We start from the raw sequence: 56,284 nt of genomic DNA, 5'->3' as shown, positions 1-56,284 counted from the left end.
CCGACGAGCCGGAGTGGATCGCGCTTCGCGAGCTCGTCCCGGCCGCGTCCGCGCCGCTGACCCTCAAGCCCGAGATCATCGAGGAGTACGGCGACCGCCCGGTCACCCTCTCGACGGTCCTGCCGATGGCGTGGCCGGCCATGACGCGCCAGGACGGCCGGGTCTTCATCGGCCTCCAGCGGCACGTGCAGTCCGGTGACGTCTCGCGCGACCTCGCGGTGGCCATCCTGAGCGCGCTGCGCACCGAGCCCGGCGACACGGTGTCGGTGCCCGCGCTGCCGGGCGAGGGCCCGCGCCTGCAGGACGTGCTGGTCGACGCCCCGCTCGACATCACCATGCACGACGGCTTCGAATACTGGCTCGACGCCGAGCAGGCGGACGACCCGAACGTGAAGGCCTCGCTCGAACGGGCGAACGCCTCGATCTACCCGACCGTGCGCATGCAGAGCGCCCACGCGGCGTACTGGTGCCGGGTCGCCCCCGACAAGGGGCACGTGCGCTGGGTCCTGCCCGAGCCCGAGGACAAGGCGCTCGACGCGCTGGCCCGCCTCTCGGCCGCCGGCGACCTGCTGCTCGGCGAGAACACGAAGTTCGCCGGCATGTTCCGGGCGCACGGCCTGCTCGTGCCCGTCTGGGACATCCCGGGCGAGCCGGAGGGCGCCGACTGGGAGGCGCCGCTCGCCGACTTCGCGAAGCGCTACGCCGACATCCTGGCCGAGACCGGCCCGCTCGACGCCGACGCCCGCCGTGCCAAGCAGGGCCTGATCGGCCGGCAGCTCACGCTCCGCTGACGATGCTGGACGAGCGGTTCCTCTCCCCGGAGTTGGACCGCTCTGTCTGGGTTCCGTGGTATTTGCCGCATTGGAGCTCGCGGGCGGCCTCCGCGGCGACGTACGAGGTGGGCGGCGGGGAGCTGAGGCTGAGCATCCCCGTCGACCAGCCGCTGTGGGCCGAGGGCGTGCACGAGACGCCGCTGCGCGTCTCCGGCATCCAGAGCGCCAACTACTCCGGCCCGGTGGGCAGCACGACCGGCGGCCAGCCGTTCCGCGACGGGCTCCAGGTCCGCGAGGAGCAGGGTGAGTTCTGGGGCTGCACGCCGGTCTACGGCGACATCTCGATTCGCATGCGCGGCGTCATCACCGAGCGGTCGATGGTCGCGTTCTGGCTCTCCGGCATCGAGACCATCCCCGAGCTCTCCGGCGAGATCTGCGTGATGGAGGTCTTCGGCTCCGCCCCGCGCGACGTCGGGATGGGCCTGCACCGCTTCCGCGACCCCCGGCTGACCGAGGACTGGGGCACGGTGCCGACCTCCCTGGACATTTCCGACTTCCACGCGTACGGCGTGCAGTGGCGCCCCGGCTCTCTCGTCTTCACGATCGACGGTGAGCCAGTCAAGAGGGTCGATCAGGCGCCCGACTATCCGGTGCAGCTGCAGATCGCCGTCTTCGACTTCCCGGACAGGGCCCACCTCGTGGACGGCCCCGTCCCGGTGCCCGAGCTGATCGTGTCGCGGGTGACCTGCTCCCGGCCCGCCTCCTAGCTCAGCGGCGCCCGCTCGATCGGGCAGCTCATGCAGCGCGGGCCGCCGCGGCCGCTGCCGAGCTCGCTGCCGCTGATCCGCACGACCTCGATGCCGGCGCGTTCGAGCTGGGCATTGGTCTCGACGTTGCGCTCGTAGGCGACGCAGAGCCGCGGGCCGATCGCCAGCGTGTTGTTGCCGTCGTCCCACTGCTCACGCTCGGCGGTGACGGGGTCCAAACCGGTGTCTATTATCCGCAACCGGTCGATCCCCATCGCCTCCGCGGCCGCTTCGAGGAAGGGCCGCGCCACCTGCGCGCGGGGCTCGCCGTCGGCGTCCGCGGTCACCGTGTACGCCCGCAGGGTGTCGGCGACGTTCGGATACATCACCACGGCGTCGACGTCGACCATCGTGCAGACGGTGTCGAGGTGCATCGTGGCCCGCTCCTGGGCGATCGGGACGGCCAGGATGGTGTGCGCGAGCCCGGCAGCGAAGACCCGGCGGGCGAGCCGCTCGGCGCCGGCCGGGGTGGTGCGCTCCCCGACACCGATCGCCAGCACGTGCGGCGCGAGCAGCAGCACGTCGCCGCCCTCCAGGTGCTCCAGCCCGGGGTCGTAGAGGAGCTCCGCGCCGGCGAACCGCGGGTGATAGCGGTAGATCGCCCGGGTCAGCGAGGTCTCCCGGCTGCGCGCCGGCATCGCCAGGCTGGTGACCGCCACGCGGTCGCGCACCCAGACCGAGGAGTCGCGGGTGAACAGCAGGTTGGGCAGCGGGTCGATGACGAAGTCGTGGCGGTCCATGAGCTCGTAGACCAGGCCGCCCGGGCCCGGCTTCAGCTCCTCGTGCGCCAGGCCCGCCATGAGCACCTCGGCCAGCCGCCGCGGGTCCTGGTCGGCCAGGTAGCGCCCGACACTGTCGCGCAGGGTGTCACCGAGCCGGCGGTCGGCCAGCACCCCCGCGGTGACCTCGGCCCGCGCGTCCGGCACGGCGAGCGTCTCGGCGAGCAGGTCGCCGAGGTAGAGCACCTCCACGTCGCGGTCGCGCAGGGCGGCGGCGAAGGCGTCGTGCTCGTCCTGGGCCCGGCCCACCCACGGAATCGCGTCGAAAAGGAGCGAATCGTTGTTTCGGGGTGTCAAGCGGGCCAACTCGGGCCCGGGACGGTGCAGAAGCACCGTGCGAAGCCTGCCCACCTCACTGTCGACGTAGTGCGCCACAGGCCGACGGTACCCCTCAGTCGATCTCTCAGCACTCGGCGCGGTCGTTCGATGACGTTGGGTCTAGATCATGAGACACCCGTGCAGGACCCCGCCGCTCCGACTAACTTTGTCCATGAACTGGCCGAAGAGGGGAACAGGCGCCGAGATGCACCATCCGCAAGAAGTAGTGATGCGTGAATGCGGCATTCATCCCCACTCACTCGTCTTTCTTTCCACCTCGGTGTCTTGCTTCCGTATGGGGTCGAGCACGTACGGTAGTGAAAAGAGAGCCCGAAGGACCTTTTGCCGGAGGTCGAAGTGACTGTCTTCCCAGCACGCCCTGCTCTGCCCGCGAAGCCCACCACTGTCATCGATCGCTCTCTCGCGCAGCCCGCAGCGCTGGAGGCACCGCCCCGCACGTCACCCGGTGACTACTTCCGCCGCCGCCGCTCCGAGCGCGACGCCCGCCGTCTCGAGGCCGCCGGCAACCGCGCTCTCACCCGGCTCGACCGCCTCGGCCCCGCCTGGCACATCGTCGACTGGCCGCGCACCGACGCCCTCGGCCACTACGAGCCCGACCCCGCCGACGACCGCGCCGGCTTCCTGGCGATCGGCCCCGGCGGCGTCTACGCGGTGACCGTCGCCGACCACGGACGCGCCCGCGTGCTCATCGCCGGCGACGTCGTCCAGATCAACGGCAAGCGCCCGGCGTACGTGGCCGAGGCCCGCCGCGAGGCCCGCCGCGCGAGCAAGGCGCTCTCCGCGGCCGTCGGCCTCAGCGTGCCGGTGACCCCCGTGCTCACCTTCGTCGGATCCGGCGTGATCAGCGTCCACGGCCTCCCCAAGGAGGTGCTGGTCTCGACCGACAAGGAGCTCGACCGGCTGCTGATCGCCGGTGGCGCCCGCATCTCGCCGGCCACCGCCGGCAAGCTCTCGGCCGTCGCCAACCACCCTGCCACCTGGGCAAACGCTCCGTACCGTCCGGCCGGTGACTACCGCTGGCACGCCGACGGACAAACGGCCGCTGACAAGCGTCCGGCACGCCGGTAACGTTCCTTCCGGTTGATGTCGACGGCTTCATCGCCGCGGCGGGCGCCCGGGTGACCGGTCGCGGCCGCGGCGCTGCCGTCGATCCGCAGGAGCGAGGAGGACCGGGTGGCGCACGTCGAACTCTCACTTTCCGGAGCGTTCGTCCCCCAGGCGCGCACACCGTCCGAGGCCGAGTTCGTCCCCAGTCTCGAGAGGTGGACGGCGACCGTCGCGGGCGCCGCCGAGCCGTGCCTGATCATCGACAACTCGACGACGATCATGGCGATCTCACCCTCGGCCGGTGAACTGCTGGGCCTCGGCAAGCCGCCTGAGGTGATCGGCAAACCGCTCGGCGGGGTGCTGCACCTGATCGACTTCACGGCCACGGCCGGCGAGCTCGAGGAGTCCGACGCCGACAAGATCCCGCCGTTGCTCGCGGTCCGCAGCGAGCGCCTGGCGCGGGGCCTGCTGCGCGTCGTGCCGAGCCCGGGCGAGCCGCCGCTGACCGTCGACGCGATCGCCACGCCGCTGTTCGACCACGACCGCGTGGCCGGCTCGCTGACGTTCTTCTCACCGGTGCGCTACTGATCACGGGGTGCTGTGGTGTTTACCGCACCACTTGGGCGTGTGCAGAAATACCCCTGAAACGTAGTCTGCGTTCATGCTCGATCTCGACCTGCTACCAGGGGAGTACGCGGTGTGCCGCCTTCCGGCTGGTTCACCGATCCCGGCTTCGCTGAGCGAGGGTCCGGACGAGAAGGGCGTGGTCTCGCTCAGCTGGGCGCCGGAGGAGCTGTCGATCATCTGCCCCACCGACCGCGTGCCGGAGGGTGCCACGGCCGACACCGCCTGGCGCTGCCTGCGCGTCGTCGGGCCGCTCGACCTCGCCCTGACCGGCGTGCTGGCCTCGCTGATCGGCCCGCTGGCCGACGCCCGCGTCAACATCGTGACGTTCTCGACCTACACGACGGACTACCTGCTGGTGCCGGCCGTGCGGCTCACCGAGGCCATGGACACGCTGCACGCGGCCGGTCACCGCATCGCTTCCTGACCCGGGCTTCCTCACCCGGCGGGCTTAGCATGTCCGGGTGTCCCCCCGCACACGTGCACTTCCCCTGATCATCGTGGGGTCGGCCCTGCTCTCGGCCTGCGGTTCCCCACCGCAGCCGCAGCCGACCTCGCCCACCTACGCGACGGCCAGCGCCGCGCCCGTCCCGCTCGACCCGTCGCTGCTGCCGCCGGTGACCCTGCCGGGCACCCCCACCACGCCGGCGACCACGTTCCCGGCCTATCCGACGACCTACCCCACGCTCGCGCCGACCACGCTGCCGACCGTGCCGACCACGACCGCGCCGACCGAGAAGTCACCCACCCCGACGCCCTCACACGCGCCCAAGTGCACCACCGGCCCGACCGCTGCCGAGATCCTGGCCCTGGTGAAGAAGCAGGAGGGCATGGGGTCGCTCCCGCTCGTGGTGCGGGAGGGCCCGCTCTGCGCGAGCGGATGGTCCTTCGCGACGCTCGAGGACAGCAGCGCCGACGAGGACCCGCTGATGGTGGTCGCCACCGGCGCGGGCGCCACGCTCGCCCTGGTCGCCGCCGGCTCCGACGTCTGCATCAGCCGGGTGGAGACCTCCGCCCCGCCCGGCATCCGCGTCCTCGCCTGCGGCTACTGACAAGGCCCGGCCGGCCCACCACTCACCGTGCCGGGCCGCTCACCGCACCGGGCCGGGCCGCTCACCGCACCGGGCCGCTCACCGTGCCGGGCTGGTCGCCGTGCCGGGCTGGTCGCCGTGCCGGGCCGGTCGCCGTGGTCTGCCGGTCGTGCGCGGCCTCGGTGCCGGCGAAGCCCTAGACTTCCGCACATGCCCGGAACGCCGCCCACCCGCTTCGTCTATCTCGGCCCGGAGGGCACCTTCACCGAGGCCGCCCTGCGCACGATCCCCGCGGCCGAGCGGGGCCTGCGCACCCCGGCCCGCAGCGTCCCCGAGGCGCTCGAGGCGGTCCGCGCCGGCGACGCCGACGCCGCGCTGGTGCCGCTGGAGAACTCCGTGGGCGGCGCCGTCCCGGTCACCCTCGACGAGCTGGCCACCGGCGCCCCGCTGGTGATCACGCGGGAGGTCGTGCTGCCGGTCGAGTTCATGCTGGCCGCCCGCACGCTCACCCCGCTGGCCGCGATCCGCACGATCGCCGCCCACCCGCAGGCCTCCGCCCAGTGCCGCAACTGGCTGCGGGCGAACGCCCCGGACGCCGTGATCGTGGACGTCCTGTCCAACGCGGCCGCGGCGATCAGCGCGGCCGCCGGCGAGCACGACGCCGCCCTGTGCGCCCCGATCGGCGTCGCGCGCAACGGCCTGACCGTGCTCGCCGACAAGGTGGCCGACCACGCGGACGCGGTCACCCGGTTCGCGCTGCTCACCCGCCCCGGGCGCCCGGCCGAGCCGACCGGCGACGACGTGACGTCGCTGGCCGTCTCGATCCGGCGCGACCAGGTGGGCGCCCTGCTCGCCGTGCTCACCGAGCTGGCGGTGCGCGGCATCAACCTCTCGCGCATCGAGTCGCGCCCGACCGGCGAGCAGCTCGGCACGTACGTCTTCTTCCTCGACTGCACCGGCCACGTGGCCGAGCCGCGCCTGGGCGAGGCCCTGCAGGGCCTGCGCCGCATCTGCGCCGACGTCCGCTTCCTCGGCAGCTACCCCCGGCACCGCCTGATCCCGGAGGCTCCCGTCGCGTCCCCGCCCGGCCTCTCGAACGCCGACTTCGCCGACTCCGCCGCCTGGCTGGCCCAGCTCCGCTCGGGCGACTTCGCCTAGCGCCCAAGGTCCGCATTGCGCCCGTCGGCGCCGACCTCTCGGGGCGCATTGCCCACCGAGCGGAGCCAGGCCGGCCAACTCAGTCAGCTCAGCCAGGCCAGACAGCTCTGCGAGCTCAGTCGAAGAGGTTGCCGAGGATGCCGCCGCTGCTCTGCTGGTTGCCGCCGCCGAGGCCCGCGAACCCGCCGGGCGGCTCCTCGGAGGGCTGGACGACGACGAAGCCCTGACCGGCGAAGCTCATCGTGAAACGCTCGCCCGTGCTGCGCCCCAGCAGGGTGCCCAGGCCGAGCTGATCGGCGCGGTGGTAGCCGGTCTGGAGGCTCGCCGACCAGCAGATCGCGGCCTGCGGGTCCACGTACGTGGGCTGATCGACAGTGAGGACCACGGGCGTGCCGTGCGTCGTGACCGCGATGCGGCCCTGGCCGGTGAAGACGCAGTTGAACAGGCCGGCGTTGGACATCATGCCCGCGCCGCTGACCATCTTGATGTCGTACTTCAGCGACGACTCGAAGGCGAGCACGTTGGCGCCGTTGATCGACAGCGCGTCGCCCGGCTCGAGGTCGATGAGGTGGACGTCGGCCGCCCGCTCGGCCAGGAAGACGTCACCGTGCCCCTTGACCCGCATGAGCGGCACGCCCTCGCCGGTGAGCTTCTGCTTGAGGAACTTGCCGATCCCGCCGGAGCCGAGCGCCTCGAAGTGGACCTGGCCCTGGTAGGCGACCATCGAGCCGACCCGCGCCATGAACTCGCCGTTCAGCTCCGCCTTGAGCAGCTTGGAGTTCTGCAGCCGCAACCCGGGCTGGGCCGACTCCTTCTCGAGATTGTCCGCCGAGAAAAGCTCGCTGCGCATCTGGATGTCCTCCTGTTGTGACGCTCTGGACCTCAGCGTAGGGAGGCCCCGCCACCAGGGTTAACCCCAGCCCAGCTCGTGCAGGCGATGGTCGTCGATGCCGAAATGATGGGCGATCTCGTGCACCACGGTGATCGCCACCTCGTCGATCACGTCGGTCTCGGTGTCGCAGATCTTCAACGTCGGCAGGCGGAAGATGGTGATCCGGTCGGGCAGCACGCCGGCGTAGTCCCAGCCGCGGTCGGTGAGCGCCGTGCCCTCGTACAGCCCGAGGAGATCGTCGCTGCCGTCCGGGGGCTCGTCCTCCACCATGATCACGACGTTGTTCATCATCTGGAGAAGCTCGGGTGGCACCTCGTCGAGGGCCTCGCCCACCAACTCCTCGAAGCGTTCGGCACTCATGTCGACCGGCACGCACCCATTGTGCGCGGTGCGCCGGATCATCCGACCCGGCGCACCCTGCCGACTGTCAGGCGAGCTTGGCGCTGAGGGTGATCTGGGCGCCGGGGGAGAGGAGCCGGGAGATCGGGCAGTTCTCCTTGGCGGCCTCGGCGATCTTCTGGAAGGCGGCGTCGTCGATGCCCGGGACGTCGCCGACGGTCTCGAGGTCGATGCGGGTGACGCTGAAACCGGCGTCGGTCTTGTCCATGTGCACCTTGGCGACGGTCTCGACCGAGTTGGGCGTGAAGCCCTCGTCGGAGAGCGCCTTCGAGAACGCCATGGAGTAGCAGCCGGAGTGCGCGGCCCCGATCAGCTCCTCCGGGTTCGTCCCCTCGCCCTCCTCGAAGCGCGACTTGAACGAGTAGTTCCCCTGGATGCCGCCCTTGCCGGTCTTGATCGTGCCGGAACCTTCGGTGAGGTTCCCCTGCCAGCGGGCGGTTGCGGTACGAATAGGCATATCCGAAACGCTAGTCCATCGTTCGGCCGCTGGCCCGGGGACCAGCGCACGGGTCATCATGGTTGTCATGCCCGCGCAGCAGCAGCCGATCGAGCTCGGCGTCACCCCTGCCGAGTCGGTCGTCGAGTTCGGCCCCGAGCCGCCCGCGCGGCGCCGCCGGCAGACCGGTGACTCGATCCGCGGCCTGGCCGGCGACCGGCGGGTGGTTCCGCTGCTCTCGCTTCTGGCCGCCGTCGCGGCTCTCGCCTCGCTCTTCTCCGAGTGGCAGGTCACCACGGTCGACGCCGAGGTGCTCAGCGGCGACGTGGGCCGGCGCGCGGTCACCGCCGAGATCGGCGACCTGGGCGCCCTGGGCACCGGCTACCTGATCGGGCTCTTCCTGGTCGTCCCGGCCGTGGTGCTGACCATGTTCGGACCGCCCGCGGGCCGCCGCTACTTCCGGCTCGCCGGCCTCAGCGTCGCCGGCACGTCGCTGGGCCTGCTCGTCGCGCTCGCCGCCTCGCTCGGCGACCGCAGCGGCGTGATCGACCGGGTCTACGAGATCGCCCTCGACACCGACCAGATCTCCCTGACCTACGGGCGGGGCATCTGGTGCGCGCTCGCCGCGATGGCGCTGGTGCTCGCCGCCCTGTTCCTGGTGGGCCGCCACCTGGACCCGCCGGCCGAGACCGAGGACGAGGGCCCCGCCGCACCCGGCCAGGTCTGGGCGTGGGGCCGTCCCGCCGCGGCCGCCCGGCAGGAGGAGGAGCGGGTCGACCAGCCGCTCGATCTGACGGTGGCTCCCGCCAAGCCGTTCACGACCTTCGGCGACGACGCTCGCTGATCCGCACGGCACGGCATATCCGGATGAAGATCGGGCCGGGTCGCCGGTAGGCTCGTCAATCGTGATTGACCTGCGTCTGCTTCGCGACGACCCCGACCGCGTCCGCGCCAGCCAGCGACTGCGCGGCGAGTCCACCGAGGTGGTGGACGAGCTGCTGCGCGCCGACGAGGCCCGCCGCTCCGCCACCCAGCGGTTCGAGGCGATGCGGGCTGAGCAAAAGTCGCTGAGCAAGCAGGTGCCCAAGGCCGCGGGCGACGAGCGGGCCGCCCTGCTCGCGCGCACCAAGGAGCTGGCCGCCGAGGTCAAGGCGGCCGAGGCCGAGACCACCGCCGCCGACGAGGCGCTGCGCCAGGCCCACCTGGCCGTGCCCAACGTGGTGCAGGAGGGCGTGCCGGCCGGCGGCGAGGACGACTTCGTCGTGCTCCGCGAGGTCGGCGACATCCCCGCGATCGACAACCCCAAGGACCACCTCGAGATCGGCGAGGCGCTGCGGGCCATCGACACCGAGCGCGGTGCCAAGGTCTCGGGCTCGCGGTTCTACTTCCTCACCGGGGTCGGCGCGCTGCTCCAGCTGGGCCTGCTCCAGATGGCGATCGCCCAGGCGGTCGAGCACGGCTTCACCCCGTCGATCACGCCGTCGCTGGTCAAGCCGGAGTCGATGGAGGGCACCGGCTTCCTCGGCGCGCACGCGAGCGAGGTCTACCGGCTCGAGGCGGACGACCTCTACCTGGTCGGTACGTCGGAGGTGCCGCTCGCGGCGTACCACTCGAACGAGATCATCGACCTCGAGGGCGGTCCGGAGCGGTTCGCCGGCTGGTCGTCGTGCTACCGGCGCGAGGCCGGCTCGTACGGCAAGGACGTGCGCGGCATCCTGCGGGTGCACCAGTTCGACAAGGTGGAGATGTTCTCGTTCTGCCGGCCGGAGGAGGCCGCCGACGAGCACCTGCGCCTGCTCGCGATGGAGGAGGAGATGCTGGCCAAGGTCGAGATCCCGTACCGGGTGATCGACGTGGCGGCCGGCGACCTCGGCTCGAGCGCTTCGCGCAAGTTCGACTGCGAGGCGTGGGTGCCGTCGCAGGGCCGCTACCGCGAGGTCACGTCGACGTCCAACTGCACCACGTTCCAGGCCCGGCGGCTCAACATCCGCTACCGCGACGCCGACGGCAAGCCCCAGACGGCGGCGACGCTCAACGGCACGCTGGCGACCACCCGCTGGCTGATTCCGATCCTGGAGAACCACCAGCAGCCCGACGGCTCGGTGCGCGTCCCCAAGGCCCTCCAGCCGTACGTCGGGGGCCGCGGCATCTTGGAACCTTCGCGCTAACGGGTAATACACCGCCCGGCTACCAGAAGTCATAGCCGCTGGTCGCTGGGCGGGTGTACCGTTCTCCTTCCGCCCTCCGCGGGGGTTTGCGACACCCCGGAGGTAATCGATGGTCAAGCCTGGACTCCCCAAACTGGTCGCGACCGATCTCGATGGCACGCTGGTCCGCAGCGACGACACCGTGTCCGCGTACACCCACGAGGTCCTCGACCGGGTGCGCGCCGCCGGCATCCGCGTCGTGGGCGCCACCGGGCGTGGGCCGCGGCTCGCCTCGCTCACCCGCAACGACATCCGCGACGCCGACTTCCTCGTGATGGCGCAGGGCGGCTGGGTGCTCGACCAGGCGGAGTCCACCTATCTGCTCCGGTCCCGGCTGCGCGGCGACGTGCTGGGCGAGGTCCTGACCGCCCTGGAGGCCGAGGTCGGCCGGCTCTCCGTGATGGTCGAGGCGATGGAGCACGACGGTTCCCCGCTCTGGGGCGACTACGACCCCACGTGGCGCTATCCGGTCGTGGTCGAGCCGCGGACCCGCGCGGAGTGCTGCTCCGGCGAGGTGATCAAGGCGTTCGCCAGGTCCTTCACGTACGACGTCGACGAGCTGCTCGCCGTGGCGCGCCGCGTGGTGCCGCCGGGCGTGGCGTCGGTCACCCAGGCCGGCCTCGACTACGTGGAGATCTGCCCGGCGAACGTGGACAAGGGCACCGGCCTCGCGGTGGTGGCCGAGGCCGTCGGTGTCGACCCGGCGGACGTGCTCGTCTTCGGGGACATGCCCAACGACCTGCCGATGTTCGCGTGGGCGGGCTGGGGCCGGGTCGCCGTCGGCAACGCACACCGGGAGCTGCTCGCGGTGGCCGATGAGGTGACTCTCACCAACGACCAGGACGGCGTGGCCGCCTATCTCGACCGGCTACTGTCGAGGTGATGTCGCCTTTCAAGCTGGTCGCCTCGGATATCGACGGAACCCTCATCCACACCGACGGAACGCTGAGCAAGCGGACCATCGACACGCTCGACGCCCTTCCCGTGCCGTTCGTCGTGGTGACCGGCCGGCCGGTTCGCTGGCTGCGGCAGCTCTTCGAGCAGATGGCGGCGCCGGTGCCGGCGGTCTGCGCGAACGGCGCGGTGGTCTACGACGCGCACACCGACGAGATCCTGCGGGCCGATCCGCTCTCGGTCGACCTGCTGCTCGACGTCAGCGAGCGGCTGCGCGAGGCGGTTCCCGACGTGGCCCTCGCCGTCGAGGTCGAGGACGGCCGCGCCTTCTGGTATGAGGAGGCGTGGCCGGTGCGGTGGGAGACCGACACCAAGCAGGTGCGCGTGCTGTCGACGCCCGAGGAGCTCACGTCGGTGCCGGCGGTGAAGCTGCTCGCCCGGTCCGCCGCGCACGGGCCGGACGAGTTCTACGAGCTGGTGAGCCGCACCCTGGGCGAGGTGGCCGAGACCACCCACTCCTCGTCGAGCGCCCTGGTCGAGATCTCCGCGGCCGGTGTCACCAAGGCCGCGGGTCTCGCCTGGCTCTGCGAGCGCGAGGGCGTCAAGGCCGACGAGGTGGTGGCGTTCGGCGACATGCCGAACGACATCCCGCTGCTGGCCTGGGCCGGTCGCGGGGTGGCGATGGCCAACGCCCACCCCGCCGTCAAGGAGGTGGCCGACGAGGTCGGCCTGACCAACGACGAGGACGGGGTCGCGCAATATCTGCGCGACCTCTACGACCTCTAGAGATATTGGCCGGTCCGGCCGCCCTCGCCCTGCTGGGTGGGCATGCCGGGCAGGGCGCCCATCGGCAGCGCCGGGCGGGGGCCGCCGCCGCGCATCTGCTCGAGCTGGAGGCGGGCCGCCATCTGCTGGGCCACCAGCGCCGCCTGGATGCCGTGGAAGAGGCCCTCGAGCCAGCCGACGAGCTGGGCCTGCGCGATGCGCAGCTCGGCCTCGCTCGGCGGGGTGTCGCCCTCGAACGGCAGCGAGAGGCGCTCGAGCTCCTCGCGCAGCTCGGGCGCGAGGCCGTCCTCGAGCTCGGTGATCGACCGCTGGTGGATCTCGCGCAGCCGGCCACGGCTCGCCTCGTCGAGAGGCGCCGCGCGGACCTCCTCGAGCAGCTGCTTGATCATGCTGCCGATCCGCATGACCTTGGCGGGCTGTTCGATCAGGTTGCCCGGCTCCTCGGGGTTGACCTTGCCGTCCGGGTCCATCGTGCCCAGCGGGCGCCCGTCCGGGCCGACCACGATGACGGAGCCGTCTTCCTGCTTCTCCGCGGTGCGATTCTCGTCGGTCATGCGGTCCATCTTCCCGCACGCGCTCCAGCTCTGTGTCAGGGCCTCAGCTCGGCCACCGCGCACTTGACGCTTCCGCCGCCGCGTTTGAGCTCGGAGAGGTCGATGTGCACGGGCAGGTAACCGGCGGCGCGCACCCGCTCACCCATCGCGATCGCCTCGGTGTTGAGGATCACGTGCCGGCCGTCGCTGACCAGGTTGAGCCCGAACGCCTCGGCGTCGGCCCGGTCGGCGATCACGGCGTCCGGGAAGAGCTGGGCGAGCACCCGCTGCGAGGCTGCGGAGAAGGCGCCGGGGTAGTACGCGATGGTGCGGTCGTCGAGCGCGGCCAGCGCGGTGTCCAGGTGGTAGAAGGCCGGGTCGACCAGGCGCAGCGAGAGCACCGGGCGGCCGAGCACCTCCTGCGCCTCGGCGTGCGCCGCCGGGTCCGTGCGGAAGCCGTAACCCGCCAGGACCAGGCCGCCGTACGCGCCCGGCAGGTACGCGAAGTCGCCCTCGCCCTCGTTGATGTGCGCCGGGCCCGCGTAGCGCCAGCCGCCGGCGCCGTAGAAGGCGGCGTGCGCGTCGGCCTCGGCGGCGCGCTCCGGATAGCGGAAGCGGGCGCCGTAGACCGTGCCGTCGACCGAGAAGGCCCCGTTCGCCGCGTACACCATGTCGGGCAGCCCGGGCACGGCGTCGAGCACGTGCACCGTGTGGCCCAGGTCGCCGAGGGTGTCGCGCAGGATCGACCACTGCTTGAGCGCGAGCGCCGGGTCGACCGGGACGGAGGTGTCCATCCACGGGTTGATCGCGTACTCGACCGTGAAATGCTCCGGGGGACACATGAGATATGTCCGATTCCGCGGCAGGCGCTCGGTGTGGTTCATGACCTAGAGCGTAGGTACGCTCAGGTGCACGAAACAGCGCAAAATCTTGCTCATCGGAGGCGAATCGTTGCAGATGGACGCGGTAGACCAGCGAATCGTTGCGCTGCTCGTGGCCGACGCTCGCTCGTCGTACGCCGAGATCGGCGCGAAGGTCTCGCTCTCGGCGCCGGCGGTGAAGCGGCGGGTCGACCGGCTTCGATCCAGCGGGGTGATCAAGGGCTTCACCACGGTGATCGAGCCGTCGGCGGTGGGCTGGACGACCGAGGCGTTCGTCGAGCTCTTCTGCACCGGGCGCACCACCCCGGCCCAGATCACGGTGGCCACGCGGCGGCATCCGGAGGTCGTCGGGGCATACACGGTCTCGGGTGAGGCCGACGCGCTCGTGCACCTGCGCGCCGCCGACATCGGCCACCTCGAACAGGCACTGGAGCGGCTGCGGGCGGAGCCGTTCGTGACCTCCACGCGCAGCATGATCGTGCTCTCCCGGTTGGTGGAGACTCCGACACCCGTGCCCGCGCCGGAGGGAACCGCCTCCTAGGGAGCGACGTCCAACCGGACATGTCGCGTCGATCCCGGCTCCTCGCCGCACTGGCCGTCCTCCCGCTGGCCGCGTGCACCGGCTCGCCGTCACCATCGCCCTCGTCCTCGGGCCCGGCCCCGTCCGTGGCGGCCAAGCCCGCGCTCAAGCTCGTCGCCTTCGACTCCTGTGCCCAGCTGGAAAAGGAGCTGAGGGCGGCGGCCAAGAAATACGGCGGCGGCCCGGCCGCCGTCGACGACCTGCGAGCGGTGCCCGAGGCGGCGCGCGGCGCGGGCGTTCCCGCGGAGAAGTCCTATTCGGGCACCAACGTGCACGAGGCCGGCGCGGACGAGCCGGACATCGTCAAGACCGACGGGCGGCGCATCGTCACCGTCACGGGCGGCGTCCTCAAGGTGGTCGACGCGGCCACGCGCACCCAGACCGGGCGGCTCGACCTCGGCATCGAGGCGTTCGGCGAGCCGAAGCTGCTGCTCTCCGGCGACCACGCGCTGGTGCTCGGCGACGGCGGGCCGTCGTACCTCAAGGACGCCGCCCGCATCCAGCGGCCCTTCAGGGGCCGGTCCGAGGTGCTGCTGGTGGACCTCTCCGGTACGCCGCGGCTGCTCAGCCGCTATCGCGGGGACGGCTCGCTGGTCGACGCCCGCCAGACCGGCAGCGTGGCGCGGGTCGTGCTGAGCAGCACGCCGCAGATCGACGCGTGGCTGCCCACGTGGGAGATCACGACCGGTTCGGATCGTGCGACCGGCCGGCTCGACTGCTCCCAGGTGCACAAGCCCGAGACGTTCACCGGCGCGGCGATGCTGCGGGTGCTGACCTTCGACCTGAACGCGAACTCGCTCAGCGACGGTTCCCCGGTGGCGATGGTCGCCGACGGTGACGCGGTCTACGCCACGCCGGCCAGCCTCTACATCGCCAACAACCAGGGCATGGCCTTCCGCCGGTTCGACGGGGCCGGACGGGACACCGAGATCTACCGGTTCACGCTGCCGCCGGCCGGCAAGCCCGCCTACGTCGCCTCGGGCAAGGTGCCCGGCACGCTGCTCAACCAATACTCGATGTCCGAATGGGACGGTCACCTGCGGGTGGCGACGACGGACCCCGACACGCAGAGCTCGGCGGTGCGCGTGCTGCGCGAGACCAGCGGCAAGCTCACCGAGGTCGGCGCGGCGACCGGCCTGGGCAAGGGCGAGCGGATCTATTCCGTACGGTTCATCGGCGCCCGTGGCTACGTGGTGACGTTCCGCCAGACCGACCCGCTCTACAGCCTCGACCTCGCCGACCCGGCCAAGCCCCGGGTCACCGGCGAATTGAAGATCAACGGCTATTCCGCGCACCTGCAACCGGTCGGCGAGAACCGGCTGGTCGGCATCGGCCAGGAGGCGACCGCCGAGGGGAGGCCGCTCGGCACGCAGGTATCGCTCTTCGACGTGAGCGACCCGGCGTCACCGCGCCGCCTCGACCAGCACGTGGTGGCGAACGCCTTCTCCGAGGCCGAAGCCGACCCGCACGCCGTGCTGTGGTGGCCGGCCACGTCGCTGCTCGTGATCCCGGTCAGCGACGTCCGCGCCGACGGGCCGCTCGCCCTGCACGTCAGCGGCGATCAACTGCGGCAGGAGTCGCGGATCGCGATGGCCGGGCCGGTGCGGCGGTCGCTGGTGATCGGGGACGTGCTCTGGTCGTTGTCCGACTCCGGGATGCTCGCCTCGCGGCTGTCCACGTTGGATCGCATCGCCTGGGTGGCCACCCGGTAGCCACTGGTCTGGGCTTGTCCCGTCCGGTCGCGGATTCAGCCCCCTGCGGCCGGCGGGGCAAGCCCGTTCTACAGATACATGCCCGTGCGGTGGTCGTCGGAGACCGGCTCCTTGGCCGGAACCGGCTTGTCGCCCTCGCCGAAGAAGCGCTTGCCGCCGAACTCGCCGTGCAGCCGGTCGTCGAGCTCGTCGGCGAGGCCGGTCATCACCTGCACAGCGAGCATGAGGTGGGTGGCCTGGAAGTTGCGGCCGAAGACCGGGATGGACGCCCAGACGGTGTCCTGCGCGCAGTAGAGGCGGCCGATCGGCATCCGGTTGGTAAGCTCGGACAGCTTCACGTAGAGCTGCTCGGTCGGCTCGACCTCGGTGAGGATCGGCGAGAAGACGTCGACGAGCGGCGGGTTGTCGCGCACCCGTACGAAGACCATCGCCGAGCCGGCGCGGATGCCGATGTCGCCGTCCGCGTCGTACTGGAGCTGGTCGACGGTGGTCTTGGACATGGTGGCCACGACGGTGCGCACCCGCTCGTCGAGCGGCACCACCTCGTCGGCGGCGTCGGCGAGCGCGGCCGCCAGCGTGCCGTCGTCGTCGAGGTCGTCGAGGCTGAGCTCGGCGTCGATGCTCGGCTCGTGCCGCGCGGTGCCGAGCGGCGCGGTGTCGATCGGCTCGTCGTTCTCGTCGTGCACGAGGTAGACGAGGAAGGCGGGGTGCGGCGCGCCGTAGACGTCGCGCAGCGTGCGGGCGACGACGGTGGCGAGCTGCCCGGCCTTTTCCCGGGTGGAGCTGAGCCCGAACGAGTCGCCCGAGCCGGCCAGCACGCCGGGCGGCGACCAGCCGAGCGCGACCAGATCGGCGATCGAGGTGCGGTTCATGCGGTAGCCCTCGGGCAGCCCCGCGTTGCCGGTGGCGAGCGCCTCGACGACGCCGCCGTCGAGCACGCGGATGCTCACCGAGTAGACGGCCATGCCGGTGCCGGAGGCCGTCGGGTCGAGGGTCAGGTCGACGTGGCCGCCCGGCTCGAGCGTGGGCAGCAGCTCGGCCAGCGCCGTCCCGAACTCTCGCCACGCGTCGACGACCTTGGCGCGCAGGTCGGCCGTGGTCGGCTCGTCCAGGAACACGCCTTCGATGGACGCACCCTCGGCGCTCTCTGCCGTCATGATCGTCACCTCCGTTCCCGCCACCCTATCGAGCGCCCTCCGCCCCGACGCGCCTGTATCGGAGGATGGAACGCCCGCCCCGCGTCAGCTCGCGGCGCCTTCGTTTTCACCATGCTCGCCGGGCCAGGTCAGGGCGAGTCTTTTGACGCGCTCGACCACGTCGGACGGATCCGCCCCGCGTCCCACGGCGAGGCCGATGATGAACGCCGACACGGGCGCACCCGGCCGCACCACGTTGTGGGCCACGTCCTTGGCCAGGCTGAGCACCGCCCCCGTCGGCACGTCCGCCGGGTCGATCCCCAGCTCCGCACCGACCGCCTTGATCCAAGCGTCGAGATCGCTCACCGCGCCCACTCCTCGGCCGTCCGCAGGTCGTCGTCGGTGTCGCAGTCGAACCAGGGCGGCGGGCCCGGCCGGCGCCAGGAGACCTCGGCCACCCGCAGGTGCTCCATCAGCTCGCGCACCGAGGCGCCGTGCAGCCCGCCCCGCTCCTCGGCGAGCCGTTCGATCGCCTCGCGCAGCCGCGCCGTGCGCCACACCCCGCAGAGCATCTGCCGCCGCCCCTCGGCGTCGCGGTAGACGGCACCCTGCATCGGCGCCGACTCCGCCGTCAGCCGCAGCACGTCGATCGCCTCGCCGGTGAGAAAGGGCAGGTCGGCAGCGAGCAGCGCCGTGAAGGTCACGTCCTGCGGCACCAGCGCGAGCCCCGCCGCCGTCGCCGCGACCGGCCCTCCGCCGGGCGGGTCCTCACGGGTCGAATGCACCGGCACGGGCAGGTCCGGCGGCACCGGCCCGACCACGATCCGGGGGTCCGCGTCGTGCACCGCGGCCAGCACCCGGGTCAGCATGGACTGACCGGCCACGGGCAGCGTCGGCTTGTCCGCGCCACCCATCCGCCGCGCCGCACCGCCGGCCAGCACCACCGCCGCAAATCCCCCCACGTACGTACCGTATCCCGACCGCGTGTCGAGCGTGACCGCGCGCTCAGTTACCTGTGGCAGATCACTCCCGCCGCGACGGCTCGCGAGCCGCGACGTGCGGCGCGCGCGGGCCTACGCTCGACCCATGGCGAGGACGATGACGCGACGGCCGGTCGTGAAGATCAACCTGGCGGCGACCGGTGAACCCCGCCGCCGCCCCGACGATCTCGCCGCCGAGGAGCCGCTGGAGATCCGCGTCCGCAAGGAGCCGCTGGCCGTCACCATGCGCACTCCCGGCCAGGACATCGACCTGGCGATGGGCTTCCTCCTCACCGAGGGCGTCATCCGCGATGCCGGCGACGTGGTCACCGCCCAGCTCTGCGCCGGCACGGACACGCCGAACACGTACAACGTCGTCGACGTCGTCCTCGGCCCCGACGTGCCACCGCCGGTCACCGACCCGAGCCGCAACTTCTACACGACCAGCTCCTGCGGCGTCTGCGGCAAGGCGAGCATCGACGCCGTCCGCACCCGCTCCCGCTTCGACGTCTCCGCCGACCCGCTGAGCATCCCGGCGGCCACCCTCGCCGCCCTGCCCGACCGGCTGCGCGCCGCCCAGCGCACCTTCGACCGCACCGGCGGCCTGCACGCCGCCGGCCTCTTCACCGCCGACGGCGACCTCGTCGTGCTGCGCGAGGACGTCGGCCGGCACAACGCGGTCGACAAGGTGATCGGCTGGGCCCTGCGCGAGGGCCGCCTGCCGCTGACCGGCCATGTCCTGCTCGTCTCGGGCCGGGCGAGCTTCGAGCTCACCCAGAAGGCGTGGATGGCCGGCCTGCCGATGCTCGCCGCCGTCTCGGCCCCCAGCACCCTCGCCGCCGAACTGGCCGACGAGGCCGGCATGACACTCGTCGGCTTCCTCCGAGGTCAGAGCATGAACCTATACACTGCGCCACAGCGAGTCACCGTCTGATCACGCGGCCCCCTTCCCGTCCCGTCAGGTCCGGTCTCGACACCCGGCCATCCATTGACGACGGGCTCCCGCCATGGCTCTCTCGAGGCGTTCCCTCCTGCTCGCTTCCGCGGGCCTGATCGGCTCCGCGACCACCTCTTCGATCTGGCCCCTGGCCGTCGTCGCCGCTCCCGCCCGCGGCCCGCTGCGCCCCGACCCGTTCACGCTCGGCGTCGCCTCGGGCGACCCGGCGGCCGACGGCTTCGTGATCTGGACGCGGCTCGCCCCGGCCCCGCTCGCCGAGGACGGCCTCGGCGGCATGCCGTCGCGCGACGTCCCGGTCGAGTGGGAGGTCGCCACCGACGAGGGCTTCCGCCAGGTCACCCGCCGCGGCGTCCAGGTGGCCCGGCCCGACTTCGGCCACACCGTGCACGTCGAGCTGACCCACGTCGAACCCGGCCGCGAGTACTTCTACCGCTTCCGCGCGGAGCGCCACCTCTCCCCGCCCGGGCGGACCCGCACCGCGCCGGCGGCGACCGCCTTCCCCGCCGCCCTGGCGATGTCGTTCGCCTCCTGCTCGCAGTACGAGCACGGCTTCTTCACCGCCTACCGCCGGCTCGCCGAGGACGAGCCGGAGCTGATCCTGCACCTCGGCGACTATCTCTACGAGTACGAGCCCCGCTCCTACCTCCTCGCCGGCGGCAACCCACGCGACCACGAGGGACCGGAGACGCGCACGCTGGCCGACCACCGCCGGCGGCACGCCCAGTACAAGACCGACCCGGACCTCCAGGCGGCACACGCCGTCGCGCCGTGGGCCGTGGTCTTCGACGACCACGAGGTCAGCAACAACTGGGCCGGCGACAACCCGGAGAAGCCCGACCCGGACTTCCCCGCCCGCCGCGCGGCCGCCTTCCAGGCCTACTACGAGAACATGCCGCTGCGCCGCTCCTCGATCCCGGCCGGTCCCGGCATCCAGATCTACCGCCGCCTGCACTGGGGACGGCTGGCCACCTTTCACCTGCTCGACACCCGGCAGTTCCGCCACGACCAGGCCTGCGGCGACGGCTACCGCGACTGCCCCGCCGCCGCCGACGCGACCCGCTCGATCACCGGCGCCGAGCAGGAACGCTGGCTGCTCGACGGATTTCGCGCGTCGACCGCGCACTGGGACGTGCTCGCCCAGCAGGTCTTCTTCGCCCAGCGCGACAGCGACGCCGGGCCGGCGACCGTGACCAGCATGGACGCGTGGGACGGATACCGTGCCTCGCGCGAGCGGATCATCCGCGGCTGGATGGACGCCGGCGTCCGCAACCCGGTCGTGCTCACCGGCGACGTCCATTCCCACTGGGCTGCCGACCTCTCCCCTTGGACCGCCGGCCCCGCCGGCCCCACCGGCCCCGCCGGCCCCACCGATCCCGCCGATCCGGCCCGCCCCGCCGACCCCGCCTCGCCCGTCGTCGGCACCGAGCTCGTCTGCTCGTCGATCACCTCCAACGGCGACGGCGCCGACGTGCTCGGCGACCATCCCTGGGCCGCCTGGAACCCGCACCTGCGCTTCCACAACAACCAGCGCGGTTATGTGCGGACCCGGATCGCCCAGGACACGATGACCGCGGACTTCCGGGTGTTGCCCTATGTGACCGCTCCCGGCGCGCCGGCGCACACCCGGGCCAGCTTCGCCATCGAGGACCGGGCGCCGGGCCTGCACAAACTCGCCGACGAGCCGACACCGTCCCTCACCACGGCACCGCGACGGCAGGCCACCACCCACCCGCCCGACCGCGGGCACGAGACGATCCGCCAGGAGACCGACCGCCCCTGACCCGCTCACCGCCGCCTCCGCTCACCGCCGCCTCCGCTCGGCGCCGGCCGGACGGGCCCCGGCGTGCTGCCGCGCCTTGACCCGCCGCCGGTCTCGGGCCCGGGGCCGCGAGGGGCTGCCGGGCTCGGTGCGCCGCCTCGGCGGAACCGGCCGGTCCGAACGCGGCAAGGGCCTCGCCGGACGGTCGGGCGGCGGCGCGAGGTCCTCGACCATGTGGGGCCCGATGCCGGCCGACAGCAGGCCGTCGATCAACACCAGCATCCGGTGACCCGGCTCCTCGCGCAGGCCGCGGTCGAGCGCGACCCGGGCCAGGGCGCCGTCGCCCACGCGCCAGGCGGTGTAGGCCAGCAACGACGCCGGGCCCGCCACGAGCCCGGGCTGCATGCGGCGCACCATCTCGTTCCACAGGTCGATGCGCCACGGCTCCGGGCCGCATCGGTCGAACGCGTAGCCGAGCACCACCGCGTCGACCAGCAACACACCCAGCCAGGCCGCTTCGCCGTCCGCGAGCCGGCCCTGTGCCCGGTATCGCCTCTCGGCGGCGCGCACCGCCTCGCGGCCGGCCCGCCGCACCGATCGGCACTCCCGGCCGGCCCGCAACTCCGCGGCCCGCAGCTCCGCCGCCCGGACCCGGGCTCGCGCGGTCGCCAGCGCCATGGCCTCGCGGGCCGCGCCCTCGACCGGGGCCACCCGGGCGACCAGGGCCTTGCGGTTGGGCAGCGCCACCATGCCGCCGTAGACCGCCGCGGCGGCGAGCGGATCGTACGGCGAAGGACACGGGTAGCCCTCGGACGGGCAATCCGGAGCCGGGCACAGATAGGACCACCAGCGGCCCTCGGCGACCCGCAGGGCCTCGAAGACGCGCAGCCCGGCCCTCTTCAGCGCGAGGATCGTCGGCCGGACCGCACCGGCGACCGCGGTCGCTGAGCCGTAGCCGATGAGGGCGAAGCAGTCGATCCGCTGCTTCTCCGCGGTCGCCACGAGCGGCGCCGTGTCGAGCTCCTCACCCGGCGGGGGCAGATCGTGCCGCGCGACGAAGACGATGCGGCGACCGGCCACACCGACGACCACGATGCTGTCCGTGGGATGGAAGCCGATCAGGAACGGCGTGGCGGTGATGAGCTCGGCGGACCGGCGGATGGAGATCGAGCACTCGGGCGACATGCGAGGCAGCCTGCCGCGCCGGGCAAGGGCCAGGTGTGCCAAATCGGCGGCCTGTGGATGACACGCGGTTGTCCACAGGCCACCGGTGCGGAACGGCTGTCAGGAGCGGAACTGCAACTCGTGCAACTCGACGCTGTCCTGCTGACGCTCCTGGGGCGCACGGTTCAGGTCGAGGGTCAGCTCGATCGACGACAGCACGTCGTACCCGGCGGCGTGCAGGCTGCGGATCGCGTCGATGTTGCGCGACTCGGGCGAGATGGTCAGCTGGGTCATGTTGCGCCGCCGCGCCTCGTTCGCGACGTGTCGCAGCAGCTTACGGCCCACACCCTTGTGCCTGTGCGAGACCGTGACGACGATCGGCTCGACCTCGCCGGCGCGTCCGCGCAGCACCAGACCGACCAGGCCGATCACTCCGTCGTCGGCGTGCTCGGCGACCCATAGGCCGCCCAGGTCGAGCCGGGTGAGGTATTCCTCGAAGCCCTCGCCGCCGTCCTGGTCGGTCTCGCCGTACATCTGATTGTGCTGGTTTGTCAGCTCGGCCCACAGGCGACGGCCCGCGGAGTGGTCACTCGGACGGTACGAACGCACTGTGACAGGGCTCATGCCGACATTTTGACTCCGATTTCGGGCGTCCGTAAGCCGAAGTGGAAGATAAGGCCGTGGACCAGGCGTACTTGCGCGCGCACCCCCAGCATCTCCCGACATTTCTCACCCACCAGCGGATCCGGGAGACGCCGGTGGGCGGCGGCAGCGTCTCGGCCGCGCACAGGCTGACCTTGGACGACGGCACTTCTCTGTTCGCCAAGAGCTGGCGATCGGGCGCGGCGCCGGAGGGGTTCTTCGCCGCGGAGGCGGCCGGGCTCGCGTGGCTTCGTGCCGCCGGCGCCCCCGTACCGGAAGTGATCGTGACTCTTCCCGAGATGATCGCCATGGAGTGGATCGAGCCGGGTGAGCCGACCCGGGCGGCGGCCGAGCAGCTCGGGCGTGACCTGGCGGAGCTGCATCGCTCGGGAGCCGAAGCCTTCGGGGCGCCCTGGCCGGGCTTCATCGGCCCGCTGCCGCTCGACAACACGCCGGCGCCGGGACCGTGGGGCCCGTGGTTCGCCGAGCGCCGCCTCCGCCCGTACCTCAAGATGTCGGCCGATCGCGGCGCCCTCTCCGCCGCCGAGGTCACGCTGGTCGAGCGCACGATCAACTTCCTGGAGTCGTACGGGGTGAGCGAGGCACCCAGCCGCACTCACGGGGACCTCTGGCCCGGGAACGTGCTGTGGGCCGCCGACGGTCGCGCCCGGCTCATCGATCCGGCCGCCCAGGGCGGGCACCGCGAGACCGATTTGGCCGAACTGGCGCTCTTCGGCGGCGTGACCCACCTGGAGACGGTCCTCGGCGCCTATCAAGAGGTGCATCCGCTCGCCGACGGCTGGCGGGACCGCGTGCCGCTGCACCAGCTCCACCTGATGCTCGTGCACACCGCCGCCTTCGGCGCGAGCTATCGGGACGCCGTGCGAGTCACCGCCGAGGCGGCGCTGCGGGGTGTGTGATCGCTCTCGGTTGTCCACAGGCCGAAATCGACAGGGGCGCGCGTCGGCCCGAGCGGATAGATTCGGTGGGTGAGCAATCGGTGGAGATGGACCGGCGCCCGGGGGTGCCGCCGGTGAACGTGCTCGCCGACCGATTCGGTCGGGTGGCGACCGACCTGCGCGTCTCGCTCACCGACCGCTGCAACCTCCGCTGCACCTACTGCATGCCAGAGGAGGGGCTGGCCTGGCTGCCCAAGCAGGACCAGCTCACCGACGACGAGGTGGTCCGGCTGATCCGGATAGGCGTGGAGCGCCTCGGCATCAAGGACGTGCGGTTCACCGGCGGTGAGCCCCTGCTGCGCCGCGGGCTCGTCGGCATCATCCAGGCCTCCGCGCGGCTCTCGCCCCGGCCGCGGCTCATGCTGACCACCAACGGCATCGGTCTCGAACGGCTGGCCGAGCCGTTGCGCGACGCCGGGCTCGACCGGGTGAACGTCTCCCTCGACACGCTCGACCCCGAGCGCTTCAAGGCCCTGACCCGCCGCGACCGCCATGCCGACGTGCTGCGCGGGCTTCGGGCGGCCGCCGAGGCCGGCCTCACCCCCGTCAAGATCAATGCCGTGCTCATGCGGGGCATCAACGACGACGAGGCCCCGGCGATGCTCCGCTTCGCCCTCGAGCACGGCTACCAACTGCGCTTCATCGAGCAGATGCCGCTCGACGCCCAGCACCAGTGGGACAGGCACCAGATGGTGACGGCCGACGAGATCCTGGCCGACCTCGCGCCGTTCGACCTGATGCCCGATTCGGTTTCACGTGGAACGGCGCCCGCCGAGACCTGGCTCGTCCCCGGCTACGTCGACGCCGCCGGCGAGCCCGCCCGCGTCGGCGTCATCGGCAGCGTGACCAGGCCGTTCTGCGGCGACTGCGACCGCACCCGGCTGACCGCCGACGGTCAGGTGCGCGACTGCCTCTTCGCCACGAAGGAGAGCGACCTGCGCGACCTCATGCGCGGCGGCGCCACCGACGACGAGCTGGCCACCGCCTGGCAGGTCGCCATGCGCGGCAAGCGCGCCGGCCACGGCATCGACGACCCCAGCTTCCTCCAGCCGGCCCGACCCATGTCCGCGATCGGAGGCTGAGGTGGCACAGCTGACCGTCCGCTACTTCGCCGGCGCCCGTGCCGCCGCCCACGGCACCTCGACCGAGCAGGCCGAGGCGGCCTCGCTGCACGACCTCAAGCAGATCCTCACCGAGCGCCACGGCGAACGCCTCGGCGTCGTCCTCAAGGCCGCCAGCTTCCTGGTCGACGGCCTGGCCTGCCATGACCCTCAGGCAGCTCTTCCGGCGCGGGCGACTGTGGACGTTCTGCCCCCTTTCGCCGGCGGCTGAGCGCGTCCTTTAGCCGGCAAAGCAAGTCAGCTGCGTCCGCGGCCGCACGCCCGCCGCGACGCCCGCCTCCCGGCGAACGAGCCGCGGAAACGCCCAGGAGCGGCAGGATCGCCATCGAGGCGCTCGATCAGCGTGCGGCAGGGACGAGGGTGCCTGGTTGTCGCCGATCTCGCGGTAGAAGCCCGCGACCCTGGTCGGGGTGGCCGGCTCTCTTCTTGGGATGAGTTCCGCGTGGCGGGCAGCATCGTGGCTTTCGAGGGGCTCGGATCGCGCAGGGTGAAACGGCAGATGTGACTGGCGGCCAAGGGCAAGCAAGCACACAGATGGCAAGCCGGGCGTCACTCAGGAAGCCCGCATCGGTCAGCAAGCCGGGTCCAGCCCGCACAAGCCTGCACAAGCCCGGCGTGAGTCGGCCAGCCCGGCGTGAGCCAGGCCAGCCCAGCGTGAGCCGGGCCAGCCCAGCGTGAGCCGGGCCAGCCCAGCGTGAGCCAGGCCAGCCCAGCGTGAGCCAGGCCAGCCCAGCGTGAGTCAGGCCAGCCCGCCGCGAGTCAGGCCGGCCAGCACAAACCGGTACAAGCACGCCGAAATCCGGGCTAAACCGGCGCGAGTCGAGTCAGCCCGGCACGAGTCGGGTCAGCCCAGCGCGAGTCGGCGGTCAGCCACCGCAAAGCGGGCGCCAGCCAGCCGGGCGTCAGCCGGAGTAAGCAGGCGACTGGATGCGAGAGCGACAAAGACGTGCCGGGAGCCGTGAATCCTTAGCCGGCGAACGGAACTCCGATGGCCGAGGCTCAAGACCCGAGACCATCTGGTCGGCGGGCCAGGTGCTCAGGGCTGACCTTCCAGGGGTCCGTCGTTACGCTGCTCGGCGTGCGGGAAGGGGCGGAGGCAGCCGAGGCGGTGGCGGCGGCGCTCGGGCTGGGGCGGCCGGTAGGGCCACTCGAAGCGCTGAGCTATCGGAGTTCGCAGACCTGGACCCTGCCGACGCGCGACGGGCGGCTGTTGGTCAAGCACGTGCCCGCCGAGGAGTGGCGGGACGACTTCGCCCGGGCGATGAACTTCGAGGAGCAGGCGTTGGCCTCGGGGGTGTCGATGGGGCGTCCGATACGCCCGCCTGCCCCGACGGTGGGCTATGCGGTTGAGGTCGACGGGCTCGGGTTGGTCCGGGCGTACGAATGGATCGACGGCCGACCCCTCGCCGACTCCGACGATGTGAGCGAGTGGCTGGGCGCCACCCTGGCCCGCCTGCACCGGATCGCACCTCTCCCGGCGGGGACGCGGGCGCCGTCGCGGGTGCCTGACTGGTATCGGCTGGCCGACCCGCGGCCCTGGGAAGGATGGCTCCGGGAGGGCGAGCAACACCGCAAGCCCTGGGCGGCAACGCTGCGGGAAGGGCTGCCGGACATTCTCTCGGCGGCCGCGTGGGTGGAGCACGGGCTACGGGCGGCCGGCGACTATGTGGTGACCCACCGGGACGTCGAGCCGTGGAACGTGCTCATGACCGAGACCGGTCCCGTCCTGATCGACTGGGACGTCGCCGGGCCGGACAGCGCGAGGCTGGAGGCCGCCCAGGCCGTCCTCAGTTTCTCGACCAGGGCGGGGATGCCGGACCCGGCGGTCGTTCGCCGTACCGTCGCGGCATACGTGAGCAACGGCGGCGCGATGCTCGACGGCGTTGACGTGCTGGTCCGGCGGGTCGGCCTGCGGCTGGGACGGCTCGCCGAGCGGCTTCGGATGTCGCTCGGGCTGGAGCCGGCCGGTCCTCGCGATCTGGCAGCCGTCGAGACCCGCGCGATCGAGCAGATAACCGATATGCCGGACTTCGTCGCCGCGGTGAAGAGCTTCGCCGACCTGCTCTGAGCAAGCCTGGAATGCCTCCGAGCGGGCGGGGGAAGGGCGCCAGCAGCGAGGAAAGGGCTCCGAGCTGACGGGGATGAGCTCCGAGCAGCGGGGAAGCTTCGAGCAGACCGGGAAGAGCAGACCGGGAAGAGCAGACCGGGAAGAGCAGACCGGGAAGAGCAGACCGGGAAGGGCGTTGAGCACGCAGGGAAAGGAACAACCGGAAACTGTCGGAGGGTCGCTGTAGCGTGCCCCTCGAAAGTCGCCGGTGCCGTCGCGCACCCGGCAGGAGACTCTCAGCAGCAACCGGGAGACTTGCTGGGACCACAGGCGCTCGGGAGGAAAAAGTGGCAGTGTTCGTCGGGCTGATCATCGTCGTCATCGGCCTGATCCACTTCTACTTGTGGAAGCGGCTCGTCAAAGATCCGGTGCGGCCCGGCCGCGCTCGTAAGGCCGGCGCGATCGTCGCCGCCCTCCTCGCCGTGCTCGTGCCGGCGACGTTGATCGGGGTTCGGTCGGGCGCGGTCGAGTGGCTGGCGTGGCCGGGCTACCTGTGGATCGCGCTGATGTTCTACCTGCTCGTCACGCTCGCCGTGCTCGAGATCCCCCGGCTCGCCGTCCTGCTCTTCTGGCGTGTCCGTGGCCGGGCGAGGGACAGGGCACCGGCCGCCGTCGGCGCGCCGAGCCATCCCACCGTTTCCGCGGCCGCCGCCCGGCCTGGCGAAGCCCTCGCATCGGAGCCCGAGACCGCCGAGGGCACGTCCGGCACCACGTCCGCGGTCGAGCTCGTCGCCACGGCCCCCAGCGCCGAGCCCGCGCCCGAGGGCGGCGGCATCGATCGGCGGCTCGTGCTCGCCAGGGGCATAGCGATCTTCGCGGGGCTCACCGCGGCCTCCGTCACCGGCTACGGGGTCAAGACCGCGCTGGGCGGTCCCCGCATCGACCGGCTCCAGCTGCCGCTCGCGAAGCTTCCGCGGGGCATGGACGGTTTCCGCGTGGCAGTGGTGTCCGACATTCACCTCGGGCCGCTGACCGGCCTGGGTCACACGCGGCGGATCGTCGACCAGATCAATTCGGTGCAGGCGGACATCGTGTGCGTCGTCGGTGACCTTGTGGACGGCAGCGTTGCGGAACTGGGGCGGTTCGCGGCGCCGCTGGCCGAGATCGAGTCGCGGCATGGGGCGTATTTCGTGACCGGAAACCATGAGTACTACTCCGGCTACCAGGAGTGGATCGACGAGGTGGCGCGGCTCGGCATGCGGCCGCTGCGCAACGAGCGGACCGAGATCAACGGGCTGGACCTGGCCGGCGTGAACGATCTCGGCGGTGCGGAGGAGGGCGACGCCCCCGACTTCGCCCGGGCGCTCGGCGACCGGGACACCACCCGTCCCGTCGTTCTGATGGCGCATCAGCCCGTCGCCGCGCGCGACGCCGCCCCGTTCGGGGTCGATCTCCAGGTTTCCGGGCACACGCACGGCGGCCAGATGGCACCCTTCAACCTGCTGGTGCGGCTGCAGCAGCCGGTCGTGTCCGGGCTCGGCCGAGTGGACGGGGTGCCGGTCTACGTGACCAACGGCGCCGGCTTCTGGGGTCCGCCGGTCCGGGTCGGTGCGCCGCCTCAGGTCAGCGTTCTCGAGTTGCGCACGATGTGACCGACTCGATGCGGTGCCGGGGCATCAAGATCCGTAAGTTTGTGAGGCGTGGCGATTCGTGCGAGCGATGGAGGGCGTGACAGGATGCAGCGCGTGCCCTCGGACAACGCAGGGTCCTCGGTCGCCGCGGACACGTACGTCGCGGACCTTCACATTCACTCCCGCTTCTCGCGAGCATGCAGCCGCGACCTGACGCTGCCCAATCTTGCCTGGTGGGCGCGGCGCAAGGGCATCGCCCTGCTCGGCACCGGCGACTTCACCCACCCGGCCTGGTTCGACCACCTCAAGGAGAGCCTGGTCGAGTCGGGGCACGGCCTCTACCGCCTGGCCGACAAGGATGAGGCCGAGGTCACCAAGCGGCTTCCGGGCTCGCTCCAGGCGAGCCGCCCGGCGAGGTTCATGCTCAGCGTCGAGATCTCGACGATCTACAAGCGGGACGACCGTACGCGCAAGGTCCACCACCTGATCTACATGCCGGATCTCGCGGCGGCGGCCCGGTTCAACACCGCGCTGGGCCGCATCGGCAACCTGACCGCCGACGGCCGGCCCATCCTCGGCCTCGACTCCCGCGACCTGCTCGAGATCACCCTCGATGCGGGCGGCTACCTGATCCCGGCGCACATCTGGACGCCGTGGTTCTCGGCCCTCGGCTCGAAGTCGGGCTTCGACGCGATCGCCGACTGCTACGCCGACCTCGCCGAGCACATCACCGCCGTCGAGACCGGCCTCTCCTCCGACCCGGAGATGAACTGGCGCGTCTCGAGCCTCGACCGCTACCGGCTGGTCTCCAACTCCGACGCGCACTCCCCCGCCGCGCTGGCCCGGGAGGCCACCCTCTTCACCGGCACCCCCGACTACGAGGCGGTCCGCACCGGCAGCGGGCTGGCCGGCACGATCGAGTTCTTCCCCGAGGAGGGGAAGTACCACGCCGACGGCCACCGCGCGTGCGGCGTCAACTGGGAGCCGGAGCGCACCCGGGAGAACGGCGGCCGGTGTCCCGAGTGCGGCAAGCCGCTCACCGTGGGCGTGCTGAGCCGGGTCGAGGACCTCGCCGACCGGCCCGTCGGCTTCCACAAGGACGCCCACGTCGAGCACCTCATCCAGCTGCACGAGATCCTCGGCGAGATCAACGGCGTGGGCCCGAAGTCCAAGACCGTCGAGTCGCAGCTCAACCACCTGGTCGCCACGCTCGGCGCCGAGCTCGACATCCTGCGCAGGGTGCCGCTCGACGACATCGGCAAGGCCGGCGGCGACGACCTGAAGGAAGCGATCACCCGGCTGCGCTCCGGCAACGTGCGCCGCGTGCCCGGTTACGACGGCGAGTACGGCGTGATCACGCTCTTCGACCAGGGCGAGCTGCGCAACCGCGCGAGCGCCCCGCAGACCGAGACCTTGTTCGACCTGCCGCACGAGACCCTCTTCGACCTGCCGCAGCAGCGTAAGGCCGAGCCGGCGGTCGGCCGCGCCCCGGCGCCGAAGCCCAAGCCGGTCAAGCCGGTGAAGGAGCCCAAGAAGGCCACCGTCCCGCCGCTGGCGTCGCCGCCGAGCCCGCACGAGCCGTTCGAGCCGATGCTCTCCGGCATGGAGGAGGTCGGCACCGGCCTGCTCGACCGGCTCGACGCCATGCAGCGGGTGGCCGCGTCCGCGCCGGGCGGTCCGCTGCTGATCGTGGCGGGCCCGGGCACCGGCAAGACCCGCACGCTCACCCACCGCATCGCCTATCTCTGCGCCGAGCTGGGCGTCTTTCCCGAGCGCTGCCTCGCCATCACGTTCACCCGGCGGGCCGCCGGCGAGCTCCGCGAACGCCTCGACGCGCTGCTGGGCGACGCCGGCGAGGACATCACCGTGGGCACGTTCCACTCGGTGGGCCTGTCGATCCTGCGTGACAACGCGAAGGCGGCCGGGCTGGGCGCGAACTGGCGGATCGCCGACGAGGGCGAGCGGGCCGAGGCGCGCGAGCAGGCGGGCGACGACGATCTGGCGTACGCGAAGCTGCTGCGCCAGCAGGATCTGGTCGACCTCGACGAGCTGATCAGCCTGCCGGTCGCCCTGCTGCGCGACGATCCGGCGCTGGTCGAGAAGTACCGCCGCCAATGGCAGTGGATCTTCGTGGACGAGTACCAGGACGTCGACGACACCCAGTACGAGTTGTTGCGCCTGCTGAGCCCGGTGAACGGCAACCTGTGCGCGATCGGCGACCCCGATCAGGCCATCTACTCGTTCCGCGGCGCCGACGTGAAGTACTTCCTGCGCTTCAACGAGGATTTCGTGGACGCGCGGCTGGTGCGGCTCACTCGTAACTACCGTTCGTCGGCCCCGATCCTCGCCGCGGCGGTGCAGGCCATCGCGCCGTCCTCGCTGGTCAACGGCCGGCGGCTCGACCCGGCCCGGCTCGACCCGGAGGCGCCGCTGGTGGGCCGCTACCCGGCGGCGAGCGTGGCGGACGAGGCCGACTTCGTGGTCCGCACGATCGACGAGCTGGTCGGCGGCCTCTCGCACCGCTCGCTCGACTCCGGCCGGGTCGACTCGCGGGCGGGCGTCGCCGGCAACCTGTCGTTCTCGGACATCGCCGTGCTCTACCGCACCGACTCCCAGTCGTCGGCGATCGTCGAGGCACTGTCGCGGGCCGGCATCCCGGTGCAGAAGCGCTCGCACAACCGGCTGCGCGACCGTCCCGGCGTCCAGGCCATCGCGCGAGAGCTGCGACACGAGGGCGGCCTCGGTGGCTCGCTCGCCGCGCGGGTCAAGCTGACCGCGCAGGTGCTGGCTCAGCGCTTCGCGGCCCCGACGCTGGACGGCGAGCAGATCGCCCCCGAGGACATCTGGACCGCCGCCGAGCTGCTGCTGCCGCTGGCCAAGCGGATCGGCGACGACCTGTCGCGCTTCCTCCAGGAGATCGCGACCGGCGCCGAGGTGGACGCGCTCGACCCCCGGGCCGAGGCGGTCAACCTGCTCACCCTGCACGCGGCCAAGGGCCTCGAGTTCCCCGTCGTCTTCCTGGTCGGATGCGAGGACGGCCTGCTCCCGCTGCGCTGGCCGGGCAACACGCCGGCCGACGACGAGATCGCCGAGGAGCGCCGGCTCTTCTTCGTGGGCCTGACCCGAGCCCAGGACCGGCTGTACGTGAGCCACGCGGCACGGCGCTTCCGGCACGGCAGCGAGCGCGAGCAGACCCCCAGCCCGTTCCTCGACGTGATCGACTCCGGCCTGTTCGAGCGCCTCGGCGACACCGTCCCGTCCCGCCCGAAGGACCGCCAGCTCCGACTCCTGTAGGTGCGACAACGGCCACCGAGATCCCACGAGCGACGTGCCGGCCACTCCGAGGCGGCCAGGCGGGGCGCTACGGCAAGGGCTGCCGGGCGGAGGCACTACAGCGGAGGCGGCCAGGCGAAGGCACTACACCGGAGCCGCCACGGCGGGGACGCTACAGCGGAGGCAGCCAGGCGAAGGCACTACACCGGAGCCGCCACGGCCGGGGCGCTACGGCGGGGCGCCACGTCGGGACCCTACGGCGGGGCGCTACGGCGGAGACGTGATCACGGCGATCAGCGCGCCCGCCAGCAGGGCCGGCCCGAAGGGGAGAGGGCGGCGCCGGTCCGCGCGGCCGGTGAGGAGCAGGGCCAGCGCGATCGGCCCATTGATCAGGTGTGGGGTGAGCACGCCGACGGCCACGGCCGGCCACCCGGCGAAGCCGAGGACGAAGGCGAGCACCCCGGCGAGCTTCACGTCCCCGAGGCCGAGACCGCCGCGCGGCAGGAGCGCGATCGCCAGGTGCGCCGCGAACACCAGCCCGCCCGCCATCACCGCCGTTCCGATGTGTTCCGGGCGCAGGACGGCCAGCGGCACCCCGGCCACCGCGCCCAGCAGGGCGACGATCCGATCGGGGAGCCGCAGGCAGCGCAGGTCGATCATCGCGAGCAGCAGCGCCGGGACGGCCGCCAGCAGATACACCGGGAGCAGCGGGGACTCTTCGACCCCGACGGCCAGTAGCGTGGCCACCACCGCGCCGATGACGGGCGTCACCCCGTACCGCTGGGGAAAGCGCAGCCGCACCCACCCCGATCCGCAAGTGGAACGGCTGGGCGAGCCGTAGGGGACCGCGAGCCGACAGGCGAGATGGGGAAGGAAGGCCGCGGTCGCCGCGCCGAAGGTTGCTGCCATGATCACGAGGAGTGCCGACACGGACGTGCACCGTAGCGACAGGAGGGGCGACACGGGGCGTCGTGTTGCCGACACCAGCGGCGATTCCGTACGGGTTTGCGTCGGGCGCGCACGCTACGGTGAGAGCGCAAAGCCGCCTTCGGAGGATTCCTGATGTCGCAGAACGGCCCGTACCCCGGCCCGCCGTGGTCGAGCGGCAGCTCCGACGAGCCGTATGCGGAGCCCGCCGACCCGTGGGGTGACCATGGCGCGCCGGTGCAGGAGCCGGTCTGGGGCGCCCACCCGCCGTCGATCCCGCAGCAGCCGCTCACCTACAGCTCCGCGCCCATGGGTGCCGGCGACTGGTTGCAGACTCCCCCGCCGCCCCCGAAGCGCAACACGCCGATCATCGCGCTCGTGGTGACGCTCGGCGTGCTGATCGTCATCGGGCTCGGCGCCACCGCGTGGCTGCTCAACGAGCGCAACGCCGACCAGAAGAATCAGGCTCAGCCCGACACGTCGACCGCCGCCGCCCAGCCCGGTCCGGCGCCGCGCGGCAGCGAGGACGCCCGCTTCTATGTCAAAGAGGGCGACTGCGTGGTCAACGAGGGCTCCGACTCGCAGCCCGACATGCGCACCACGGCCTGCACGTCCGGCACGTACGAGGTGCTCAAGCAGGTCAAGGGCAAGACCACCGGGGAGCAGGACGCCGAAAAGAAGTGCTCCTCGGTGACCGGCTACACCAAGTGGTACTTCTACGACAGCGCCTTCGACGACCTCGACTTCGTGCTGTGCCTCAAGGAGCACAAGTCCTCCTAGGCCGCTCTAGCGATATCTAGCTTCAGAGCTAGAAACCGCTAGATCATCATCGAAGCCAGGTCAGGGAAAACTAGCCATCTCTAGCGTCCAAGCTAGACGGCCCGATACTGTGCAATCCGTGGATCCGGTGAGGAACCCGTACGCCCCCGGCGCCGGCCAGCGCCCGCCCGAGCTGGCCGGGCGCGACCGCGAGCTCGACGCCTTCGACGTGGTGCTCGAGCGCGTCGCCCGCGGCCGCCCCGAGCGCAGCCTCGTGCTGACCGGCCTGCGCGGCGTCGGCAAGACCGTCCTGCTCAACACGCTGCGCTCGGCCGCGATCGGCCGCCTCTGGGGCACCGGCAAGATCGAGGCCCGTCCCGACCAGTCGCTGCGCCGCCCGGTCTCGGCCGCGCTGCACATGGCGATCCGCGAGCTCGCGCCGCATCACCGCGACCCCGACCGGGTCGACGAGGTGCTCGGCGTGCTCAAGGCGTTCGCGCTGCGGGCCAACGACAGCTCGGCCAAGCTGCGCGACCGGTGGGCGCCGGGCATCGACGTGCCGCCGGCGCGCGGGCGGGCCGACTCCGGCGACATCGAGATCGACCTGGTCGAGCTCTTCACCGACGCCGCCTCGCTCGCCACCGACGTGGGCACCGGCATCGCCCTGTTCATCGACGAGATGCAGGACCTGGGCCCGGCCGACGTCTCGGCGCTCTGCGCGGCATGCCACGAGTTGTCCCAGCTCGGCGCGCCGTTGATCGTGGTGGGCGCCGGGCTGCCCCACCTGCCGGCCGTGCTCTCCGCGGCGAAGTCCTATTCGGAGCGGCTCTTCCGCTACCAGCGCATCGACCGGCTCGACCGGGTCGCGGCCGATCTCGCGCTCTGCGCGCCGGCCGCCCGCGAAGACGTGGAGTACGAGGCGAAGGCGCTCGACCTGCTCTACGAGAAGTCCGGCGGATATCCGTACTTCGTGCAGGCGTACGGCAAAGCGACCTGGGACCACGCGCCGCAGTCGCCGGTGACCGACGCCGACGTGCGGGTCGCCGCCCCCGAGGCCGAGGCCGAGCTGGCGGTGGGCTTCTTCGGCTCCCGGTTCGAGCGGGCCACCCCGGCCGAGCGGGAGTACATGCGGGCCATGGCGACGCTCTCCGGCGATCCGGACAACGACATGGACGCGGCCGTGCCCACCTCCGAGATCGCGACAGCGCTCGGCCGCAAGCCGGCGAGCCTCTCCCCGGCGCGCGACGCCCTGATCAAGAAGGGCCTCATCTACTCGGGCGAGCGCGGCACGGTCGCCTTCACGGTGCCGCATTTCGGCCGGTACCTCCGCACCCAGCCGGTGTGATCCCCGGAAGGCGGGTATAACCAGGTCATGAAGCCCGTACGCACCGTCGCCCGCGCGATGCTGGCCTCGATCTTCGTGGTCAGCGGTGTCCGTGTCCTGCTCAACCCCGACTCCAAGGTCGAGACCGCCCAACGGGTCACCGACAAGGTCGGCCCCTGGCTCGAAAAGACCGATCCGCGCCTGCCGTCCGACGCCCGCACGCTCGTGCAGGTCAAGGCGGCGAGCGACGTGGTCGCCGGTCTGGCGCTCGCCACGGGCCACTTCACCCGGCCAGCCGCGGCCGTGCTGGCCGCGGGCCTGCTGCCGACGACCGCCGCCGGTCACCCGTTCTGGGATCGTTCCCGCCCGGACCGCGCCCAGCAGGAGACCCAGTTCCTCAAGAACCTGGGCCTGCTCGGCGGTCTGCTGCTCGCGGCCGCCGACACCGAGGGCCGCCCCAACCTGCGCTACCGCACGACCCACGCCGTGGACCGCTCGCAGCGCAACGTCAAGCGCGCCGTCCGGACCGCCAAGCGCGAAGCCAAGATCGCCGCGATGAGCGCGGCCGCGGCGCGCAAAATGCCCGGCTAACAACCTCCTCGCGATCTCTGCGTTAAAGCCGAGGAGGGGCCGCGCGGTAGGTCTGCGCTCTCTAAGCTCGCTTCCGCCCGGCTGCGGCAGTCCCGTCCGCGGGACCGCTGTGCCTGGGATTCGAGAGCGACGGGGGTCGCGCCATGTCGGCGGTTGTGGTCATTCTTGGTGTCTTCGTCGCGGTCGGCGCCTTCCTTGAGCTGTACGGGGTGAGCACGCTCGCCGCCGACCGCACGGCGATCACCGCGTGGCTGTCGGGCGACGACCTCTACGCGTACGGGACGAGCCTGCCCCCGGCGGCGGCGATCCTCCTGGCTCCGCTGGCCGCCGTGCCGCTCCCCGTGGCCTCGTGGACGCTCGCCCTCGCCGGGGTGGCCGCCCTGGTCCTGGCGCTGACCGCCCTGGCCGGCCCGGTCGCCCGCCGCTACGGCCGGCCCCGCCGCCCGGTCGTGCTGGTGGCGGTCGTGCTCGCCTTGACGCTCGAGCCGGTCCGCGCCTCTCTCGGCCTCGGCCACCTCGACCTGATCGCCTTCGCCCTGATCGCCGCCGACCTCGTGGCCCTGCGCCGCGCGTCCTGGTCACGCACCCGAGCCGCCTGGTGGCCCGGCACCCCGGAAGGCAACCGCCGGACGGCTCGGTGGCCCGACACCCCGGAGGGCAACCGCCGGACGGCGTGGTGGCCCGGCGCGGCCGAAGGCAGCCGCCCGCGCCGGATCTGGAACACGGGCGCGTGGGCGGGTGCCGGCATCGGCGTCGCCTCCGCGCTGTCTCCCGGATCGCTGCTCTTCGTCGCGCACCTCGCCCTGACCAGGCAGTGGCGGGCGGCGCTCACCGCACTGACGACCGTGACGGCCCTGGTCACCGGCGCGCTGCTGATCGCGCCTCGGGCGACAGCGGACTGGTTCGGCTCGGTGCTGCCCGGCATCGACCGCGGCGGTCCGCTCGACGCGCCGGACAACCAGTCGCTTGCCGGCGTGCTGGCCCGGCTCTACGACTCGGCGAGCACGCCGGTGCTGGTCTGGTTGTCCTTCGCCGTGCTGCTGCTCGCGGTCGGCCTGATCCGGGCCCGATCGGCGCACGCGGAGGGCGACGAGATCGCCGCGTTCACGCTGGTCGGGCTCGCCGGCGCGGCCGTGGCCCCGGTCAGCACGGCGAACGACCTGCTCTGGACCCTCCCGGCGATCTTGATTTTGGTGGACGCCGCGGCACGACGGCGGGCCCACCCGCGCCTGCCGAGGCCGCGCCGCTTCACCGGCCTGGAGCCCCTGGTGGCGGCGGCGGCCGCCGGTGTCGTCCTCGCCGCGCCGGTCGTGGCCAACTCGTACGCGATCACGGTGATCGTGCTGCTCAACGCGCTGCCGTGGCGACCGGCCCCGCCGGCGCGTCCCCGGCCCGCCGCGCCGACGCGCCGGGTGCCCGCGATCCCCGGCCCTAGGGGCAGTTGACCCACTCGTCGGTGCCGTCGGTGAAGACCTGGCGCTTCCAGATCGGCAGCCGTGCCTTGGCCTCGTCGACCAGCCGCGCGCACGCCGCGAACGCCGCCGCCCGGTGCGCGGTGCTGACCGACGCGACCAGCGCCACATCGCCGATGGCCAGCGTGCCCACCCGGTGCGAGACGGCCACCGCGTAGACGTCCGGGTCACCGGCGATCTCCTCGGCGACCTCGCGCAGCACCGCGGCCGCGCTCGGATGCCCCTCGTATTCGAGCAGGGTCACCCCGCGCCCGTGGTCGTGGTCGCGAACCACTCCCTGGAACGACACGACAGCGCCGGCCCGCACGTCGGCAACCGCCTTCTCGTGAGCGGCGAGGTCAAGAGGCGCGTCCAGCACCTCACTGATGACAACGGTCCCGGTCATGGGCGCTCCCCGAAGACAAACCTGATGGCAGCAAACTCCGTCATTGACCAGCCCTCAGCGGCGAGCCCGGCCATGAGCGCGCCCCGAGCAGCGAGCCCCGTCACGGGCCCACCCACAGCGGCAAGCCCCGTCACGGACCCACCCACAGCGGCGAGCCCCGTCACGGGCCCACCCACAGCGGCGAGCCTCATCATGGGCGCTCCCCGGCGACGAGTGGAAGCGGAAGGAACGGGACCAGGTCGCCGGCGGCGACCTCGGCGCCCGGGCGGACGACGACGAAGCCGTGCGCGTTCGACAGGCCGCGCAGCATCGCCGAGCCGACGTGGCCGACCGGCGTGGCCACCCGGCCGGAGGGGTCGAGCCGGGCCAGCGCCAGGTGGGTGTCGTTGCCCCGGCCGCGCACGACGGAGGCCGCCTCGACCGTGGGCAGCGCCGGCGCGGGCCGGCCCTGGAGCCCGGCGAGCAGCGGCGCGACCAGCGTGATCAGCGCGATCACCGCGGACTGCGGGTTGCCCGGCAGGCCGGCGAGGAAGCGCGGCCGGCCGTCCTCGCCCGGCACCCGGGCCAGCAGCATCGGGAAGCCGGGGCGGACGGCGACGGTGTTGACCACGTATTCGGCGCCCAGCTCGGCCAGGGTTGGATGCAGGTGGTCGACCGGGCCGTGCATCGTGCCACCGGTGGTGCAGACGAGATCGGCGCCGGCCAGGGCGCCCCGGACGGCCGCGAGGTGAGCCTCCAATGTGTCCTGCACCGGGCCCGCGATCGCCGACGGGTCGACCACGGCGCCGTATCGGCGCAGCCAGCCGGGCACCTGCGGGCCGAGCGAGTCACGGACCCGGCCGGCGCCCGGCGTGCCCGCGGTCAGCAGCTCGTCGCCGAAGACGAGCAGGCCGGCGCGTGGCCGCGGATAGACCATCAACGACTCGTATCCGCAGGTGGCGGCCACGCCGATCACCGCGGGGTCGACCGCCGTGCCGGGCGGGAGCAACACCTCGTCCTTGGCCGCCTCCTCGCCCGGCATGCGCCAGTCGGGCACCACGTGGCGGCGCGGCTCGCCGCTGACCAGCCCGGCACTGTCGCGTGTGGAGTCTTCGATCCGTACGAGGGCGGCGGCGCCCGACGGCACCATCGCGCCGGTGGCGATCTCGACGCACGTGCCGTCCTCGGTGAGCGGCTCGGCGACACCGCCCGCCAGCACGCGGCCGACCGGGCGCCACGGTTGCGGGCCGCGCACCGCCCAGCCGTCGATGCTCGACGTGGGGAAGGCCGGCAGGTCGGTCAGCGCGCGCAACGGCTCGGCCAGCGTGCGCCCGTCGGCCTCCGGCAGGGAGATCGTCTCGGCGGCACCGGCGGCCGCGCGCCCGGCCGCGTAGGCGAGGGCGCGGGCCTGCTCCCAGTCGGCGGGGGTCGTGTCGTCAGCGCTCACCGGACGAGCCTATCCATCCCCACTGCTTTGGGGGTGGTCGCCGCCGCGGATCTGGTCTACCGTGTGCCGGAGCAGGGGGCCCAGCACGGCGAGTCCGTCCTTCGCCCCGCCGGTTGATCCCGGCAGATTGACGATCAACGTGCGGCCGGCGACGCCGGCCAGGCCGCGCGACAGTGCCGCAGCTGGCACTTTGTCGCGGCTGTGCGCACGGATGGCCTCGGCAATGCCGGGTATCTCGAAGTCCAGCATCCCACGGGTAGCCTCCGGGGTGCGGTCAGTCGGGGTGACCCCGGTTCCGCCGCTGGTCAGCACGACGTCGATGCCGGCGGCGACCGCTTGGCGCAATGCCTCGGCGACGGGTTCACCGTCCGGGACGACCACCGGGTCTCCGGGCACCGTGCAGCCGAGCTCGCGCAGTCCCGCGACGAGCCGCGGCCCGCTGGTGTCCTCGTAGATCCCCGCGGCGGCACGATTGCTCGCGACGATCACGCGAGCGGTGATGTCGCTCACGGCCGGTCCTCCGGGCGTACCCAATCGCCGGTCTTGCCGCCTTCCTTGCGCAGGACGCGGACGGCTTCGATGCTCGCCGCCGGATCCACCGCCTTGATCATGTCGATCATGGTGAGGCCGGCGACGGCGACCGAGGTGAGCGCCTCCATCTCGACCCCGGTGCGATCGGCGGTCTTGGTGGTGGCGGTGATCTCGATCGAGGTGTCGGTCAGGGTCAGGTCGACCTTGACGCCGTGCAGCCCGATGGGGTGGCAGAGGGGCACGAGATCGGGCGTGCGCTTCGCTCCCATGATCCCGGCGAGACGGGCGACGGCGAGCGCGTCACCCTTCGGAAGACCGTCACCACGCAACAGGGTGATCACTTCCGGAGTGGTGACGACACGGCCGGCGGCGACCGCGCGACGGGCGGTGATCTCCTTGGCGGAGACGTCGACCATACGCGCGGCGCCGGCCTCGTCGACGTGAGTGAGCTGGGATTCGTCGGGCATACCAGGAGCTTATAGATAGTTCATACGGCCGTGGTCGCGCACGGTCGCAATGAAGCCTGCACAATTTAAATCCGCTGGCGATTGTCTGGCGCCTATGCGCTGCTCAGACCGGTTGGGGAGTCCTCTGTAAATGGCAATTCGGAGCGTAAGAACAAAGGCACACTGTGCGATTTGGACACTGCGGCCATAACGGTATTCCACATCGCTCTGAGTTTCCATTCCTGAGCAGTGAGTAACGAGCGATCCGGCTGTTATCACTTTCTGCTCATAACGACACAAACCGCTACCAATCAGGTTGAAAGCCAAATACGGTTCTCCTCGTCGCGACGAACTGATCGAACCTGCCGCCAAGATCAGTGAGGAGAAGGCCATGCGTTACAGCCAGGACTGGGAGTGAACTACTAGGTGCGCGAAGGGGCGCCGGGTGCTTAGGCTTGAGCCGGAAGCGACGACTTCGATGCGCTCAGTGACAGGACCTTGGGATGCCCCCTAAAAGCTCCAACGACGACGCGACCGATCGACAGCTCCGGCTGTTCGTCGGTCTCGTCGTCGTTTTGGCGCTCGGTGCGGCGGCCGGAGTCGTGGCCGTCACCGTCCTGCGATCGCCGCCGCCACCCAACTACTTCGTGATCGTCCTGCTTCTCGGTGCGATCATCCTGGCCAACCGGCTGCGGGTGCGCTTCCGGGTGCTGTCCAACCAGGACGTCACCTCGTGGACGGAGGTGCCGGTCCTCATCGGGCTGGCGCTGGTCCCCGGCCCGTGGGTCATCCTCTGCACCGCGCTGGCGATCACGATCAACCGCATGATGATGCGCCGCGCGCCTCTCAAGAACGTGTGGCAGGTCGCCAAGGACACCCTCTCGGCCTCGGCCGCCGCCGCGGTGTTCCTGCTCTGCGGCGTCCAGCCGGACGCCGCCCACCCCCCGTTCGCGGTCGGCGCCGTCGTCCTGGCTCTCTGCGCGATGGCGCTCATCGACCAGGCGGCCTTCGTTCCGGTCATGGCGATCTCGTCGCATTCGCGACTTCGGGATGTGGCGCGGCGCAATCTCGACGTCAAGATCGTGGGGTACGTGGTCCGGCTCGCCGCCACGCTGGTGACACTGGCTCTGCTCGCCTACAACGGCGACCCGCTGCTGCTCCTGCTCCTGCCGCTGATCGTGGCGTGCCTCCAGCTGTGGCAGTCCGGCCGCGTGCGCACGCGCGAGGAGCGCGACTCCTGGCAGCGCCTCGCCGAGGCCACCGACGCGCTCAACGCCGTCGACCTCACCCAGGTGCTGCACTCCGCGGTCTCCCGGGCCGCCGTCATCTTCTCGGCGAGCGAGGCCGAGATCGACCTCGCCGTGGCCGGCACCGACGACCGCGTGGTGATCGGCTCGGCGAGCGGCATCCGGCACGACGGCTCGCCCGGCACGGCGAAGAACAAGCATCGCGGCGAGGTCACCACCGATCTCATCGCCCACGACGGCACCCTGCGCGTCGGCGTGCTCCGGCTGCGCTTCGGCGGCGCGGTCAAGCTCACCGAGTTCGAGCAGTACAAGCTCAAGACGTTCGCCTCCGCGCTCTGCACCGCCATCCGCAACGCCTCGGCCTACGCGGAGCTCGCCCGGATCAACGCCCAGAACGCCCACGACGCCGCGCACGACGCGCTCACCGGCCTCGCCAACCGCCGCCACCTCTACGACCGGGCCGCGCGCCACTTCACGGCCGACGGCAACGACGGCGTGATGGCCCTGCTGCTCATCGACCTCAACCACTTCAAAGAGGTCAACGACACGCTCGGGCACGCGGCCGGCGACACGGTTCTGCGCAAGGTGGCCCGCCGGCTCAGCGGCGCCGCCGCCGACGGCGACCTGGTCGCCCGGCTCGGCGGCGACGAGTTCGCGATGCTGCTCACCAACCTGCCCACCCCGGCGATGGCCGGCCACCGCGCCGAGACGGTCCTCGCGTCGCTCGACGATCCGATCGAGGTCGAGGGCATGCAGCTCACCGTGTCCGCGGCGGCGGGCATCGCGCTGGCTCCCGGCAGCGGCGGCGTCAACGAGCTCATGCGCCGCGCCGACATCGCGATGTACCAGGCGAAGCGCGCCGGCCAGCAGACCGCCACCTACGCGCACGCGCGCGACACCGCCGACGTCGAGCGGCTGGTGCTCAGCAGCGAGCTCCAGCGGGCGGTCGACGAGCGCGAGTTCATCGTCGAGTTCCAGCCGATCGTCGATCTCGGCAGCGGCGAGGTCATCTCGGCGGAGGCGCTGGCCCGCTGGCAGCACCCCGAGCACGGCTACCTGACCCCGATGCAGTTCCTCGAGACGGTGGAGCGCTCCGGTCAGCTGCCCGCCTTCGCCGACGCGGTGCTCGAGCAGGCCCTCGAGGCGTCGAACGACTGGCGCGCGGCCGGCTTCGACATGCCCGTCGCGGTGAACGTGTCGCCGCGCAGCCTGCTCGACCCGAGCTTCCCCGAGATGGTGCTGGCCCGGCTGCGCCGCCACGAGGTGCCCGCCGAGATGCTCGTCTTCGAGCTGGCCGAGACGCTGACCCTGAGCCAGCTCGAGGTGGTGCGGCGGGCGCTCGCCGAGCTGAGCGAGGCCGGCGTACGCCTGGCGCTCGACGACTTCGGCACCGGCGTCTCGCCGCTGTCGGTGCTGTCCCACATCCCCGTCAACCAGCTGAAGATCGACCGCGAGTTCGTCAGCTCGGTGCAGACGTCGTCCGAGGCGGGCGCGGTCGTCCGCTCGACCGTCGACCTGGCGCGCAGCCTGCACCTGACCGTCATCGCCGAGGGCGTCGAAAGCGAGCCGCAGCGGCACTCGCTGTGGGAGCTGGGCTGCGTCGCCGGTCAGGGCCACCTCTTCGCCCGCCCGATGTCGTCGGCCCGCATGCTGGCGACCATGCAGCGCGGTACGGGCGGACGGCCCGGCGTGCTGGCGGCCTCCCTGCACGACGGCGGCGCGGTGGTCCGCATGCCGCGGCGGCGGCCCGGCTCATCAGGGAGATCTTCTCTGCCACACTTGCCCGCGTGACAGGCGAAGAGACATCCGACGGCCGGAACCTCCGGGAGCACGTGGTCGATGTCGTGCTGTACGCCCTGTTCGCCGTGTTCGCGCTGTTCACCGCGACGTCGTCGACGCTGCTGCCCCATCGCGCGTGGGGTGAGATCGCGGTTTGGGCGTACGCCGGTGCGGCGCTCGTCGCCGTCGCGCAGCTCCTCGCGTACCGCAGGAGGATCTGGACCGGCCGGAGCGGGAGGGCGGCACTCGCCTGGACCACGTGGGTGGCCGCGGCCCTGGCGCCCCTGATCGTCGAGGCCGTGCAGCGAGCCGGTGGGCGCACCGATCGGGCGCAGGAGGAGGTGCTGGTCGTCGAGCGGATGGGCGAGCGTCTACTGCACGACGGCACGCCCTATCTGAGCAGGGACGCGATCGCCGCGCTGCCGCTGGACGAGCGGCTGATGGGGTACAGCCCCTACCAGCCGGGCATGGCGGTCTTCGGCCTGCCCCGGGCGATCTTCGGCGACTTCTGGTGGACGGACGCGCGGGTCTGGTTCGCGGTCGTCACGGCGGTCGCGCTGATCATGGCGGTACGGCTGCTGCGCCCGTCGTCGTGGTCGGTGCGCGCGTTGCAGGCCGTCACCGTCCTGCCGATCTGCGCGCTCACGCTGGCCACCGGCGGTGATGACATCCCGGTGCTCGCCCTCTGCGTCCTCGCGCTCGCCTGCGCGGCTACCGATCGTTACGGCTGGGCCGGAGCGGCCGTGGGTGCTGCCGCTGCGTGCAAGCTCTTCGCGTTCCCCGTGGTGGCCGTCCTGATCATGTTGGCGATCGCGACCGGGCGCGCCGGCCGTCTGGTCCCCGGCGCGATCGGTCTGCCGATTCTGGTGCTCCTGCCGCCGTTCCAGGCCGATCGGGACGCCTTCGTGGAAAACGTGATCCGCTTCCCGCTCGGGCACGGCCTCGTCGAGAGCCCGGCGCAGTCGCCGTTCCCCGGCTACCTGATCGCCGAGAACGTGCCGGGCGGTCGCTTCGTCGCGCTGGGGTTGCTGGTTGCGGTGGCGGTCGTCATCACCGTACGCATCCTGCGCCGACCGCCACGCACCGCCGCGACGGCGTCGTTGATCTGCGGATGGGGGTTGCTCGCCGCGATCCTGCTGATGCCGACGACCCGCTTCGGTTACCTGCTGTATCCGATCGCGTTCCTCGTGTGTGCCGCCGCGCTGCGGCCGGCACACAGCAAGGACACAGCTTTTAGTGCCCCGACGGATGACACAGCCTTGTACCGTCTGTGAGATGCAGATGACCTGTCCGAAGTGTCACGGCGAGATGCGAGTCTACGAACGCAGCGGCGTCACGATCGACCAGTGCACCGAGTGCCGGGGGGTCTTCCTCGACCGCGGTGAGCTCGAGAAGCTCTTCGAAGCCGAGTCGTCCTGGAACACTCGCCAGGCCCAGCCCCGTCCCGCGGCCGCTCCGCCGCCGCACGCCCCCCAGCCGGGCGGGTACGCGCCGCCGCCCCCGCCCCCGGCTTACGGGCAGCCGGCCGGCTACCCCGCTCCGGTGCCGGGCCACGCTCCCGCCCCGGGTTACGGCTACCACGGCCACTACCGCGGCGGGGGGCACCACGGCCACTACCGTCGCCGCAAAGGCTTCCTGCACGGCCTTTTCGACTGACAGCTCCCGCTGACAGTCGCGCGGCCCTTCCGCCGGGCTCTCCAGCCCGGCGGCGGGCCGCTTTGTGCTTTTCGCAGCTCACCACGTGCCGTCGTCGAAGAGTCGGCGTACCGGGCCGTCGCCGGTGAGCAGCGCGACCAGCGCCTCATCGAGCGAGCCGCCCACCAGCCACTCGCCGCCCTGATCGAGCACGAAGACGCGCCCGCGCGAGTCGATCGCGACCACCGCGTCCTCGCCCTCCACCCCGATCGGGAAGAGCTCCGCCCTGATCAGCGCGCCGAGCTCGGCCAGCGCCCCCGCCGCGTATGCGCCCGGCACCGGGTCGAGGTGCAGCAGCCTGACCGCGCGCCGCGCCCCCGGTCCGCGGCGCCCGCAGCGCACCCCGGCGAAGTCCCCGATCGCGCGCTCCGCCGCCGGGAACGGACGCAACCGCCCACCGCTGATCTCCACGACCCTCGCCACCAGCGCCGACTGGTCGATCGGGCCGACCCATCCGCCGCCCGCGAGCGTCCGTGCCACGTCGTGCGGGAACCGCCCCGGCTCCGGGACCCGGTCCGACCCGTGCCGCCATTGCGTCGTGAACGCCAGGTCCGGCCAGGGCAGCACCGCGAAGTCGACGAGCACCGCGATGCACGTCTCGCACGGCCGGATCGGCGCGCCGCCGACAGGGTCGCCGTGGTCGCGTACCAGAAAAGCCTCGAAGCGTGAGTGAAGCAGCCAGGCCCGAGCCTCGTCGCGGGTGATCTCGGGACCGCGCGAGTGCAGCGCGTCGGACAGGGCGATCAGCTCCGCGTGCCGCTCCGCGCCGCGCACCAGGCCCACCGGCTCCGCCTCGCCGAGCCACGCTCGCACCAGCGGGTGGTGGTTGATCTCCTGGTCGCCCTTGGCGCCCTGCGCCCGGAAGAGCCGATCGCCAGCGGTCAGATGGGCGACCGTGGCAGGCGCCGGCGAACGCCGGGTCAGGCGCAGCAGCGCCACTGCCGGGTCGACCGTGCCCGGCGGCATCGGCCGGCGCTCGCGGTAGACCGCCGCGATCTCCTCGGTCGGCACGCTCGGCCAGGTCGACAGCACCCCGGTCTCGCGGTCGATCACCGTGCGCGCACCGTCGCCCGGCACCGGCAGCGTGGCGGGCTGCTGCCTCGTCCAGATCACGTATCCGAGGTCGAACTCCGCGACCATCGGCTCGCCCTCCTCGCTGCGTGCCCAGCGGGCGGCGATCTCCTCGGCCTCTGCTCGTGTGATCGCCATTCGACCTCTCCTTCGCGTCACGTCTGAACCTGCCGGCTCGAGACGACGTTCACGCATTGAAGCTAACCGACCACGCAAAGTATCGAAGGGTGGCGGCGATGACGGCGACCGCGAACCGAGACGCCAACCGTGACCTGCGCAACCGGCTTGAGGAGATCCACAGCCGGTACGCGCGCCTCCGCTCCGATCTGGACGCTCTCCAACGCCGCCTCACCTCCCTGCGGATCACGGTCGCCTCACCCGACGGCCTCGTCCGGGCGACGGTCGGTCCCCGCGGCGAGCTGATCGATCTCCGCCTGACCCGGCGGGCGACGCACCACATGGACAACGAGTACGTCTCCCGCACGATCGTCACCACCGTCCACAGTGCCGCCGCGAAGGCCCGGCGGCAGGTGCAGAGTCTGATGGCCGACTACCTGCCGGCCGATTCCGGCACCCTGCGATATCTGCGCGACGACGACCTGGGCGCGCTGCTCGGCCGTTCCGACGAGATCGTCCAGGACGTGGCCGGTCGCCATGCCTGACCCGGGGCTCCGGCTCGATCCGGTCGACGCCCTCGACGGCTCGCGCTCCCTCACGGCGGCCGGCGAGGACCTCGCCGCGCGCCGCGACAGCGCGGGCGCCGAGATCGCCGCCGCCACCGCCGCCTCACCCTGGGGCCGGGACGAGTACGGCCAGTCGTTCGAGCGCCAGTACCACCCCGTCGAGCAACAGGTCCTCGACGCCTGGCGGCAGATCGCCGCCCACGTGGCCGGCCTCGGCGAGGCGGTCGCGATATCCGTCCGCGACAACCTGGCCGCCGACGCCGCGGCGGCCGGGAGAGTCCATCGGAGCCGATCATGAGCGTGATACCCAGCCCGGTCCCGCATCCGCTCGAGTACAGCCCCTTCGATGTGCCCGGCTGGGCGTACGAGGCGCTGGAGTGGGTGGTCGGCTTCGACTGGCCGGCCGGCAACGAGGTCGCCACGTGGGACGTCGCCGACCGCTGGTATGCCCTGGCCACGGCCCTGATCGAGCCGAACGACGCGGCCTTCGGGGCAGTCTCGCAGATCCTCGCCGGCTACGAGGGCGCCGGCGCCGACAGCTTCGGCGAGGCGTGGCACCGGCTCGCGGGCGACGAGAGCGCGCCGCTGAACGCCCTGCTCGAGGCGTCGAACCAGCTCGGCGCGCTCGTCGAGGGCGCCGGCCGCGACATCGAGGGCGCCAAGCTCGAGGCCTGGATCGAGATCGGCATCTTCCTCATCGAGCTCATCGGCATGGGCGTCGCCGTCGTCCTCACCCTGGGCGCCGCCTCGCCGGCCGCCGGCGGCCTGATCATGGCGACCCGCCTGGCCATCCAGCAGATCTTCCGCAAGCTGGTCGAGCAGCTCGGCGTGAAGGCCCTCAGGCAGGCCGGCACCCACGCGATCAAGCAGCTGGCCGGCAAGGAGGGCCTCCGCAAACTCGGGCGTGAGGCGCTCGACGAGGGCTTCGACGAGGCCCGCGAGGAGGTGGCGGTCAACGGCGGCATCCAGATGTATCAGCAGTCGACCGGCCGCGCGGACGGCTTCGACCTGAACGACCTGCGCGCCTCCGCCGTCGCCGGATTCGCCGGCGGAGCGGCGTCGAGCGGCGCGGGCGTCGGCTCACACGGCCACGGCGGCGTCGCCCGAGGCGCCGGCGGCGAGGTCCTGGCCGAGTTCGGTGCCGCAGCCGCCTTCGGCGAGCTGCCCGATGGTGCAGATCTCGCTAAATCCGCTACTTCCGGCGCTGCCGGGTCGGCCCTGCATGTCGGTACGCCTTTCAGCGGCCCCAACCTCACTATCGGCTCGGACCTGTCCTCGGCTACGCCGCTGCTAGCGGACGCCGGTTCGCCGTCTGCGCCGCCCATGATCGCGTCCCCGCTCCCGGGGGTTGCCTCGTCGGAGCCCGCCCTCCTCGCCGGGTCGCCTGACCGGACATCGTCGTTCGAGTCCGCCGTGGTCGCGCCGCCTCCGGCCTTTTCGCCGGGTGCCGACGCGGCGCCTCCGGCCTTTTCGCCGGGTGCTGACGCGGCGCCACCGGCCACCCCCCTCTCTTCTGCCGACCCGGCGTCGCCGGCCGTCGGTGCCGCCCTTTCCTCTTCTGCCGACCCCGCGTCACCGGCCACCGGCGCCGCCCCTTCCCCTTCCGCCGACCCCGCGTCGCCGGGCATCGGTTCGGCCCTTTCGCCGTCTGCCGACGCGGCATCGTCGGCCACCGCCGCCTCCTCGGTCCCTTCGGCGACCGTCTCCCCAGCGTTTTCTGCCGACGTTGAATCGCCGGCCGCTGTTTCCCCTTCGTCTCCTTCGCCCGCCTTCGAGCCGGCCGGCGGTCCTTCGTTCGCGGCTTCCGAGCCGGCGCCCGCTTCTCCCGTACAGCTGCCGCCCACCGACGCGACGGTCCTTTCCGCCTCCCCGCCACCGCCGACCACGCCCGCGTCATCCGCGCCGTCCCCCAGCGCGGGCGTGGTCCCCTTCGCGCCGTCCCCCACCGCGGGCGTCATCCCCGGCTCGCCCCGCCGGGCCGGCACGTCCGCCACCGGCACCCCCGATCGGCTGCCCCCGGGCACCACGTGGCGATCCACCGTGTCCGACCTGGACCGCATCGCCGACGCTCTCGGCCCCCGCCCGGACGTCTCGCGCAGTCGCCCGCCCCTGCCGCTGGACCGGACCCCTTCACCACTTGACCGGGCGCTGCGCCCGGCCGACACCACACCCTTGTCCGACCGTCCCCGCACCGAGCCGCACCCCAACGCGCCGCGGGTGAGCCGCCCGTACATCAGCCGGGTTCCCGATCCACGCCGTTCCGGCCCCGTCGTCGCCGTGCCGCTACCGCATGACCTCGGCCCTGCTCCCCGCCGCCCGCTCCCGGAGCCGGACCTGGCCCGCGCCGAGGCCGCCTACTTCGGATACGCCGACCACGCCCGCCGCACCCACGAGGAGAACCGGCGCGAGGAGTACATCGCCTACCTGACCACGATCGCCGACGACAACCGCGCGAAGATCCTCGACCTGGGCCGCCGCGCCGACGAGGCCTTCCGCACCGGTTCGACCCTGCGCGCCCGCGACTACCGCAAGCAGGCCTTCGAGCTGAGCGAGATCGTCGCCGAGATCGAAACCCAGAACGACCAGATCCGCTCCGGCGCCTTGGCCCCGGAGACCGTCGAGGTCGACCCGCCGCACTGGGCCCGCATCAACCACGACGTGGGCGACCTGGCCCCGGCCGGCGTGAAGACCGGCAGCCGCTCGGCCCTGACCGGCACCGGCGGCCGCCCACCGATCGACGCGACCCGCCGCTACAACTCGGTCGGCGGCCTGCGCCCGCCGCTCGCCGTACACCAGGTCGATCTGGAGAACGCCGTCCCCCGCGACCCCGACGGCCGCCCCACCCGCCTGCCCGACCCCCGCACCGGCCGCTGGTTCCGCCTGGCCAACGACGGCGGACCCGCCGCCGACCCCACCAGGGGCCTGAACTGCGTGGACGGCGTGCTGTCCCTTTTCGACACCTACATCCACGGCCGCCCCCGTGTCGCCGCCCCCCGAACCTTCGACACCTACGCCCACGGCGACCCCACCCGCCCTCTGGGCGGCGAACTGGCCGGCGTCGACCGCATCCGCCAGGCCACCGGCAGCGACTTCCAGAACCTCTGCCCCTACCTGGGCGGCGCCGACCCCGCCGAGGCCAAACAGGCCATGGACCACGCCATCACCAACTTGACCAACCACCTGCTCAACACCGGCCACGGCGCCTACGCCTTCATCATCACCGACCTGGAGGCCGGCGGTTGCCACTCGTGGGCCGCCCTGAACCAGAACGGAACCGTCCTCTTCGTAGACCCCCAGATAGGCAAGCTGACCGAGTCCCACCCCCTCTACACCCACCAGGGCGTCCACACCCCCACCAACATCATCTCGATGGACGCCCTGGTGGTGGCCGCCAACGCCACCCCGGCCCCCCTCCCACACCACGGCCCGGGCCACTGGTCAACCACCCCACCCACCGGAGCCGACGAGTCCCCGGAAACGGCCGCCGAGCGTCTGGCGTTCGAATCGTTGCCGACCTCCGAACAGCGAACGTTGAACGATTCCTACGTCCGCTCTCTCGCCATCGCTGATCGAGTGCTCGGTGACATCCGTGATGTCATCAGTTCTCTGCCTGCTGCCCCGGAGACCGAGCGTCTTCGCGTGGTTGACGAGCAACATCGGGCCAAGACGGTGAACTCGCTCGCACGAGCCTTCCTCCAGCACGCGCCCGTCTTCAACACCACTTTGGACGACTTCATCGCCGCGCAGAAAGACCTGGTTCGCTTCTCGATCGAGGTCCCACTCGCCGGCTATGGGCGCTCCGTTGCGCTGGTCCTGGAAGCCCTGGAGTCCTCCGGTTACTCGGTCACGAAGATCCTCAGCTTCTGGGGCGACGGACTAGGAAGACACAACGGTTTGAATGTCTCTCTGGCCGATCCGCAGGGGCATCTCTTCGAGCTTCAGTTCCCCACTCCACTTTCGCGAGCGGTCGGGAAGGACACACACAGGCTCTATGCCCGGGTGCGCAACGAACGGTTCACCCCTGAGGAGAGGGTCGAGGCACTCCTCCAGATCTTCTCCATCAACCGCGAACGAGGCCTCCCCGACAACCAGCCGTCAGACCTCGACATCCTTGACCAAGCCTTCCCGGTCACCCAGAAGGACACCGGCCTCGCCACTTGGATAGGCGCCAACCGGGGGATATGGCACGACTACCTCAGGACGTTGGACGCGGGCGGCGGCTCGCTCGATCGGGCTCTGGCTCGGCACAATCTCCGGTACAGCGATGTGATGATTCCACCCGAGCAGGCAGGGACGGATTACCCATGACGGATGCCCCGTTCCACTACACCGCGGTTCTCAAGCCGGACATGTCGGGCGAGGCCACGAGCGTCATCGCGCACCAGCCGTTGCCAGGGCAACCCCTCCGCGCGGTTCTGTGGAGTTGGCTGCACAAAGCGTGGGTCTCCGCGCCCGGCACCGCCGCCGCTCTTCTCTACGACGACCAGAAGTTTGATCAGCTCCGCAACATCGATCGGACAACGGCCGAACGCATCTCGCGCGAGGCGCTGCACGTCGACCTGCCCTCGGAAGGACAGCTCAACGCCATCGCCGACGAGGGAGAGCGCATGGGCTGGCCCTACGGTCCGCCTCGTTCGTAGGCCTCCTAGACGATTGCCATGTCGACGAAGCGGGACAGGTGCAGCTGAGCCGCCACCGTCACCGTGTCGGTCGGGCCGTTTCGGTGCTTGGCGACGATGAAGTCCGCCTCGCCCGCGCGCGGTGACTCCTTGTCGTAGTAGTCGTCGCGGTGGAGCAGGATCACGACGTCGGCGTCCTGCTCGATGGAGCCGGACTCACGCAGGTCGGACAGCTGCGGGCGCTTGTCGGTGCGCTGCTCGGGACCACGGTTCAGCTGCGACACCGCGATCACCGGGCACTCGATCTCCTTGGCGAGCAGCTTGAGGCCACGGGAGAGCTCGGAGACCTCCTGCTGACGGCTCTCGGTCTTTTTGGGCGAGGACATCAGCTGGAGATAGTCGATCACCAGGAGCTTGAGGTTGTGTCGCTGCTTGAGGCGGCGCGCCTTGGCCCGGATCTCCATGAGGTTCATGTTGGGGGTGTCGTCGACGAAGATCGGGGCCTCGCTGATCTCGCCCATGCGGCGGGCCAGCTTGCTCCAGTCGTCGTCGGTGAGCTGGCCGGAGCGCAGCACGTGCAGCGGCACGCGGGCCTCGGCGGAGAGCAGGCGCATGACCATCTCGATCTTGCTCATTTCGAGCGAGAAGATGGCGCTCGCGCAGTTGCTCCGGATGGCCGCGTTACGGGCGAAGTCCATGCTGACCGTCGACTTGCCCAGACCGGGACGGCCGGCCACGATGATCAGCTGGCCCGGGTGCAGGCCGTTGAGCAGCCGGTCGAGGTCGCCGAAGCCGGTGGGCACGCCCGTCATCACGCCGCCGGCCGCGCCGACCGCCTCGATCTCGTCGAGCGTGGGCTGGAGCATGTCGCCGAGGGCCGCGAAGTCTTCGCTCACCCGCTTCTCGGTGACGTCGTAGATCGCCTGCTGGGCCAGGTCGACGATGTCGTCGACGTCGCGCCCGCCGTTGCCGTTCGCGCCGTACCCCAACTGGACGATCTTGGTGCCGGCGTTGACGAGGCGGCGGAGGATGGCGCGCTCGCCCACGATGCGCGCGTAGTAGGACGCGTTGGCCGCGGTGGGCACGCTCTCGATCAGCGTGTGCAGGTAGGGCACGCCGCCGATGCGCTGGAGGTCGCCCGAGTCGGCGAGCGCGGCGGCCACGGTCAGCGCGTCGGCCGGCTCGCCACGCCCGTACAGGTCGAGGATGACGTCGAAGATCGTGCTGTGCACCGGACGGTAGAAGTCGTGCGTCTTGAGGATCTCGACCACGTCGGCGATCGCGTCCTTGGAGAGCAGCATGCCGCCCAGCACGCCCTGCTCGGCGGCCACATCCTGGGGCGGAGCCTTGTCGAACTGCCCGCCGGACGGGCCGTTGCTCGGTGGCCCCCCGGGACCGGACGGTCCCGATCCGGACTGCTGACCGGGAGGGCGTGCCTCCGGCCGCGCGTCGTCGGTGATCGACACCCGGACCTCCTCCGCTGGCCGTACGTGAACACACCCTGATCAAACAGCCGGGGTATGACACTTTCGGCTGAACTCCCCACCTTGATCAGGAACAACATCCCGATCAAGCCCGCGCGAGCGGCTGGACCACTGTACGAACCCGCCCGCCACCTGCCCAACTGCCCCGGTGGACGAGTCTCGGGACAACCTGTGGACATCTCGGCCGAGCCTGTGGATATCTCTGTGGATACCTGTGCACAACTCCTGAGGACGAAGCTCGACGCGCCTTCTTCATCAGGGATTTCGCCGTCCCCAACTGTGGAGAGCAGAAAAACACCTGCACAGCTGCGAAAAGATGCCCCGCGTGAGCAAGCCGTCGCCCGGAGGCGTTGCGGTTCGCTCGTTGGCACGGCACGCTTTTCGGGTGGACCAACGGGAGTGGGACTACGGAGCCCGCATGTCGCGCGAAAGGCGCGCTGCGGATTCGTGGACCACCCGAAGTCCGGATTCTCCGGATTTTGCCGAACCTGAGCAGAAATGGTCCTCCCTCACCGACACCGGCAGCATGCAGCCCAGCGCCGAGGCGCTCGACTGGCAGCGCCGCGCCGACGCGTGGGCGCAGCAGGCCGAGTCCGACCAGAGCCAGTCCGTCGAGCCGGCCGGCCGCTGGTCCGACGTGGCGTCCACGGGCCGGCCCGCGTTCCCCGCCGACGGCGTCGGCTGGCGCACCGAGACCGCCGAGTGGCGCGCGACCGGCGCCCGCTGGAAGCAGACCACCGAGTGGCGGTCCACCACGGGCTCGCACGGCTGGCGGTCCACCACCGAGGCGTGGCAGACCGGCGGCCGGAGCGCCTATCCGCCCGCCGCCGAGACGCCGATGTCGCAGCCGGCCATCTCGAGCACGGCGTGGTCGGCCACGTCGGACGATCGCGCCGACACCCGCCCCGCGTGGCAGCAGTTCACCGAGCCCGAGCAGGCGAGCACAGCTCAGGACACGCCGAGCTGGCAACAGCCCTCCCCTCGTACGCCCGCGGAAAGCTCACCCACCTGGCAGCAGCTGGTCGAACCGTCGCGCCCGTCGTGGCAGCGCGACGCGATCGAAGGCTCCGCCACCTGGACCGACACGGGCACGAGCATCCCCAAGAGCACCGAGACGACCTGGTTGCGCGAGGAGCCGCGCGACGACGGCCGTCACCTCGTGCGGGAGGACGACCGTGCCGCCTGGCGACGCGGCGCACAGCAGACTCCCGGCCCGATCGGCCGCCGCCGCGCGCCCGAGCCGGGACCTTCCGGGGGCACGGGCTGGTCCACCACGCGACCCGAGAGCGACAGCTGGGACTCCGACAACTGGGCCGGTCACACCGACACAGGCAACATCCAGCTGTACGGGGACACAGGCGCTTCGACCACATCCTCGTGGAGCAGCGATTACGGCTCGGACAGGCGCGACGAGCCGACCGGGCGCCGAGCACTGCCCTCTTCGCCGTACGAGAGCGAGCCCGGTTACCGCATCCCGCCCGCGACCCCGTACGAGACGACACGCCCGTCCCGGTACGACGACACCACGGGCGCCGCCACGTCGCCACTGAGCGGCCGATACGACGAGACGCCCGCCCCGCGCAGCCGCCGCGAGCGTGGCCCCCGGTACGCGGACGACGACACCCCCAGCCGCGCCTCCAGTCCCACATCGGGCCTGGCCGGCGGCACCACGGCCTACCCGTCCGCCCCGGCCTCGGGCTATCCGGCGGCCCCCGCCTCGGACTATCCGGCGGCCCCCGCCTCCGGTTACTCGGCGTCCGGCCTCTCGGGCGGCTCCACCGGTTACCCCGCGGCCCCCGCTTCCGGCCTCGCCGGCGGCACCACCGACTACCCCGCCGCTCCTGCCTCCGGCCTCGCCGGCGGCACCACCGGTTACCCCGCGGCCCCCGCTTCCGGCCTCGCCGGCGGCACCACCGGTTATCCACAGGAGACGCGGTCCTCCCGCCGCGCCCGCGCCGCGAAGCCGGTCGACCGCGACGAGACCACCACGTTCGGCGCGGCCCCCATCGCCTATCCCGACGAGACCGACGCCCCGCGCCGCGCCGCCCCGCGCCGTCCCGAGCAGCGGCAGGGCCCTTCCAAGGGCCGTGCCCGATACAACCCCGGCTCCAGCGACTGGCGCGAGCAGACCGCCTCGTGGGAGGCCGAGCCCGACACCAGCAGCTGGGTCCGCGACCCCGACACGGGCCAGTGGAGCCGCTCCGAGGACGACCCGCGCATCCTGGCGTGGCGCCGCGAGGCCGCCCGCCGCGAGGCCATGGGCGAGGGCCCCCGCGCCCTCCCCGCCGCGCCGTCGGACCCCGAACCCGAGCCCGAGCAGCCACGACGCGCCCCCGCCCCCGAAGCCCGGCGCACGCCACCGGCCCTCCCGCCCGCGCCCGCTCCCCGCAGCGCCGCGCCTTACGGCGGTTACGGCTCCACGCCCGACGGCCCGAGCCGCCGCGCCTATCCCGACGACGGCGCCTACGGCAGCGAGCCCTCGACCGGCCGCCGCTCCTACGACGACCTGCCGCCCGCACCCCGCAGCGGCATCGGCGCCCCCTACGGCAGCGCCGCACCTCGCAGCGCCCCGCCAAGCTACGGCAGCGCCGCTTCCCGCAGCGCCCCGCCCGGTTACGGCAGCAGCACCCCGCCCGATTACGGCAGCGCCGCCCCCGCCGGCGGCTATCCGGGCGCTCCCGACCGCTACCCCGCAGACGACGCCCCGCGCTACCCGAACACCGATCCCCCGGGTGGCGCACCCCGCTACCCGAGCGCCGACCCAGCCGGCGGCGGCCCGCGCTACTCAGCCTCAGCTCCCGCCAGTGGCCTGCCCAGCTACCCGAGCTCCACCCCAGCCGGCAGCACTCCCCGCTACCCGGCCGCGGAGCAGGCCGACGGCACCCAGCGCTACTCGGCCGCCGCTCCAGCAAGCGGCCCACCCGGCTACCCGGACCCGTCGAGCGGCACCCCGCGCTATCCGACCGCCGACCCAGCCGGCGGCACCTCCCGCTACCCGAGCGCCGACCCCACCACCGGCACGCCGCGTAACCCCACCGCCGACCCAGCCGGCGGCACCCCGCGCTACCCGACCGCCGACCCGGCCGGCGGCACCCCGCGCTACCCGACCGCCGATGCGGCCGGCGGTGCTCCCCGCTACTCGGCCACCGCCCCGGCCAGCGGCCTGCCCGCCTATCCAAGCTCGGCCCCGCCCGGCGGCACCCCCCGCTACTCGGCCTCAGCGCCGGCCAGCGGACTTCCGGCATCTCAGCGCTACCCGGACCCGGACACCCGCTACTCGGACCCGGACACCCGCTACCCCGGAGCCCCCCGCTACTCGGACCGCTACCCGTCCGACCTGGGCGGCGAGACCCAGCGATACGGCTATTCGGCCTCCGCCCCGGCGAGCGGCCTCCCCGCGATCGCCCCGCCGCCCTATCAGGACGCCGCCCCGGCCACCGGGAGCGCCCTGGAGCAGTACAGCGCCGGCCGACGGCGCGCCGACGATCAAGAGCGCCGTGAGAGTTCCACGGCGTACGCCCAGGAGCCGCCGAGTCCCGACACCTGGCGCGCCGACCCCATGCCTCGGCAGGGGGACGCGCCGCCATGGTCGCCCGGCGGTGTCACCGAAAGCAGGCAGCGCCCCGAGCCCGGCGCTTGGCACAAAGCCGAGCGCGAGGAGCGGGCCAGGGGAAGCGCGACCTACCGCGAGGGCGGCGGTACCGACTGGCGGCGAGACCTCGCCGGACAGAGTGATCTCGCCGAGGGGGAGTCCCGGCGGTACGGCACTTCGGATTACGTGCCCTTTCGGTCGAGCGGCTCAGCCGCCGTCGAGGGAACATCGAACTTATCCATGACATCCACCTCGCTGATCTCGCCGGTGCCGCGGGAGCAGCGAGAGAGTTCCGGATACGGGTCGTACGAGCGCCGTCCCGTCACCGGCGGCTATCCGACCATCCGCAAGCGCGACCTGCTCGACCCGGATGACGAGGAGGACGAACAGGAATCCGGCGGTCCTCTCGCCGCGGTCGGCTACACCGTCATCTGGTACGGCGTACCCGTCGTCCTCTTCGTCGTCTACATGGTCGTCTTCGGCGCCGGCTCGCAGACCCACGCCCTGGACACGCTCTCCAAGGCCGCCCCGCAGTTCGGCATCTCCCTGGTGCTCAGCGTCATCGTGGCCGTCGGCCTGCGCTTCATCAGCCACTCGTGGAAGGCGATCAGCGTCGGCCTGGCCGCGGCGGTGGTCGGCGGCGGCCTCGCGACCGTCCTCACCTCGGCCATCACCGGCAACAGCCTCAGCTGAGGCCGGCCCCCGA

Annotated in this window: 51 protein-coding genes (1 of these 51 cut by a window edge); 33 read left to right on the top strand and 18 right to left on the bottom strand. The window is 72.0% G+C overall.

Going from position 1 to position 56,284, the window contains the following annotated elements; all coding sequences use genetic code 11:
* Both Ade02nite_RS38395 and Ade02nite_RS38390 read left to right on the top strand, forming a co-directional pair.
* A protein-coding gene (locus Ade02nite_RS38395) for a DUF5926 family protein (RefSeq protein ID WP_203774639.1) crosses the window boundary here: on the top strand, positions 1-791 show its 3' portion. 88 nt of this gene lie to the left of the window's left edge; only the last 791 of its 879 coding nucleotides appear in the window; its start codon lies beyond the left edge, outside the window; the stop codon is at positions 789-791.
* Between the two features lie 2 nt (positions 792-793).
* Positions 794-1,540 (top strand): glycoside hydrolase family 16 protein, encoded by a 747-nt coding sequence (locus Ade02nite_RS38390; RefSeq protein WP_203774638.1) that lies wholly within the window; start codon positions 794-796, stop codon positions 1,538-1,540.
* Here Ade02nite_RS38390 and Ade02nite_RS38385 read toward each other — a convergent pair.
* Positions 1,537-2,733: an arginine deiminase gene (locus Ade02nite_RS38385; protein ID WP_203774636.1), complete on the bottom strand. Its 1,197-nt coding sequence runs from the start codon at positions 2,731-2,733 to the stop codon at positions 1,537-1,539. The two genes, Ade02nite_RS38390 and Ade02nite_RS38385, sit on opposite strands and share 4 nt — an antisense overlap.
* A 300-nt stretch (positions 2,734-3,033) precedes the next feature.
* Between Ade02nite_RS38385 and Ade02nite_RS38380 the strand changes: the two genes are divergently transcribed.
* From Ade02nite_RS38380 to pheA, 5 genes are all read left to right on the top strand, one after another.
* A complete protein-coding gene (locus tag Ade02nite_RS38380; RefSeq protein ID WP_203774634.1) occupies positions 3,034-3,765 on the top strand; it encodes a hypothetical protein in 732 nt (243 codons plus the stop codon).
* Between the two features lie 105 nt (positions 3,766-3,870).
* On the top strand, positions 3,871-4,332 hold the full coding sequence (locus Ade02nite_RS38375) for a PAS domain-containing protein (RefSeq protein WP_203774632.1): 462 nt from the start codon (positions 3,871-3,873) through the stop codon (positions 4,330-4,332).
* A gap of 73 nt (positions 4,333-4,405) precedes the next feature.
* On the top strand, positions 4,406-4,795 hold the full coding sequence (locus Ade02nite_RS38370) for an ACT domain-containing protein (RefSeq protein ID WP_203774628.1): 390 nt from the start codon (positions 4,406-4,408) through the stop codon (positions 4,793-4,795).
* 37 nt (positions 4,796-4,832) lie between these two features.
* Positions 4,833-5,420: a hypothetical protein gene (locus Ade02nite_RS38365; protein WP_203774619.1), complete on the top strand. Its 588-nt coding sequence runs from the start codon at positions 4,833-4,835 to the stop codon at positions 5,418-5,420.
* A gap of 189 nt (positions 5,421-5,609) precedes the next feature.
* Positions 5,610-6,557 (top strand): prephenate dehydratase, encoded by a 948-nt coding sequence (gene pheA / locus Ade02nite_RS38360; RefSeq protein ID WP_203774617.1) that lies wholly within the window; start codon positions 5,610-5,612, stop codon positions 6,555-6,557.
* Between the two features lie 115 nt (positions 6,558-6,672).
* Here the strand turns inward: pheA and Ade02nite_RS38355 are convergent, their stop codons facing one another.
* From Ade02nite_RS38355 to Ade02nite_RS38345, 3 genes are read right to left on the bottom strand one after another with little or no spacing between them, the layout of a single operon-like run.
* Positions 6,673-7,407 carry an AIM24 family protein gene (locus tag Ade02nite_RS38355; RefSeq protein ID WP_203774615.1) on the bottom strand — a complete coding sequence of 245 codons (735 nt, stop codon included), beginning with the start codon at positions 7,405-7,407 and terminating at the stop codon, positions 6,673-6,675.
* 60 nt (positions 7,408-7,467) lie between these two features.
* Complete coding sequence (locus tag Ade02nite_RS38350; RefSeq protein ID WP_239169350.1) at positions 7,468-7,851, bottom strand: metallopeptidase family protein; 384 nt, start codon at positions 7,849-7,851, stop codon at positions 7,468-7,470.
* A 25-nt stretch (positions 7,852-7,876) separates the two neighbouring features.
* Positions 7,877-8,305 (bottom strand): OsmC family protein, encoded by a 429-nt coding sequence (locus Ade02nite_RS38345; protein WP_203774613.1) that lies wholly within the window; start codon positions 8,303-8,305, stop codon positions 7,877-7,879.
* A gap of 67 nt (positions 8,306-8,372) precedes the next feature.
* Here Ade02nite_RS38345 and Ade02nite_RS38340 point away from each other — a divergent pair, with 67 nt between their 5' ends.
* The 4 genes from Ade02nite_RS38340 to Ade02nite_RS38325 all read left to right on the top strand — a co-directional run bounded on the left by Ade02nite_RS38340 (position 8,373) and on the right by Ade02nite_RS38325 (position 12,171).
* Positions 8,373-9,128, top strand: coding sequence for a hypothetical protein (locus Ade02nite_RS38340; RefSeq protein WP_203774611.1), 756 nt, complete (start codon positions 8,373-8,375; stop codon positions 9,126-9,128).
* Positions 9,129-9,189: 61 nt separating this feature from the next.
* Positions 9,190-10,452, top strand: coding sequence for a serine--tRNA ligase (gene serS, locus Ade02nite_RS38335; RefSeq protein ID WP_203774609.1), 1,263 nt, complete (start codon positions 9,190-9,192; stop codon positions 10,450-10,452).
* Between the two features lie 109 nt (positions 10,453-10,561).
* Entirely contained in the window at positions 10,562-11,374 is an 813-nt protein-coding gene (locus Ade02nite_RS38330) for an HAD family hydrolase (protein WP_203774607.1), read from the top strand.
* Complete coding sequence (locus tag Ade02nite_RS38325; RefSeq protein ID WP_203774606.1) at positions 11,374-12,171, top strand: HAD family hydrolase; 798 nt, start codon at positions 11,374-11,376, stop codon at positions 12,169-12,171. The genes Ade02nite_RS38330 and Ade02nite_RS38325 overlap by 1 nt, the downstream gene beginning before the upstream one ends.
* Here the strand turns inward: Ade02nite_RS38325 and Ade02nite_RS38320 are convergent.
* Together Ade02nite_RS38320 and ddaH are read right to left on the bottom strand one after the other, a co-directional pair.
* On the bottom strand, positions 12,168-12,725 hold the full coding sequence (locus tag Ade02nite_RS38320) for a bacterial proteasome activator family protein (protein ID WP_203774604.1): 558 nt from the start codon (positions 12,723-12,725) through the stop codon (positions 12,168-12,170). The two genes, Ade02nite_RS38325 and Ade02nite_RS38320, sit on opposite strands and share 4 nt — an antisense overlap.
* 35 nt (positions 12,726-12,760) lie before the next feature.
* On the bottom strand, positions 12,761-13,588 hold the full coding sequence (gene ddaH, locus Ade02nite_RS38315) for a dimethylargininase (protein WP_203774602.1): 828 nt from the start codon (positions 13,586-13,588) through the stop codon (positions 12,761-12,763).
* Positions 13,589-13,655: 67 nt separating this feature from the next.
* Between ddaH and Ade02nite_RS38310 the strand changes: the two genes are divergently transcribed.
* A complete protein-coding gene (locus tag Ade02nite_RS38310) occupies positions 13,656-14,126 on the top strand; it encodes an Lrp/AsnC family transcriptional regulator (protein WP_203774601.1) in 471 nt (156 codons plus the stop codon).
* A gap of 20 nt (positions 14,127-14,146) precedes the next feature.
* Positions 14,147-15,877: a beta-propeller domain-containing protein gene (locus Ade02nite_RS38305; RefSeq protein WP_203774599.1), complete on the top strand. Its 1,731-nt coding sequence runs from the start codon at positions 14,147-14,149 to the stop codon at positions 15,875-15,877.
* Positions 15,878-15,945: 68 nt separating this feature from the next.
* Here Ade02nite_RS38305 and Ade02nite_RS38300 read toward each other — a convergent pair whose 3' ends face one another.
* The 3 genes from Ade02nite_RS38300 to mobA form a co-directional block, all read right to left on the bottom strand.
* Positions 15,946-17,034 (bottom strand): T3SS (YopN, CesT) and YbjN peptide-binding chaperone 1, encoded by a 1,089-nt coding sequence (locus Ade02nite_RS38300; RefSeq protein WP_203774597.1) that lies wholly within the window; start codon positions 17,032-17,034, stop codon positions 15,946-15,948.
* Positions 17,035-17,118: 84 nt separating this feature from the next.
* Positions 17,119-17,379 (bottom strand): DUF6457 domain-containing protein, encoded by a 261-nt coding sequence (locus Ade02nite_RS38295; RefSeq protein WP_203774595.1) that lies wholly within the window; start codon positions 17,377-17,379, stop codon positions 17,119-17,121.
* Positions 17,376-17,957, bottom strand: coding sequence for a molybdenum cofactor guanylyltransferase (gene mobA, locus Ade02nite_RS38290; protein ID WP_203774774.1), 582 nt, complete (start codon positions 17,955-17,957; stop codon positions 17,376-17,378). Before mobA ends, Ade02nite_RS38295 begins: the two co-directional genes overlap by 4 nt.
* Before the next feature lie 142 nt (positions 17,958-18,099).
* Between mobA and fdhD the strand changes: the two genes are divergently transcribed.
* Both fdhD and Ade02nite_RS38280 read left to right on the top strand, forming a co-directional pair.
* The gene (gene fdhD / locus Ade02nite_RS38285) at positions 18,100-18,927 is read left to right on the top strand and encodes a formate dehydrogenase accessory sulfurtransferase FdhD (protein ID WP_203774593.1); all 828 of its coding nucleotides are present in this window, start codon (positions 18,100-18,102) and stop codon (positions 18,925-18,927) included.
* A 73-nt stretch (positions 18,928-19,000) separates the two neighbouring features.
* Positions 19,001-20,731 (top strand): alkaline phosphatase D family protein, encoded by a 1,731-nt coding sequence (locus tag Ade02nite_RS38280; RefSeq protein ID WP_203774584.1) that lies wholly within the window; start codon positions 19,001-19,003, stop codon positions 20,729-20,731.
* Between the two features lie 21 nt (positions 20,732-20,752).
* Here the strand turns inward: Ade02nite_RS38280 and Ade02nite_RS38275 are convergent, their stop codons facing one another.
* Positions 20,753-21,895: a DUF4192 domain-containing protein gene (locus Ade02nite_RS38275; protein ID WP_203774582.1), complete on the bottom strand. Its 1,143-nt coding sequence runs from the start codon at positions 21,893-21,895 to the stop codon at positions 20,753-20,755.
* Positions 21,896-21,994: 99 nt separating this feature from the next.
* Positions 21,995-22,498 (bottom strand): GNAT family N-acetyltransferase, encoded by a 504-nt coding sequence (locus Ade02nite_RS38270; protein ID WP_203774580.1) that lies wholly within the window; start codon positions 22,496-22,498, stop codon positions 21,995-21,997.
* Positions 22,499-22,554: 56 nt separating this feature from the next.
* Here Ade02nite_RS38270 and Ade02nite_RS38265 point away from each other — a divergent pair, with 56 nt between their 5' ends.
* The 6 genes from Ade02nite_RS38265 (at position 22,555) to Ade02nite_RS38240 (ending at position 31,568) form a co-directional block, all read left to right on the top strand.
* Positions 22,555-23,436 carry a fructosamine kinase family protein gene (locus Ade02nite_RS38265; protein ID WP_203774578.1) on the top strand — a complete coding sequence of 294 codons (882 nt, stop codon included), beginning with the start codon at positions 22,555-22,557 and terminating at the stop codon, positions 23,434-23,436.
* Between the two features lie 86 nt (positions 23,437-23,522).
* Positions 23,523-24,557, top strand: a complete 1,035-nt coding sequence (gene moaA, locus Ade02nite_RS38260) for a GTP 3',8-cyclase MoaA (RefSeq protein ID WP_203774772.1) — start codon at positions 23,523-23,525, stop codon at positions 24,555-24,557.
* Between the two features lies 1 nt (position 24,558).
* Positions 24,559-24,807 (top strand): MoaD/ThiS family protein, encoded by a 249-nt coding sequence (locus Ade02nite_RS38255; RefSeq protein WP_203774576.1) that lies wholly within the window; start codon positions 24,559-24,561, stop codon positions 24,805-24,807.
* A gap of 867 nt (positions 24,808-25,674) precedes the next feature.
* Entirely contained in the window at positions 25,675-26,664 is a 990-nt protein-coding gene (locus tag Ade02nite_RS38250; RefSeq protein WP_203774574.1) for a phosphotransferase, read from the top strand.
* Between the two features lie 326 nt (positions 26,665-26,990).
* Entirely contained in the window at positions 26,991-28,295 is a 1,305-nt protein-coding gene (locus Ade02nite_RS38245) for a metallophosphoesterase (RefSeq protein WP_203774572.1), read from the top strand.
* An 84-nt stretch (positions 28,296-28,379) separates the two neighbouring features.
* Complete coding sequence (locus tag Ade02nite_RS38240) at positions 28,380-31,568, top strand: UvrD-helicase domain-containing protein (protein WP_203774570.1); 3,189 nt, start codon at positions 28,380-28,382, stop codon at positions 31,566-31,568.
* 246 nt (positions 31,569-31,814) lie between these two features.
* Here the strand turns inward: Ade02nite_RS38240 and Ade02nite_RS38235 are convergent, their stop codons facing one another.
* Complete coding sequence (locus tag Ade02nite_RS38235) at positions 31,815-32,477, bottom strand: prepilin peptidase (protein WP_239169348.1); 663 nt, start codon at positions 32,475-32,477, stop codon at positions 31,815-31,817.
* A gap of 132 nt (positions 32,478-32,609) precedes the next feature.
* Between Ade02nite_RS38235 and Ade02nite_RS38230 the strand changes: the two genes are divergently transcribed.
* The 4 genes from Ade02nite_RS38230 (at position 32,610) to Ade02nite_RS38215 (ending at position 36,593) form a co-directional block, all read left to right on the top strand.
* Positions 32,610-33,254, top strand: coding sequence for an LppU/SCO3897 family protein (locus Ade02nite_RS38230; protein ID WP_203774568.1), 645 nt, complete (start codon positions 32,610-32,612; stop codon positions 33,252-33,254).
* 118 nt (positions 33,255-33,372) lie between these two features.
* The gene (locus Ade02nite_RS38225; RefSeq protein ID WP_203774566.1) at positions 33,373-34,578 is read left to right on the top strand and encodes an ATP-binding protein; all 1,206 of its coding nucleotides are present in this window, start codon (positions 33,373-33,375) and stop codon (positions 34,576-34,578) included.
* Positions 34,579-34,605: 27 nt separating this feature from the next.
* Positions 34,606-35,148, top strand: coding sequence for a DoxX family membrane protein (locus Ade02nite_RS38220; RefSeq protein ID WP_203774564.1), 543 nt, complete (start codon positions 34,606-34,608; stop codon positions 35,146-35,148).
* A gap of 143 nt (positions 35,149-35,291) precedes the next feature.
* Positions 35,292-36,593: a glycosyltransferase family 87 protein gene (locus Ade02nite_RS38215; protein WP_203774562.1), complete on the top strand. Its 1,302-nt coding sequence runs from the start codon at positions 35,292-35,294 to the stop codon at positions 36,591-36,593.
* Here the strand turns inward: Ade02nite_RS38215 and Ade02nite_RS38210 are convergent.
* The 4 genes from Ade02nite_RS38210 to moaC form a co-directional block, all read right to left on the bottom strand.
* Positions 36,580-37,005 (bottom strand): molybdenum cofactor biosynthesis protein MoaE, encoded by a 426-nt coding sequence (locus Ade02nite_RS38210; protein ID WP_203774554.1) that lies wholly within the window; start codon positions 37,003-37,005, stop codon positions 36,580-36,582. The genes Ade02nite_RS38215 and Ade02nite_RS38210 overlap by 14 nt on opposite strands.
* 190 nt (positions 37,006-37,195) lie before the next feature.
* Positions 37,196-38,431, bottom strand: coding sequence for a molybdopterin molybdotransferase MoeA (locus Ade02nite_RS38205; protein WP_203774552.1), 1,236 nt, complete (start codon positions 38,429-38,431; stop codon positions 37,196-37,198).
* 9 nt (positions 38,432-38,440) lie between these two features.
* Positions 38,441-38,965: a MogA/MoaB family molybdenum cofactor biosynthesis protein gene (locus tag Ade02nite_RS38200; RefSeq protein WP_203774550.1), complete on the bottom strand. Its 525-nt coding sequence runs from the start codon at positions 38,963-38,965 to the stop codon at positions 38,441-38,443.
* Positions 38,938-39,429, bottom strand: coding sequence for a cyclic pyranopterin monophosphate synthase MoaC (gene moaC, locus Ade02nite_RS38195; RefSeq protein ID WP_203774548.1), 492 nt, complete (start codon positions 39,427-39,429; stop codon positions 38,938-38,940). The genes Ade02nite_RS38200 and moaC overlap by 28 nt, the downstream gene beginning before the upstream one ends.
* A 482-nt stretch (positions 39,430-39,911) precedes the next feature.
* Between moaC and Ade02nite_RS38190 the strand changes: the two genes are divergently transcribed.
* The 3 genes from Ade02nite_RS38190 to Ade02nite_RS38180 are packed head-to-tail and all read left to right on the top strand — an operon-like array spanning position 39,912 to position 44,090.
* Complete coding sequence (locus tag Ade02nite_RS38190; protein WP_203774546.1) at positions 39,912-42,446, top strand: putative bifunctional diguanylate cyclase/phosphodiesterase; 2,535 nt, start codon at positions 39,912-39,914, stop codon at positions 42,444-42,446.
* Entirely contained in the window at positions 42,443-43,708 is a 1,266-nt protein-coding gene (locus Ade02nite_RS38185) for a glycosyltransferase family 87 protein (RefSeq protein WP_203774544.1), read from the top strand. Before Ade02nite_RS38190 ends, Ade02nite_RS38185 begins: the two co-directional genes overlap by 4 nt.
* A 1-nt stretch (position 43,709) precedes the next feature.
* On the top strand, positions 43,710-44,090 hold the full coding sequence (locus Ade02nite_RS38180) for a TFIIB-type zinc ribbon-containing protein (protein ID WP_379036884.1): 381 nt from the start codon (positions 43,710-43,712) through the stop codon (positions 44,088-44,090).
* Between the two features lie 78 nt (positions 44,091-44,168).
* Here Ade02nite_RS38180 and Ade02nite_RS38175 read toward each other — a convergent pair whose 3' ends face one another.
* Positions 44,169-45,338, bottom strand: coding sequence for an SUKH-3 domain-containing protein (locus Ade02nite_RS38175; RefSeq protein WP_203774542.1), 1,170 nt, complete (start codon positions 45,336-45,338; stop codon positions 44,169-44,171).
* 98 nt (positions 45,339-45,436) lie between these two features.
* Here Ade02nite_RS38175 and Ade02nite_RS38170 point away from each other — a divergent pair, with 98 nt between their 5' ends.
* Genes Ade02nite_RS38170 through Ade02nite_RS38155 form a run of 4 tightly spaced genes read left to right on the top strand, consistent with a single transcriptional unit; the run spans position 45,437 to position 50,523 of the window.
* A complete protein-coding gene (locus tag Ade02nite_RS38170) occupies positions 45,437-45,862 on the top strand; it encodes a YbaB/EbfC family nucleoid-associated protein (protein WP_239169347.1) in 426 nt (141 codons plus the stop codon).
* Positions 45,855-46,181: a hypothetical protein gene (locus Ade02nite_RS38165; RefSeq protein WP_203774538.1), complete on the top strand. Its 327-nt coding sequence runs from the start codon at positions 45,855-45,857 to the stop codon at positions 46,179-46,181. The genes Ade02nite_RS38170 and Ade02nite_RS38165 overlap by 8 nt, the downstream gene beginning before the upstream one ends.
* Positions 46,178-50,191 (top strand): toxin glutamine deamidase domain-containing protein, encoded by a 4,014-nt coding sequence (locus Ade02nite_RS38160; RefSeq protein ID WP_203774536.1) that lies wholly within the window; start codon positions 46,178-46,180, stop codon positions 50,189-50,191. The genes Ade02nite_RS38165 and Ade02nite_RS38160 overlap by 4 nt, the downstream gene beginning before the upstream one ends.
* A complete protein-coding gene (locus Ade02nite_RS38155; RefSeq protein ID WP_203774534.1) occupies positions 50,188-50,523 on the top strand; it encodes a hypothetical protein in 336 nt (111 codons plus the stop codon). The genes Ade02nite_RS38160 and Ade02nite_RS38155 overlap by 4 nt, the downstream gene beginning before the upstream one ends.
* Before the next feature lie 5 nt (positions 50,524-50,528).
* Here Ade02nite_RS38155 and dnaB read toward each other — a convergent pair whose 3' ends face one another.
* A complete protein-coding gene (gene dnaB / locus Ade02nite_RS38150; RefSeq protein WP_203774532.1) occupies positions 50,529-51,968 on the bottom strand; it encodes a replicative DNA helicase in 1,440 nt (479 codons plus the stop codon).
* A 544-nt stretch (positions 51,969-52,512) separates the two neighbouring features.
* On the opposite strand from dnaB, the gene Ade02nite_RS38145 reads away from it, so the two are divergent.
* Positions 52,513-56,271, top strand: a complete 3,759-nt coding sequence (locus tag Ade02nite_RS38145) for a hypothetical protein (RefSeq protein ID WP_203774529.1) — start codon at positions 52,513-52,515, stop codon at positions 56,269-56,271.
* The last annotated feature ends 13 nt before the right edge of the window (positions 56,272-56,284 follow it).

It is taken from the genome of Paractinoplanes deccanensis, from assembly GCF_016862115.1.
Classification (GTDB): Bacteria; Actinomycetota; Actinomycetes; order Mycobacteriales; family Micromonosporaceae; genus Actinoplanes; species Actinoplanes deccanensis.
The sequence above is the reverse complement of the archived record's forward strand: the minus strand, read 5'-3'. Positions and strand labels throughout refer to the sequence as shown.

What these genes read in the sequence shown, in the direction of transcription:
- Ade02nite_RS38390 (WP_203774638.1), top strand. Translation starts at nt 794, where the DNA reads ATGCTGGACGAGCGGTTCCTCTCCCCGGAGTTGGACCGCTCTGTCTGG.
- Ade02nite_RS38370 (WP_203774628.1), top strand. Translation starts at nt 4,406, where the DNA reads ATGCTCGATCTCGACCTGCTACCAGGGGAGTACGCGGTGTGCCGCCTT.
- pheA (WP_203774617.1), top strand. Translation starts at nt 5,610, where the DNA reads ATGCCCGGAACGCCGCCCACCCGCTTCGTCTATCTCGGCCCGGAGGGC.
- Ade02nite_RS38355 (WP_203774615.1), bottom strand. Translation starts at nt 7,407, where the DNA reads ATGCGCAGCGAGCTTTTCTCGGCGGACAATCTCGAGAAGGAGTCGGCC.
- Ade02nite_RS38350 (WP_239169350.1), bottom strand. Translation starts at nt 7,851, where the DNA reads ATGATCCGGCGCACCGCGCACAATGGGTGCGTGCCGGTCGACATGAGT.
- Ade02nite_RS38345 (WP_203774613.1), bottom strand. Translation starts at nt 8,305, where the DNA reads ATGCCTATTCGTACCGCAACCGCCCGCTGGCAGGGGAACCTCACCGAA.
- Ade02nite_RS38340 (WP_203774611.1), top strand. Translation starts at nt 8,373, where the DNA reads ATGCCCGCGCAGCAGCAGCCGATCGAGCTCGGCGTCACCCCTGCCGAG.
- Ade02nite_RS38330 (WP_203774607.1), top strand. Translation starts at nt 10,562, where the DNA reads ATGGTCAAGCCTGGACTCCCCAAACTGGTCGCGACCGATCTCGATGGC.
- Ade02nite_RS38325 (WP_203774606.1), top strand. Translation starts at nt 11,374, where the DNA reads ATGTCGCCTTTCAAGCTGGTCGCCTCGGATATCGACGGAACCCTCATC.
- Ade02nite_RS38320 (WP_203774604.1), bottom strand. Translation starts at nt 12,725, where the DNA reads ATGACCGACGAGAATCGCACCGCGGAGAAGCAGGAAGACGGCTCCGTC.
- ddaH (WP_203774602.1), bottom strand. Translation starts at nt 13,588, where the DNA reads ATGAACCACACCGAGCGCCTGCCGCGGAATCGGACATATCTCATGTGT.
- Ade02nite_RS38305 (WP_203774599.1), top strand. Translation starts at nt 14,147, where the DNA reads ATGTCGCGTCGATCCCGGCTCCTCGCCGCACTGGCCGTCCTCCCGCTG.
- Ade02nite_RS38300 (WP_203774597.1), bottom strand. Translation starts at nt 17,034, where the DNA reads ATGACGGCAGAGAGCGCCGAGGGTGCGTCCATCGAAGGCGTGTTCCTG.
- fdhD (WP_203774593.1), top strand. Translation starts at nt 18,100, where the DNA reads ATGGCGAGGACGATGACGCGACGGCCGGTCGTGAAGATCAACCTGGCG.
- Ade02nite_RS38280 (WP_203774584.1), top strand. Translation starts at nt 19,001, where the DNA reads ATGGCTCTCTCGAGGCGTTCCCTCCTGCTCGCTTCCGCGGGCCTGATC.
- Ade02nite_RS38275 (WP_203774582.1), bottom strand. Translation starts at nt 21,895, where the DNA reads ATGTCGCCCGAGTGCTCGATCTCCATCCGCCGGTCCGCCGAGCTCATC.
- Ade02nite_RS38270 (WP_203774580.1), bottom strand. Translation starts at nt 22,498, where the DNA reads ATGAGCCCTGTCACAGTGCGTTCGTACCGTCCGAGTGACCACTCCGCG.
- moaA (WP_203774772.1), top strand. Translation starts at nt 23,523, where the DNA reads ATGGACCGGCGCCCGGGGGTGCCGCCGGTGAACGTGCTCGCCGACCGA.
- Ade02nite_RS38240 (WP_203774570.1), top strand. Translation starts at nt 28,380, where the DNA reads ATGCAGCGCGTGCCCTCGGACAACGCAGGGTCCTCGGTCGCCGCGGAC.
- Ade02nite_RS38230 (WP_203774568.1), top strand. Translation starts at nt 32,610, where the DNA reads ATGTCGCAGAACGGCCCGTACCCCGGCCCGCCGTGGTCGAGCGGCAGC.
- Ade02nite_RS38220 (WP_203774564.1), top strand. Translation starts at nt 34,606, where the DNA reads ATGAAGCCCGTACGCACCGTCGCCCGCGCGATGCTGGCCTCGATCTTC.
- Ade02nite_RS38215 (WP_203774562.1), top strand. Translation starts at nt 35,292, where the DNA reads ATGTCGGCGGTTGTGGTCATTCTTGGTGTCTTCGTCGCGGTCGGCGCC.
- Ade02nite_RS38210 (WP_203774554.1), bottom strand. Translation starts at nt 37,005, where the DNA reads ATGACCGGGACCGTTGTCATCAGTGAGGTGCTGGACGCGCCTCTTGAC.
- moaC (WP_203774548.1), bottom strand. Translation starts at nt 39,429, where the DNA reads ATGCCCGACGAATCCCAGCTCACTCACGTCGACGAGGCCGGCGCCGCG.
- Ade02nite_RS38190 (WP_203774546.1), top strand. Translation starts at nt 39,912, where the DNA reads ATGCCCCCTAAAAGCTCCAACGACGACGCGACCGATCGACAGCTCCGG.
- Ade02nite_RS38180 (WP_379036884.1), top strand. Translation starts at nt 43,710, where the DNA reads ATGCAGATGACCTGTCCGAAGTGTCACGGCGAGATGCGAGTCTACGAA.
- Ade02nite_RS38175 (WP_203774542.1), bottom strand. Translation starts at nt 45,338, where the DNA reads ATGGCGATCACACGAGCAGAGGCCGAGGAGATCGCCGCCCGCTGGGCA.
- Ade02nite_RS38170 (WP_239169347.1), top strand. Translation starts at nt 45,437, where the DNA reads ATGACGGCGACCGCGAACCGAGACGCCAACCGTGACCTGCGCAACCGG.
- Ade02nite_RS38165 (WP_203774538.1), top strand. Translation starts at nt 45,855, where the DNA reads ATGCCTGACCCGGGGCTCCGGCTCGATCCGGTCGACGCCCTCGACGGC.
- Ade02nite_RS38160 (WP_203774536.1), top strand. Translation starts at nt 46,178, where the DNA reads ATGAGCGTGATACCCAGCCCGGTCCCGCATCCGCTCGAGTACAGCCCC.
- Ade02nite_RS38155 (WP_203774534.1), top strand. Translation starts at nt 50,188, where the DNA reads ATGACGGATGCCCCGTTCCACTACACCGCGGTTCTCAAGCCGGACATG.
- Ade02nite_RS38145 (WP_203774529.1), top strand. Translation starts at nt 52,513, where the DNA reads ATGCAGCCCAGCGCCGAGGCGCTCGACTGGCAGCGCCGCGCCGACGCG.